This window comes from Corynebacterium sp. (assembly GCF_022712195.1).
GTDB lineage: Bacteria > Actinomycetota > Actinomycetes > Mycobacteriales > Mycobacteriaceae > Corynebacterium.
Map to the genome: position 1 here is coordinate 1 of NZ_JALAGY010000055.1, position 45,838 is coordinate 45,838.

Consider the following 45,838-nt stretch of genomic DNA (forward strand, 5'->3'; position numbering starts at 1 on the left):
CTTCGATTCACCCCTCACACCACGTAGGACGGTTCGATGACCTCCAACAAGATCCGGCAGGAGACTGCCGTGGCAACCGGCCACGCCCCCAGTCCCCCGTCACGCAACCTCCCCGTCGACACGCTCCGCGGTGTCGCCTGCCTGCTCCTGGTGAGCTTCCACGTCATCGGGTACGACAGCACCGACGGGCTCCACGTCGCCGACGACAGCGCCCTGCGCTACTACACCGACTCCGTCGACTACCTGCGCATGCCGCTGTTCACCCTGCTCTCCGGACTGGTGTACGCCTGGCGCCCCCTGCACGCCCCCGGCGGCTACCTGACCTTCATGGGCAAGAAGGCCCGCCGGCTGCTCGTGCCCTACGTGATCTTCGTCCCCGCCATCGGCCTCACCCAGGTCTACCTCGACGGCACGAACTCCAGCCGTGACCTCGACCCCCTGAACTGGCTGCTGTTCTCACTGAGCCCGTACTGGTTCCTGCTGACCACCTTCTGGTTCTTCGCCGTGGTCGCCCTGGCGGACTCCCGCTCCCTGCTGTCCTCCCGCCTCACCTTCGGCGTGGTGTTCTGCGCCTCCCTGGCGGTCGTCCTGGTCACCCACACCGAACAGTTCCGCTTCCTGCAGGTGGGCCAGGCGCTGACGCTGGCACCGTTCTTCCTCGCGGGCGTGGCCATGAGCCGCTTCTCCCTGGTCCCCACCACCCCCGCCACCCGGTGGGGCAGCACCGCGGTGCTCGTCCTCGCCGCCGTCGTCGTCCAGCTCGCACTGACCGGCGCCATGCCGGGGACGGACGGTGCCTTCGACTCCCGCCACAGTCTCGTCGGCGTCGGTCTCGGCATCCTCTTCCCCCTGGTCTTCCTCGGCTGGTCACTGGCCAACCGGCAGCTCGCGTGGATCGGCGGGTACTCCTCCGGGATCTTCCTGCTGCACTCCTTCGCCATCGGCGCGGTACGCGTCCTCACCGACGCCAGCGGGCTCACCGACGCCGTCTCCCCGCCCGTGCTCGTCGTGGGCCTCACCGTCGGCGGCGTCGCCCTGTCGATCCTCGGGGTGACGGTGCTGCGCCGGTGGCGCGTCGGACGGGTCGTCCTCGGCGAGAAGCCGCAGGCGGGACGGGGCAGCCGATGAAGGTCCTCATGGTCTGCACCGGCAACGTCTGCCGCTCGCCTGTCGCCGAGCACCTGCTCCGCGCCGAACTCGCCGCCTCCTCCGCCGACACCGTCACCGTCGCCAGCGCCGGCACCGCCGGGATGAGCGGCTACCCGATGGACCCCCGGTCACTGGACTTCCTGGCCCATCGAGGGATCGACGGGACCGGGTTCACCGCGCGTCGGGTGAACCGCCGGATCCTGCAGGAGGCCGACCTCGTCGTCGGTCTCGAGAAGGCCCACGTCGACCACTGCCTGCGCATCGCACCGTCCCTGCTGAAACGCTCCTTCCGCCTGCACCAGCTCGCCGAATGGCACCGCAGCGGCGACCTGACCTCACTGACGCAGCTGCCGCACCTGCGGCACCGGCTGCCCCGGATCCTCCACGACCACCCGGACCCCGTCGGGTTCACCTCCGTCACGGAGTACGACGCACTCCTCGACGCCGTCGCGGACGACGTCCGCGCACTGGCCACACTGATCTCCCACTGACTGTCTAGGAGCCCCCATGCCGTCCTCTCCCCGGCTCACCTGGATCGACACGGTGAAAGGTGTCGCCGTGATCCTGGTGGTCCTCTACCACGCGGTCAGTCTCGCCCAGGACAAACCCTGGTCCGGTGACCAGCTGTCCATGCTCACCTCCGCCCTGCTCACCGTTCGCATGCCCCTGTTCTTCGCCATGTCCGGTTTCTTCATCCTGCGGCGCGTCGACCGGCCGTGGTCCTGGCAGCTCCGCAACCGCATCGGCCCGTTCCTGTGGCTGTTCGTCCTCTGGACCGTGATCTGGCTGCTCGCCTTCGAGGTGCTCCCCTGGCACCGTGCCGGCGACTCCGGCCCCACCACCCTGCAGGACGGGGCCCACCTGTTCGTCGACCCCTCGGTGGGCCCCTGGTACATCTACGCCCTGGCGATCTACACCGTGGCGGTCAAGCTGATGCGCCCGCTGCCGGTGTGGCTGCAGTTCCTCGTCGGCGCCGCAGTCTCCCTCCCGGTGGCCTGCGGTGTCCTCACCCTGGACTCGTGGGTGTGGACCTCGCTGCTGTCACACTTCATCGCGTTCCAGATCGGCGCACTCGGCCACCGTCTCCTGGCCACCGTGGCCGACCACGCCTCCGTGTGGCGGCTGCTCGGGTACGGCGTCCTGTGGGGCGCGGGGACCGCGGCACTGTTCGTCCTGGGTGCCGGGCTCGACAACCTCGGCCGTGTCCCGGTGACCGCACTGGGCATGGCGATGGGCATCACCGCCGCGGTGCTCCTCGACCGCCACGCCGCTGTGCTGAGACTCGCCTGGGTGGGCAAGAACACCCTGCCGATCTACCTGCTGCACGTACCGCTGCTCGGCGCCCTCTACAGCCTCGACCTCGGTCTCCCGTCCACCGCCGCGGTGGCGGTGGGTGTGCCTCTGCTGTGCACCGCCCTGGCCGTCGCCGGCGCCCTGGCCATCTGGCGGATCACCAGGGCCGTCCCCGGGGTGTACATCGCCCCGTGGACCGGCGAGGGGGCGAACACCAGGAACGCCCCTGCTGGTGGAGCGCACAGTGGACCGCACAGGGGACCGGGAACCGAACAGGCCGCCGGGACGCGGGAAGGTGACCGGGCCCCGGACGGGGCAGCCGTGAGGAACAGGTAGATGCGACACGCCCGCCAGCCCAGGATCCGGACACCGGCCCCGCTCACCCGGGCCCTCCGGGTGGGCGTCCTGCTCCTGGCCTTCGTCCTGACCCTGTGGTCCTGGTTCGCGGTGACGAAGATCTACCTCCCCCGCCTCGACCCGTTCCCCGCGGACGTGGACGTCCTGATGCAGGTCGGTGGAGCTGCCCCCTCCGACGTCACCGACGCCCGACGGCTGGCGCAGGAGCACGGCGTCACCGACCTGGTGATCTCCGACCCCACCGGGGTGCAGAGCTTCCGCGACTCCTGGTGCGCACCCCTGGAGGGCGTCAAGGTGCACTGCTTCACCCCCGACCCGTCCACCACCCGCGGTGAGGCCCGGGAGTTCGCCCGGCTGGCGGAGCAGAACAACTGGACCTCCGCGATGGTGCTGGCCACCGGCCGCGAACACGTCGAACGCGTGCGGCTCTACGTCAGCCGGTGCTGGGACGGCGACCTGTCGGTCAACCGCCCCGCCAGCTCCCGCGCACCCCTCACCCACCTCAAGCAGGCCGGCTACCAGACCGCCGGCTGGGGCCGTGCCATGACCACCCTCGACTGCTGACCCTGATCCCCGCTCACCTCACTCTCCGAAGGAGTCTCCCGTGACTGAACGCTCTTCCCGGTCGCCCACCACCACGACCACCCCTGCAGGCCATTCCACCCCAGGCTCCCCGGGCACGCAGGGCACCCCGGGCACACATGCGAACCGCGTCGCCTGGATCGACACCGTCAAGGGGGCCGCCATCCTGCTGGTCGTGCTGATGCACGTCGCCACGGAGGCCGTGGACCAGTCCTGGTACGACCCCCTCGTCCTCGACGCCATGTCCCCGCTGCGCACCGTGCGCATGCCGCTGTTCTTCGCGATGGCCGGCTACTTCTTCCTGCGCCGGATCGACCGGCCCTGGCAGTGGCAGGTGCAGAACCGGCTGGGGCCGTTCCTGTGGCTCTTCCTCCTGTGGAGTGCCCTGTGGACCCTCTCCGCCCAGGTGTTCCCCTGGAACCACGCCGACTACACGCTCGCCCACCTCGTCGGGGTCCCGCTCGACCCCAGCTACGGTCCCTGGTTCATCTACGCCCTGGCGATGTACTACGCGGTGGTGAAGCTGCTGCGGCCCCTGCCGCTGTGGATCCAGTTCGCCCTCGGCGCCGCGGTGTCGCTGCCGGTCGCCTTCGACTGGGTCACCGTGGAGAACTTCGCCTGGGAACGCACCCTCACCCACCTGGTGGTCTTCCAGTTCGGTGTGTACGGTCACCGGATCATCGCCGCGGTCGCCGACCGCTCCTCACTGTGGACGCTGGCGGCGACCGGCGGGGTGTGGTCTGCGGGGATCGTCGGGGTGACGGTCTCCGGCGTCGGCCTGTCCTCCGTCTTCTGGCTGCCGCTGACCGCGCTGGGCATGGCGACCGGGATCACCGCGGCCACCCTCGTCGCCCGCCACCTGCCCTGGCTGCACCTGGACTGGTTCGGCCGCAACACCCTGCCGGTCTACCTGCTCCACCTCCCGGTCCTCGGCGTGCTGCTCACCTACGACCCGGGTGTCCCGTCGACCCCGCTGACCGCCGCGGCGGGGACGGTCGTGCTCACCGTCCTCACCGTCGCGGGCACACTGCTGGTGTGGCGGGTGCTGCGTCCGCTGCCGGGACTGTTCATCGCCCCGTGGCCGGGTGAGGGGGCCAACACCCTCCCCGCCAGAGGTGACGGGAAGGTGTCGCGGACGTTGACGCAGCATGTCAGAGACGTGAGCTAAGCGTAGACTTCCTGAGGTTCTACCCCCGGAAGAAATTGTCTCCCGGGGGCGTAACATCGGCACCGGAGAAACGATAGTGCACCTGTACTGGAAGAACGCTGTCAATTTCCTCGGGGGGATGACGTGCGGGTAGCCAGGTGGCTACCCCCACAGCGTGTTTTCCGCCGTTGCAGATGACCAGGTGGCCTGCCTATCTTCATGGCACGCCAGCAACGAGCGACCGGTGATCCACGGCCCTCTCCACGCCCCCGGTCTCAGCCACTGGCAGACAACTCAACAGTCCGCCACCGGCCCCTCCGGGCACCGCACCCCTCAACGCCCACGTTGCACCGTCCCCCTCTCCTCTCTCACGGTGTGTCCGCGTGGAAACCGTCCGGAGTCTCTCCTCACGACCCCGGTGGCGCGGCACATGAGAAACAGTCGGGCCCGTCACCGGAACTCCTTTCCGGTGACGGGCCCGACTGTGTGCGCCAGGTCAGACCGTTCCTCAGTCCTTGCAGGTCACGATCGGCGCCGGGTCGTACACCGTGGTCGTGGTGTCCCGCGACACCACCGCGCCGTCGAGGTCACGCACCGTCCGGGTGTCGGTGACGGTGAACCCGCGTGCGCCCGAGGACGGCGAACACTTGTCACCGGAGAGTTCGACACGCTCGGGGTCGGTGAAGTTCGTCCGGGGACCCGTGTCCGACTCGACCTCGACCTGCTTCACCCCACGCATGTCCACGGTGAGCGAACTGGAGTCCGCCCGCGCCTCGATCAGCACCGGGGTGTCGAAGGGGTTCTTGAACTGCAGGTCGATGGCCCCCTCGAAGACCGTGGCCTCACGCCCGGCCGGGTACCGGTCGATGTAGTACGAGTGCGGGGTGTGCGCCACGTCCTCCATCCCGGCGAAGTAGGACGCGTTGTACAGGGTGGTGGCGAACTGGCTGATGCCGCCGCCGACGGCCTTGTCCGCGTGACCGTCCTGGATGACACCGGCCTCGACGTACCCCTGCGCCTCACCACGGGGACCGGTGTACCCGTTGAGGCTGAAGGTCTCGCCCGGCAGCACGATCGCCCCGTTCACCTGCTCGGCGACCCGCCGGATGTTCACCCCGGAGTCGTCGGCGAAACCGCCGGAGGTGAAGGACCCGACGACATCGTCGAAACTGGCCTTCTCCGCCATCTCCGTGGTGTAGGTCGCCTTCTTCTCCTCGTAGGTCACCTCGTGGCGGCGCTCCCTGGTGTCCAGCAGCTTCTCCTCGATCGGGTCGAGGGTCTTGTCCCAGTCGATGAGGACACCGTCCTGGGACGGGGTGACCTCGAGATCACGTCCGCTGCCGGTGAACCCGGCGTTGCGGAACTCGACCTCGGTGTCCCCGAGCTGTCCGTCGAGGATCTCCTGGGCGGCTTCGCGGTCCCAGTCGACCCGGAAGTCACCGTCCTCCGGGACGAAGGTGACGATGCGTCCCATGTCCGCGGGACGCAGCACACCGTCGGTGTCGTCACGCCCCTCGAAGACGACGTCGCCGTCGGTGACCTTGTCCACGACCTCCTCGACGGCCTTGTCCGCGGCGTCACGACGCACGTCGGCCTCGGTGACCTCCGCGTCCACACTGACCTGGCGGCGCTCGTTGAGCCAGTGCTCCCGCACCGCCGAGCGCACCTCGTCAGGGTCCACTTTCTGCCCTGCGACGTCGTCGACGATATCCGCCGCACCCTTGTCGTCGATGGACAGTTCCGCGTTCTCCGGCTCACGCGTGAGCTCCTGCTCCACGCGGGTCAGGGTGCGGCCCAGCAGTTCGTCGTTGTAGGCGCTGACCGTGCCGACCTCACGCTGCTGGAAGAAGCTCATCACCCGGGTGACCGGGTTCAGCGGCTGCTGCCCGGCCTGGTCGATCGTCGCCGCCCAGTCGATGGACAGGCCCGACCGCGCCGGGTCCAGGGTGGTCGACATGTCACCGGCGGTGACCTCCACCTCGGCCCGGGCACTGTCGGACAACTGGTTCTTCAGCCGCGCCTCAGCCTGCGACTTCGACATCGAGCCCACGTCGACGCCGCCGACCGTCACGCCACGGGGCACGTTGCCCTCGGTCATGATGATGTCGGTGGCGTAGAGGATTCCCCCCAGCCCGACGATTCCCGCGACAGTCCACACCGGCCACAGGCGACGCTTCCGCCGGTGCTTGCTGCCTTGGGAGCCCCACTGGTCCTCCGACGGGTCGGTGGATCCTGTGGCGCTGCTGGCGTTGGGGTTGCTACTGCTCACGTCATTCACAATAACCCGTCATTATGCCCCGGCGGTACCCGAAGCTCAGACTGCGCAGAGCCTGTCCGCCGCCTCCGTCAGCCGGTCACGGTCGAGATCCCCGTTCTCCACCGCGGCGACGAGACCGTCCACCGTCGCCGGGACGTCGGCGGCCGTGGAGGTCAGCGGCGCGTCCACCCCCGCACGCAGCGCCTGCACCACCGCCTGCGGCCCGTCGTGCAGGTCGGTGATGGCCTGCATGCCGGTGAGGTCGTCGGTGAAGACGATGCCGTCGAAGCCGGGACCGTCCCCGGCGCCGTCGCGCAGCAGCCTGTACGCCGCCGGGTTCAACGACGACGGGGTCTCCGCACCGGCGACGTCACCGGCGTCGAGCCCCGGGGTCTGCATGTGCCCGACCATCACGGCGACACCCGGGATCTGCGACAGCTCGGCGAACGGCGCGAGGTCCGCCCCCATCTCCCCGATCGGCGGTGTGGTGACCGTGCCCTCATGCGAGTCGCCCGTGGCGTGGCCGTGGCCCGGGAAATGCTTGATCACCGGGGTGACGTCCGCGTCGAGCAGGCCCTCCACCGCGGCCCGGCCGTAGTCCGTGACCGTGCCGGGGTCGTCCGAGAACGCCCGGTCGCCGATGGCGTTGTCGCTGACCGACTCCCCGCCGGCGAGGTCCACCACCGGCGCGAAGTCCATGGTGATGCCCAGGTCGTGCATCTTGCGGCCGTGCTCGGCGAAGACGCCGCGGACCTCCTCCGGCGATCGGGTGTCCGCCAGTTCGCGGGCGGACGGCAGGTCGCCGATGATATCCCCGAGCCGCTGGACCTGCCCTCCCTCCTCGTCGACGGAGACGGTGAGTTCCCCACCGGCGTCCGCGGCCCGCTGCTTGAGCGCGGAGATGCTCCGCTCCGGGTCACCCTGGCCGTCCAGGATCGACAGGTCGGTGGAGGAGCCGATGAAGATGTGGCGAACGCCGGCGTCCACCGCCTCCGCGGCGTCGTCGAAGCCGACCACCCCGACCGCCAGGGTCGAGGCGGCGAGGGTCGCCAGGTCCTGGTCACCGTCCACGCAGGAGGGCTGTGACGAGGGTGACGAGGGAGACGAGGGTTGCGAGGCGGACGCGGCGGACGTGGACGGGACCGCCGCGTCCGTCGTGGACGTGCCGGCGCCGCCGTCCTGCGTGGAACACGCCACGAGACTGAACGCCAGTGCGCCGGCCGTCGCGGCGGCGAGAACGGTTGCCGGGGTGCGGCGTCGGACTGTGGGCACGCGTGACCTCTGCTTTCTTCTGTGTCCCCGACGGGGCGCCGGAAAAATCCCGGACGACATGTCGACTGTGCCGTCCTGACTCCACCGACCGTACTACGCTCGTGGGCATGGCTAGCGAATCCAGGAACGAGACAGCCCAGGAGACGGAGAACGTCGGCACCTTCGACGGGGACACCGTCCTCATCGCCTTCGACGGTTCCGACGAGGCCCGCGGCGCCATCGACTACGCGGGGCGTTTCCTGTCGACGAAGAACGCCTACATCCTCACCGTGTGGGAGCCGATCCACCGGCAGGCCGCCCGCACCGCCGGCATGAGCGGGATGATGCAGCACGACTGGTCGGCCGTCACGGACGACACCGAGGACCCCGCCTACGCCGACGCGGTGGCGATCTGCCGCGAGGGCGTGGCCCTGGCGGAGGGGCACGGGTTCCGCACCGAGCCGTTCCTGGTGGAGTCCGCCACCGCGATCTGGAGTGCGATCGTCGACGCCGCCCGCGAGCTGGACGTCAGCATCATCGTGGCGGGGTCCCGTGCGTTGAGCGGCTGGCGGTCACTGCTGCAGTCCAGTGTGTCCGACAGCCTGGTCAAGCACGCGGGCCGCGCGGTGCTGATCGTCCCGTCCGTCGACGACGAGGACAGTGATATCGGCACCGACGGGGCGGCCGGGTAGTATCATCTGGTGAATATCGTCCGACGTTGCACCACCGACCTCCACTGACGGGAAAGACCATGCCCACCGAGACTGACTCTCAGCCCCGCCGCACGCTCGGCCCCGCCATCGCCTCCGCCGTCGTCGGCGTCGTCCTCGGCGGTGCCGTGGCACTGTTCGCCGGCAGTGTCGCCGACTCCACGGACCTGCCGACCAACAAGATCGCCGTGGACGACGCGGTGATGGGGTCGATCCAGTACGGCGAGCGGCGTTAGGCAGCACAGGCAGCACAGGCAGGACTGGCAGGTGTGACACTCTCCCGTCGCGGCTGGGGACTCGCCGGACTGCTGTGGCTCCTGCTGTCCCTGCTCCAGGGGGCGGGGCTCACCGTCGCCGACACCAAATACGACCTCACGGCGAACCCGTGGGGTTTCCTCACGCAGGCCCTGTCCCCCTGGACGGACGTGTTCCCGCTGGGGCAGCTCCAGAACCAGGCATACGGGTACCTCTTCCCCCAGGGCCTGTTCTTCGCTCTTCTCGACCCCCTGCCGGACTGGCTGGCCCAGCGGCTGTGGTGGGCGCTGCTGCTGTTCCTGGCCTTCGCCGGGGTGGTCAGACTACTTGAGGCGACGGGGACCGGGTCACGCTCGTCGCGACTGGTCGCGGCGGTCCTGTTCGCACTGAGTCCGCGGATCCTGACCACCCTCGGGGCGATCTCCTCGGAGGCGTGGACCGTGGCACTGGTGCCGTGGATCATGCTGCCGGTGGTGCGGGTGCTGCTGCCCGGACCGCGTCCGACGACCCGGCGTCTCGCCGCCGCGGGCCTGGGGTCGGCCGTGGCCGTGCTGTGCCTGGGTGCGGTCAACGCCGTGGCGACGCTGGCCGCGGTCGTGCCGGCGGTGCTGTGGTGGCTGACGCAGGGGGTGTTCGCCACCGGTGGTGCCGCCGCCGACGCCCCGGTGCGACGGCGGACGGCGTGGCGGCTCGCCGCCTGGTGGGTGCCGGGCGGTATCCTGGCCTGTTTCTGGTGGATCGGCCCGTTGCTGATCCTGGGGCGGTACTCCCCGCCGTTCACCGACTACATCGAGGCCGCCGGGCTGACCACGCACTGGTTCAACCTGGGTGAGGTTCTTCGGGGGACGACGAGCTGGACGGCGTTCCTGTCCACGGAACGCCAGGCCGGGTTCGCGCTGGCCACCGAGGCACTGTTCGTGGCCGCCACGCTGGCGGTGGCGTTGCTGGGCCTGGCGGGGCTGGCCGGAGTGCGCGGCCGGATGCCCTTCGCGGGGTCGTGGCTGGTGGTCCTGGGCGTGGGGGTGGCCGTTTTCGGGGTCGCCGCGGCACCGTTCTCCCCGGTCGCCGAGCAGGTCCAGGCCTTCCTGGACGGGGCGGGGGCGCCGTTGCGCAACCTGCACAAGTTCGACGCGATGGTCCACCTCCCACTGGTCGTGGGCGTGGCCCACCTGCTGGGCGGGCTCACCGTCCCGCGTGACGCCGGGTCGTGGCTGCGACCGGAGAACAACCGGCCGGTCGTGTCCGCGACGGCGGTGCTGCTCGTCGTGGCCGTCGCCACCGCACCCGCGTGGACCGGACGGCTGGTGCCGGAGGACGGTTACCGTGCCGTGCCGTCCTCCTGGCGGCAGGCCGCGGACTGGCTCAACGACCCGGCCCACGGCGCCGCGGAGACCCGCACCATGATCCTGCCCGAGGCGCGGACCGCCCGACAGACCTGGGGGAACACCCGGGACGAGCCGGCGCAGGCACTGCTCGACGTCCCCTGGGTGGTGCGCGACGCCGTCCCGCTGGTCCCCCCGGAGGCGATCCGCGGGCTCGACGGTCTGCAGCGCGAGTTCGCCGCCGAGGGCGCGTCCGGCGCGAACCCGGCGCTGGCGGACGCCCTGCTGCAGCAGGGGGTGGGGTACCTGCTGGTCCGCACCGACCTGGCCCGCGCCGCCGACACCCCCGGCGCCCGGGCCGTGCTGCGAACCCTCACCCGGTCCGCCGCGGCGGACGGGTTCAGCGAGGTCGCCGACTTCGGCGACGGGGACATCAGGATCTTCCGGGTGGACGGCTCCGAGCGTACCGGCGGCGTCCCGGACGACCGGTCGGGCACGCGTGTGGTCGGCGCCGGGGACCTGGAGGTCACCGCCGGTGGACCGGAGGTCCTGCCGCGTCTCGCCGCCGCCGATGCCGCGGCGGGACGCGCCCCCCGCGACCGGATCCTGGCGCAGGACGTCCCCGACGGGCTCGCCGGTGCCGCCGGCCGCCCCCCGGAGACCGTCACCGACACCCCTGCCCTGCGTGAACACAACTACGGCAACGTCACCGGCGCCGAATCCGCCGTCCTCGCCGCAGAGGACGACCGGACCACCCGCAACCCCGTCCGCGACTACCCCACAGGGCTCGACGACGCCGACCTCACCCAGGTGCGGGAACGTGGCGGCAGGGTCACGGCGAGTTCCTCGGCCGCCGACCCGACGTCACTCGGCGGTGCGGAACCCTACTCCGGCCCGTCCGCCGCCGTGGACGGCGTGGCGGAGACCGCGTGGCGTCCGGGCACCGGCTCACCGGTCAACCAGACACTCACCCTCGACCTGGACGAACCCCGCTCCCAGATGTCACTGTCGGCGCGTGCCGCCGGCGGCCCGGTGCGTGTGCAGGTGACCACCTACCTCGACGGGGACACGGTGGCCTCGACGACAACACTGGTGCCGGGCTACCGGGAGGCCGACACCGACGACCGCCCCGTGATCCTGCCCAGCGGCGAGGCCGACCGGGTGGAACTGCGCATCGTCGGCTCCTGGGCGGACCCTGGACTCAGCGAGGTCACGCTCACCGAGCTGGACAGCGGGCAGGACGTGACCCCGCGCCGTGACATCGTGGTGCCGCCCGTCGACGGCACACCGCGGCGGTGGGTGCTGGGCCAGGAGATCCACGAGTTCGAGATGCGCCGCACCGTCACGGTGCCGGACGGGCCGGCGGTGCCCGTGACGGTGACCACCGACCGGTGCGCCGCGGGGAGGGAGACGGCCAGCACCGTCGACGGCATGCCCGTGGCCTGCGGCGACACCGTGACACTCTCACCCGGGGAGCACGAGATCCGCAGCCGCGACCGGTGGATGTCACTGGATGTCCGGGACGCCCCGCCGCCGCAGGACGGGGGCGACGGCGACCGGGTCGTCGTGACCTCCACCGCCGTGAACCCCGGGCGCGCCGCCGAGCTGGACGGCGTCACCCTGGACCCCGTCACCGTGAACGGCTGGCAGCAGGGGTGGGTGGTGCCCGCCGACGTCGCCGACGGGAAGTCCGACGACGAGGTCTCCGCGGCGGTGGACGTCCACTTCACCGCGACGGACACCTACCAGCGGTGGCTGGGGGCCGGGCTGCTCGGCGCCCTGGTCCTGCTGGCGGCGTGGCTGTTCACGTGGTGGCCGGGGAGGCGCCGCCCGGGTGAGGCGGTGACCGACTGGGTTGCGGCCCCGGCGGCGGGTGCGGTGGCACGTCTCAGCGCGGCGGCCGGTGTCCTGGCCCTGTCGGTGCTGGTCGCCGGTCTTCCCGGCGGAATCGTCGGTGTGACGACGATGGCCCTGGCCTCCGGGGGCCCGACATTGCTCCGGCGCCTGCCCACCGGGGTCGCCGACACCGCCGCGGCGCGTCTCCTCCGTCGCCTGGTCAGTCCGGGCACCCTGGCGACGGTGCTCGGCGGGGCGGGGGCGGCGATGGCGGTACGCGGGCCGTGGGGCGGCGACTACGCCGGTTACTCGTGGGTCCCCCAGCTGCTGTTCGTCGGGTGCCTCGTCGCCACGGCGTGCGGGGCGCTCGCCGGCGGGCGCCGAGCACGGGACGAGGACCCTGCCTGACTGGGGTCAGGGACTACCTGACCGACCCGTCGAGTGACCGGCCACGCCACCACCGGTTCACCGCGCGCCGCGCAGGATCCTCCACCAGGGCGTAGCTCAGCGCGGCGACCGGCACCGTCAGCGCCACCGTCGCCACCAGGACAAGCACGGTCTGCCCCTGGAACAGCCCCACCCCCAGCAACGGGAAGACCAGCGACAGCATCGCCATGTGCCACAGGAAGATCGAGTACGACCACCGCCCCAACGCCTGCATCACCGCGGAGTCAAGCACCCTGGACCGCGGCTCCACCGCCCACGGGACGATCAGGCTGGCGGCGAAGACGAGCCCGTAGAGGTTGCGCCGCGCGAACTCCCCGTCCCCCGCCGTCACCAGCCCCTCGGGCCCATCCACCGCCGCGACGACCACCGCCAGCGCCGCCAGCAGGATCCAGATCCACCGTCGTCCGGCCCAGCGCCGGACCTGCCGGACCGTGTCGTCCCGGCCGCGGGCACCGAGGTCGGCCAGCCACCCCTCGAGTTCGGCCGCCAGCAGTCCCGCCGCGAACCACGAGAGGAAGGCCCACGGCATGATGTGCGCGTTCACCTCCGCGTCGTGCCAGGCGACGAACGGCCAGAGGTAGCTCAGCGCACCCACCCCGAGGATCGCTACGACCCTGACCCGTCGTCGTCGCCTCCCCACCGCCAGCGCCAGCAGCGGCATGAGCAGGTAGAAGAACATCTCCACACACAGGGACCACAGGTGTGTGAGCCCGCCGACCAGGCCGTCCGGCACGTAGTTCTGCATCAGCAGCAGGTTCGCCACCGTCGCGACCGCCCCCGGCCCACCCCCTTCCGAGGCGACGGGGAACAGCAGCAGCACCACGACCACCGTCACCCAGTAGGCCGGCATGATCCGGGCCAGACGTTTGACGTAGTAGGACGCCCACCCGGTCTCCGCTGCATGGCGCCGCCACAGCAGGAAACCGGAGAGCGCGAAGAACACCGGGACGAAGAAGTCCAGGCGGGCCATCATCCTGTTGACCAGCGGTCCGGTGTCGTTCCCGGTCTGGAACGCCACATGGGCGACGATGATCCCCAGCGCGGCGACCGCGCGCATCCCCTCCAGGGCGGGGAGGAAGGGTTTCGGGGACCTGCTCGACGTGCTCATCGCGCATCAGGTTACCGTGGTGACGCTGCATTCCGGGCGGCTCCGGGGTGAACGTCTCTCACCCCGGTTGTCCTTCAGGGGGCGTTCCTCCCCCGGATCCTAGTTTCAGCAGGTAAAGTAGCCGTGGACACACCGCTCTCTGACGTACACCAGGACAGGAACCAGGCCACATGAAGAAGGTCTTCTCCCACCTCGCCATCATTCTCGGCGCCGCACTGCTGGTCATTGCGCTGGCGTTGCCGATCTACGTCCTCCCCAAGGGCAAGGTGATACCGAAGGACATCGAGTCGGCGACGGTCACCAAGGTCACGCCGGGGATCCTCACCGACGCCGGGGCGCTCGCCGCCGACAAGCCGGTGGCCGGCAAGGAGTCCCGTCCCGAGTGCCGTGGGGAGAACAAGGTCGTCAGCTGCTTCATCTGGCCGGACACCGACATCCAGTCCCAGCGGTTCGTGATGGCCCAGGACCCCACCGACGACGACGTGGTCACCCTGGAGGCCGGCGGCACCGTGTACCAGGCCGACCTGCCGGAACCGGAGAACCTGCTCTCCGCCGAGATCGACCGGGTCACCCTGGACCGCAAGACTGCACTGCCCGTCGACGAGCCGACCTCGTCACTGAACATCACCGCCCCCGGCGTCGAAGGCGGCAACGTCCAGGAGGACGTCCCCCAGTTCACCCGTACGGGTCTGCAGTTCCAGTTCCCCTTCAACACGGAGAAGAAGGCCTACCCGTACTTCGACCACCGGCTGATGGAGACCAACGACATCGACTTCGTCGACCGGGAGAAGATGGACGGCGAGACGGTCTACCGCTTCGAGCAGGAGATCGGCCCGTCGGAGATGTACCCCAACGTCGAGGCGATGCTCAAGGGTGACGGCGAGCTCAGCGCCGCCGACCGCCAGTCCCTGGGTTCGCTGAAGCTGTCCTTCCCGGCCGCGAAGTGGGGGCTGACCCCCGACGAGGTCGAGGGATGGGACCCGGAGGACGAGTCCGCCACCACCAACGACGACGACCGGGACGGCACAGACGGAGAGGGCGAAGGCGCAGGGGACGACGCCGACCTCGGCCCCGAGGTCGAGATGAGCCGCTACTACACCGTGCACCGTGTGCTGCGCGTCCAGCCGGACACCGGCGTCATCGTCCACGGTGCCGAGGAGGTGTGGATGTACTACGCCCGCGACGACGAGGAGGCCGCGGAGATGGCCAAGCCGGAGAACCGCGAGCGTGAGCTGGCCAACCCGACCCGCACCGCCCTGTACTACCCGGGTGAGTTCAACGACGAGACCCACGAGAACCAGATGGCACGGGCGAAGGACGGCCTGAAGACCATGAAGCTCATCGGCACCTACGTGCCCTGGGGCGCCGGGATCATCGGTGTCCTGCTGATCGTCATCGGTGTCCTGCTCTCCCGGTCCGCCGGTCGTCACCGCAGCTAGACACGGCCGGCGTACCGGCGGTGTCCCCTGACGGGGCGTCGTCCGCCGCACGCACCTACGATGAGACGATGACCACGCAGGACCACGGCCCGCCGCCACACCCCGGCAGACGGCGCAGGCTCCTGCTTCACCTCTGGTGCGCCCTGCTGTCCGGCGTCGTCTTCTGGCCGTTCCTCTCCACCCTCGCCGGCCATGCACGACCCGGGGGATCCACCGCGTCCCTGATCCTCCGGGACATGGTCGTCCCCCACTCCATGGCGTTGAATGACCTGGCCACGGGTGCCGACGGCCTGCCCCGCGCCGTCCCCCAGGACACCGTGCTTGCCTGGCTGTCGCCGCTCGTCCCCCCGCCGGTGACGGTCAGTGTCCTGATGCTGCTCGGCGGCTACATCGGCGCACTGGGCTCTGTGGCGCTCGTCCGGCAGGTCAGCGGCGGCCGTGCCGGCCCCGCCGCCGTCGTCGCGCCGGTGGTCACCCTGTGGAACCCGTACGTGGCCGAGCGTCTGCTGCAGGGGCACTGGTCGGTCGTGCTGGCCGGGGTGCTGCTGCCCGCCGTGGCGGTGTGCGCGGCGCGCCGCCCACCGTGGACGTGGGGCGTACTCGCCGCCCTCATGGCGGTCTGCGCCCTCACCCCGACCGGGGTGATCCTGGCGACGGTGACCGCGGCGGTCGCGTCGCTGGTGGGCTCCGCGCCAGTGCGGAAGTTCCTGGTCAGTGTCGGCACCGGGGCCGTCCTGACCCTGCCCTGGGTGATCCCGACGCTGCTCCACGCGGGCGCTGCGGCGACGCGCACCGACGCCGCCGGGGCGGCCCTGTTCGCCGCCAGGGCCGAGCCGGGCGTCGGGACCCTGGGGGCGTTGGCGGGCCTCGGCGGGATCTGGAACGCCGACGCCGTCCCCGGCTCCCGTGACGCACTGGCACCGGTCAGCACGGGCGCGGGGGTGGTTCTCGCCTGCCTGGCGGTCATCACCGCGGTGGTCCTGTGGCGCCGCAGTCGGCTCCGGGGTGCTCCCCTGGTCTGGCTCGCCCTGGCGGCCGTGGCCGTGCCCGCGCTGGCGGCGACGGCCCCGGGCCTGGCCGTGACCGGGTGGTTCCTGGAGTTCGTGCCGGGGGCCGGCCTGGTCCGCGACTCCCAGAAGTTCGTCGTCCTCGCCCTGCCGGGCCTGGTCGTCCTGCTCGGCCAGGGCCTCGCCCTGCTCCCGCGGGGACGGCAGGTCGGTGCGGCCGCCGTTGCGCTGGTCCTGGTCTGGGTGTCCGTGCCCGCCCTGCCGCGGGACCTCGCCACGCTGGCCCCGGTGCAGCTCGACAGCGCCTACGACGGACTCGCCGACCGGGTGTCGGACTGGCAGGACGCGCACGGGACGACCGCCCGGACGCTGCTGTGGCCACCCGGTAACTACCGGGTGGTCGAGGGGCGTCCCGCCCTGGACCCGGCCCTGAAGATACTGCCGGGACGCCCGGTGGACCCCGGGTACCTCATCGTCGACGGCGCCCTGGTCGACGGGGATCCGGAGACCGTCGCCGCCCTCAGCGAACTGGCGTCCGGGGAGGACACCCTGGCCGAGCGGGGTGTCGACCTGGTCGTCGTCGAGGACGGCACCGTCGGCACCGTCGAGGACACCGGGGCGCGCTCCGTCCTGGCCGACCACGTCGAGATCTGGTCGTCCGGGCGCTGGAGCCTCTACGCGGTGGAGCGTTAGCCGCACCGCGTCGGCCCCGGGGCGGCTACTCCAGCTCCACCTTGCGGTTCCACGAGTACGCGGTCCGCCACAGGCAGAACAGGACCAGGACGACCATCGGCGGGATGAAGCCCAGGGGCATCACCGACTCGTAGGGGGATGCCGCGGTCGGCTGACGGCTGATCTCGTCCAGGAAGCTGTGGCCGCTCAGCGACCACCCCGTGGTGTCGCCGGTGATCCCCACCGGGACGGCGAACATCCCCACCACGGCAACCAGCTGGCTGACCATGCCGAGCAGGAGGAACACCAGCACAGGGCCGCCGGCGCCCAGAGTCTGCAACCGCCGTTCCTTGCCCACGGAGATCGAGAAGTAGTACTGGACGGGCGCGACCAGGGTGGCCAGGTAGCCTCCCACCAGCCCGCCGGCGATCAGCCAGCCCGGGGCCGAGGAGTCCCGGAGTGCGGTGCGCAGCTCGCCGAGCATCTCGCCGAGACCGGCGATCTGCTCGTTGCCGGCGGCGAAGCCGGTCCAGAGCACACAGCCGAGCAGCGCGGTCACGACCAGGCTGGCGGTGGTCACGACGACCGCCCAGAGCATCTTCACGGCGAAGATGCGGCCGCCCTTCGCGGGGATGGTCTGGGTGAGGTAGCCGGAGGCGCCGTAGCTGGACCGCCAGTAGTCCACGGCCAGCACGATCTGCATGACCGGGGTGAAACCCATGACGACCATCATCCCCACGGCGGCGGCGAGGGTGCTGAAGACCGTCCAGTCCAGTACGAGCAGCACCGTGCAGAACAGGACCGCCAGCGCCGCCAGCCCCAGGACCACGGCGAGCAGACCGCGGGTGCGCAGCCACTCGTAGCGGAGGAGGGTGCGGGTCGGGGTGACGGGTGTCGCGACGTCAGTTGCGGTGGTCATCGGTACTCCTTCCGGAAGATGCCGTCCAGGCTGGTGCCGTGGTGTGCGCGGAGGTCGTCGGCGCTGCCCTGGAGCAGCACCCGGCCGTGGCGCATCATCACCACCGCGTCGAGCATCGGCTCGAGGTCGTGGACGAGATGGGTGGAGATCAGCAGCAGCGACTCCTCCGAGAGGTTCGCCATGATGCTCCGGAGAATCGAGTCGCGGGCGGACGGGTCCACCCCGGAGATCGGTTCGTCGAGCAGGTAGACCGGCACGCGGCGCGACATCGCGATGGCCACCTGCACCTTCTCCCGCATGCCCTTGGAGAGCTGTTTGACGCGGAGGTCCTCGTCGATGCCGAAGGCGTCGATCATCGCGCGGGCCTTGTCGGTGTCGAAGTCCGCGAAGAAGTCGGACCACATGGTCAGGCAGAAGCTGACCTTGTGCGACGGGATGAGGAACCCCGCGTCCGGCAGGAAGGACACCAGCGCCTTGGACGCCGGACCCGGGGTGTGGCCGGCCACGGTCACCTCGCCCCGGTAGCCGGCGAGGACACCGGCCAGTGTCTTGAGCAGTGTCGTCTTCCCGCAGCCGTTCTCGCCGAGGAGTCCGACGACCTGACCGGGCGGCAGGTCCAGGTCGATGCCGGCCAGCGCCGCCCGGCGGCCGTAGTCCTTGCTGAGCCCGCGCGTGTGGACCAGCCCCGGGGTGCGTGGTGTGTCGGTCATTGTTCCCTCTCCGTTTCTGCCCACCGGTCCGCGACGAGTTCCTCCGCCTCGTGCCGGCTCAGGGCGAGTCCGCGGACGCGTCGGACGTAGTCGTCGACGGCGCCACGGGCCAGGTTCTGCCGTTCCTCGTTGATCCGGTCGCCGTCCTCGGTGACGAACCGTCCGACGGTCCGTTCGGTGCGGCACAGCCCGGCCCGTTCCAGTTCGCTCAACGACCGTTGGACGGTGTTGGGGTTGACGCCCAGTTCGGCGGCGAGTTCCCGGACGCCGGGGAGGCGTGTCCCCGGTGTCCACTGACCGACCACGATGCGCCGGGAGAACTCGGTGAGCAGCTGGTTCCAGATCGGCGACGAGTTGTCGAAGTCCATCGCCACCTCCTGTTGTCTCGCTGTACTAGGTACCTAATACAGTGACACGACGAAGTGCGGAAGTCAACACCCGTGCACCCCGGAGTTTCCCCGCGCGAACTCTCGACAACGCGCTTTCGCACTCTCTGACCTGCTGATACAGTCCTCCTCCGACGCGCGGTCCACTCCGGGCGTCGTCCCGTGAGAAGGGGAGTAGTTCCCGGCCGTCCCGGCCGGAGATGTGTCGACATACCGGCCGTGCCCTGCACCGCCCGGCACCTCACCTGCATGCGCAGGCGAACGAGACCTTCGGCCCAGCACACCCCTGCCGGAACAGCCGAGAAGAGGTCCCGCCCCGTGACAACCACCCAACTGCTCCTCATCGCCGTCAGCGTCTCCGCCGACGCCTTCGCCGTCTCCGTCGTCCAGGGCACGACGGTCCGCGAACACGTCATGCGCCGCATCCTGCTGCTGTCGCTGGTCTTCGGCGCCTTCCAGGCGTTGATGCCGCTGATCGGATGGGCCGTGGGGTCCTCCGTCGCCGGCCTCGTCACCAGCGTCGACCACTGGATCGCCTTCGCACTGCTCGCCGGCATCGGCACGAAGATGGTCCTCGACAGCCTCGCCGCACCTGCGGAACAGGCGGAATCCCCCTCGTCGACGTTCACCGTCCGGTCGGTGCTCACCCTCGGCGTGGCGACGAGCATCGACGCCCTCGCCGTCGGCATCGGCTTCGCCCTCGTGCCGATCAACATCCTCCTCGCCGTCGGGCTGATCGGCGCGACCACCTTCCTGGCGTCCCTGCTGGGCGGATGGCTCGGCCACCACGGCGGCCGGGCGTTCGGACGTCCCGCCACCTTCCTCGGCGGCCTGGTGCTCATCGCCATCGGGGTCAGCATCGTGGTCGAGCACCTCACCGCGTGACGGTGCGACCGCCGACGGTCAGAGCCCGCTGAGCAGCTCTTCCCAGGCAGCCCCGGTACGCCGCCAGGAGAACGTCCCGGCGCGCCGCCGTGCCTCCTCCCCCAGCCGCTCCAGCCTCCGTCGATCCTCCATCAACTGGCCCAACGTGTTGATCAGCCCCCCTTCCGAACCGACCAGGACACCGGTGACCCCGTCGACGACGCTGTCGCGCAGCCCCGCCGACGAGTGGTAGCCCAGGGTGGGCACCCCGTGCAGCCCGGCCTCGATCACCGCCAGACCCCACCCCTCCTTCCTGCTGGGAAGGAGGTGCAGGTCGGCACGTGCCAGGATGCGGTGCTTGACCTCCTCGGAGACATGGCCGTGGAACACCACGTGCCCGGACACCCCGAGCTCGTCGGCGTGCCGACGCAGCCTCTCGGACCACCAGCCGTCGCCGATGACGTCGAGGTAGGTCTCCGGGTACCTCGGCAGGACGCTGGCCAACGCGTCCATCGCGTGCTCGATCTGCTTGTGCGGCACCAGCCGCGACAACGTGACCAGGTGGAACCGCCCGGACGCCCCGGACGATCCGGGATCGTCCGGCACATCCGGGATCTCAGGTATGTCGACACCGTTGCGGATCACGGTGATCCGGGACCGGTCCACCCCGAGGTCCACGAGTTCCTCCGCACTCGGCTCCGAGACGGTCACGTAGGGCGTCCCCCGGTGCACCCACGGCGACAACCGTGACTCGACGAACCAGCCGATCCGCGACAGCACCGGCCCCGCCACCGGCCACTGCTCACGGTGGCAGTGGTGTGTCAGCAGCACGGCACGTGCGCCGCCCCGTCCGGCCCCGGCGACAAGGCGGGCGAAGAACGGGACCCCGTTCTGTGTGTCGACGACCACGTCCGGACGCCCGCTCCGCAGCATGTACCACCAGGCCCGCGGGTACACCGTGAGTGCCCCGCCACCACGGCTGTAGCGGACCCCGTTGCGCAGCTCCGACGGTGCGGACCCCGGGTAGCGGGCGGTGCGGAAGGTGACCTGGTGCCCCTGCCGCGCCAGATGCTCCGCGACGCGCTCGAGGTAGACCTCGCTGCCACCTCCCTCGGGGTGGCCGGAGTCGCGCCAGCACAGCAACAGAACCTTCATGACCGTTCTCACGATACAGGCTGGCCGGCCGGGCCTGCCGACCACAGGGCAGGGGCGGCACCCGGTGTGCCATGATGTCGGCATGCCCGCGCTCCCCGCCTGCGCCGCCGGCCCGGTCACCCCGGCTGTCCTGCGGCCCCTCCGTCGCCGCGCGACCCTGCGCCGCTCCCTCGGCCTGCTCGCCGACTTCCGTTTCGAGCAGACCGACCCCGACCGTTTCTACGGCCGCCTCGCCGAGGACACCGTCGGGCTCGTCGCCGACCTGGTCCACGGGGCCGACGGCGGCACCCTGGCGGGCCGGCGGATCCTCGACGTCGGCGGCGGCCCGGGCTACTTCGGGCGCGCGTTCAGCGCGGCCGGTGTCGGTGCGGGTGACTACGTCACCTGCGAACCCGATGTCGGGGAGATGGCCGCCGCGGGGATCCGTCTGCGGTCCTCGGTGCGTGGCTCGGGGATGGACCTCCCCTTCGCCGACGACGCCTTCGACGTCACCTACTCCTCCAACGTCGCCGAGCATGTCCCCGACCCCTGGCGGATGGCCGACGAGATGCTGCGCGTGACCCGTCCCGGCGGGCTGGTGATCTACTCGTACACCTGCTGGCTCGGCCCCTTCGGCGGCCACGAGACCGGCCTGTGGGAGCACTACGTCGGCGGGGAGTTCGCCGCCCGACGGTACGAGAGGAGGCACGGGCACCCGCCGAAGAACCGGTGGGGAGAGAGCCTGTTCGACGTCTCCTGCGCCGACGGGCTCCGCTACTCCCGGGACGTCGCCGCCGGCCGACGCACCGTCGACGCCGACGTCCTCGCCGCGTTCCCCCGTTACCACCCGTGGTGGGCGTGGTGGGCGGTGCGCGTCCCGGCACTGCGCGAGGTGGCTGTCTCGAACCTGGTTCTGGTGCTGCGGAAACGGTCCACCACGTAGCTTCACGACACAAAACCGCAGGAAGACGGCACCCCCGAACCTCGCCCGAATGCCGCACGCACACAGATATAGCGATAGAGTGATCGGCGACACATGTTGCACACCGATGTCGTCGCACCAACAAGTGAGGCAAGTGAGGACCGTCATGACGAACAACAGCATCCCCGAGGCTTTCATCTACGAAGCCGTACGAACCCCGCGTGGTAAAGGCAAGCCGGGCGGCAGCCTCCACACCGTCAAGCCCGTCGACCTGCTCAGCGGACTCATCACCGAGATCCTCGACCGCAACCCCGGTCTGGACCCGGCGGCGGTCGGCGACATCATCTCCGGCGTCGTCACCCCGCTGGGCGACCAGGGCATGGACATCGCCCGTACCGCCGCGCTCAACGCCGGCCTGCCCTACTCCGCCACCGGTGTGCAGATCAACCGTTACTGCGCCTCCGGCCTGACGGCCCTGAACCTGGGTGCGATGAAGGTCCGCTCCGGTTGGGAGGACCTCGTCCTCGCCGGCGGCGTGGAGTCCATGTCGCGCGTCCCGATGGGTTCCGACGGCGGCGCCCTGGCCATGGACCCCGAGACCTCCTTCGCCAACGACTTCATCCCGCAGGGCATCTCCGCCGACCTCATCGCCACCCTCGACGGGGTCGGCCGTGAGGAGCTGGACGCCTACGCCGCCCGCTCCCACGAGCGCGCCGCGAAGGCCTGGGAGGAGAACCGGTTCGCCGGTTCCGTGGTGCCGGTCAAGGACCGCAACGGTGTGACCCTCCTCGACCGCGACGAGACCATCCGCCCGGGCACCACCCCGGAGAAGCTGGCCGGCCTGCGTCCCGCCTTCGCCGCCATGGGTGAGCAGGGTGGCTTCGACGCCGTGGCGCTGACCAAGTACCCGCAGCTGGAGAGCATCAACCACGTGCACCACGGCGGCAACTCGTCCGGCATCGTCGACGGCGCGTCCCTGCTGATGATCGGTTCCGAGGCCGCCGGCAAGAAGAACGACCTCACCCCGCGGGCACGTGTCGTCTCCGCGGTGACCACCGGTGTCGAGCCCACGATCATGCTCACCGCCCCCGCCCCGGCGGCCCGTGCAGCCCTGGAGCAGGCCGGCCTCACCGCCGACGACATCGACGTCTGGGAGATCAACGAGGCGTTCTCCTCCGTCGTCCTGCGCGCCCAGCGTGACCTGAACATCCCGGACGAGAAGCTCAACATCAACGGCGGCGCCATCGCCATGGGCCACCCGCTGGGTGCCACCGGTGCGATGATCACCGGCACCGCCGTGGACGAACTGCACCGCACCGGCGGACGGTACGCCCTGATCACCCTCTGCGTCGCCGCGGGAATGGGTGTGGCCACCATCATCGAGCGCGTCTAACCCACTGCTGAACCCCGATATTCTCTAGGAGATACACCTCATGAGCGACAACATCATCGCCTGGGAGACCGACGGCAACGGCGTGGTCACCCTCACCATCGACGACCCGAGCTCGTCCGTCAACACCATGAACGACGCCTTCCGCGCCTCCGTCCGGGAGACCGCCGCGAAGCTGCAGGCCGGTGTCGAGGCCGGCGAGGTCAAGGGTGTCGTGATCACCAGCGCGAAGAAGACCTTCTTCGCCGGCGGCGACATCAAGTCCATGATCACCGCCACCCCGGACGACGCCGAGGCCCTGCGTGAGCAGATCGACGGCATGAAGGCCGACATGCGCACCATCGAGACGCTCGGCGTCCCGGTCGTCGCCGCGCTCAACGGCACCGCCCTCGGCGGCGGCCTCGAGATCGCCCTGGCCACCCACCACCGCATCGCCGCGGACACCCGTGGCGCGAAGTTCGGCCTGCCCGAGGTCACCCTCGGCCTGCTGCCCGGTGGCGGCGGCGTGGCACGTGTCACCCGCATGCTCGGCCTCCAGGACGCCCTGATGAAGGTGCTGACCACCGGCCGCCAGTTCAGCGCCGAGGCCGCCAGGGACGCCGGCCTCATCGACGAGGTCGTCCCCGCCGACCAGCTGATCGACGCCGCGAAGGCCTGGATCGCCTCCGAGCCGGAAGCCTCCCAGCCCTGGGACCGCAAGGGCTACCGCATGCCCGGCGGCACCCCGACCACCCCGGCGTTGGCCGCGATGCTGCCCAGCTTCCCCGCCAACGTCACCAAGCAGATCAAGGGCGCCCCGATGCCCGCACCGCAGGCCATCCTGGCCGCTGCGGTGGAGGGTGCACAGCTCAAGCGCTTCGAGGACGCCACCGCCGTCGAGACCCGCTGGTTCGTCTCCCTGGTCACCGGCCCGACGTCGAAGAACATGATGCAGGCCTTCTTCTTCGACCTCAACCACTGCAACGGCGGCGGCTCCCGTCCCGTGCAGGCGGACGGCACCCCGTACCCGAAGACCGAGTTCCGCAAGGTCGGTGTCATCGGCGCGGGCATGATGGGCGCCGGTATCGCCTACGTCGCCGCCAAGTCCGGCATCGAGGTCGTGCTCAAGGACATCTCCGAGGAGAACGCGCAGAAGGGCAAGGCCTACTCCGAGAACCTGGAGGCCAAGGCCCTCAAGCGCGGCAAGACCACCGAGGAGAAGTCGGCCGCGCTGCTGGGTCGCATCACCCCGACCGCCGACTACGCCGACCTGGCCGACGTCGACCTGGTCATCGAGGCTGTCTTCGAGAACACCGAGCTCAAGCACAAGGTCTTCGCCGAGATCGAGGCCGCCGTGCCGTCCACCGCGGTCCTGGGCTCCAACACCTCCACCCTGCCGATCACCGGCCTGGCCGAGGGTGTGGACCGTGCGAGCGACTTCATCGGCCTGCACTTCTTCTCCCCCGTGGACAAGATGCCCCTCATCGAGATCATCTCCGGTGAGAAGACCGACCCGTCCGTGCTGGCGAAGGCCCTGGACTTCGCCCGCCAGATCCGCAAGACCCCGATCGTGGTCAACGACTCCCGCGGCTTCTTCACCTCGCGTGTCATCGGCACGGTGCTCAACGAGGCGATGCGCATGCTCGTCGAGGGCATCGACCCGGCCGTCATCGAGGCCGCCGGCCGCCAGGCCGGCTACCCCGCCCCGCAGCTGCAGCTGCAGGACGAGCTGAACCTGAAGCTGGCCCGCAAGATCGGTGCCGAGACCGCCGCCGCCGCGGAGGCCGCCGGCGTCACCGTCGACGACGGTGGCGTCAACGCCCTGGTCGACGCCATGCTGGACGAGTTCGACCGTCCCGGCAAGCTCGAGGGCAAGGGCTTCTACGAGTACGACGAGAACGGCCGTCGTGCCGGCCTGTGGTCCGGTCTGCGTGGTGAGCTCCGCGAGAAGCTGGGTGTCACCCCGGTCACCGTCCCCGACGGCGAGACCACCACCGCCGGCTCCGACCTGGACTCCACCGTCGCCGACGGCGCCCCGACCCTCAACGACCTCATCGAGCGCATGCTGTTCATCGAGGCCCTCGAGACCCAGCGCTGCATCGACGAGAACGTGCTGACCTCCGACGCGGACGCCAACATCGGTTCGATCCTCGGCATCGGCTACCCGGCCTGGACCGGCGGCAGCCGCCAGTTCATCACCAACTACGCGCGCCCAGCCGCGGCGACGCTGCCCGCCGACGCCGGTGAGGACTACCCGACCAGCGGTGTCGCCGGGTTCGTCGCCCGGGCCGAGGAGCTGGCCGCCGCCTACGGCGACCGCTTCGCCCCGCTGGACTCCCTGAAGGGCTGACCGCCCCGGGGCACCCGCCCGTGAGAACGACGGCCTGACACCGGTCTGACACCGGCCAGGCCGTCGTTTGCGCATTCGTAGCCTGCTCCCAGGCGCTTCGCAGATTCATCGCCTATATTTGCCGCAGTACCGTCGAGCCCCCCTGTCCACGATCCCCGGAGGACCCGCCCTTGTTTGATTCCGTCGTCGACTGGGTCGTCTCCCTCATGGACACCCTCGGGGCCACGGGCGTGGGTCTCGCGATCCTCATCGAGACCGTGTTTCCCCCGATCCCCAGTGAGCTGGTGCTCCCCCTCGCCGGTTTCAGTTCCACCCAGGGAGAGCTCAACGTATGGGCGGCCTTCATCGGCGCCACGACGGGCTCCCTGCTCGGTGCGTGGCTGCTGTACTGGCTGGGTGCGGCGGTCGGGGCGGACCGGCTGCGCGCCATCGCCGAGCGTATGTGGCTGACCGAAGGGGAGGACGTGGACAAGGCGCTGCGCTGGTTCAGCAGGTACGGGGAGGCCTCGATCCTGGTGGGGCGCCTGGTGCCGGGAGTGCGCAGTCTGGTGTCGATCCCGGCGGGTGTGCACCGCACCGGGCTGCTGAAGTTCTCGGTGCTCACGCTCATCGGGTCCGGTGTGTGGAACGGGGTGCTGATCTGGCTGGGCGTGGCCCTGGGGGCGAACTGGACCACCGTGTCCGACGTGATGGACCGCTACTCCAGCTGGGTGTACGTCGCCCTCGTGGTAGCGGTGGTGGCGGTGGTGGTCTACCTGGTGGTGCGCGACAGGCGCCGGAAGGCACGGCGGTTCAGCGACAGTTCATGACCGGGACACCGGCGGGACAGACCGTCCCCCTATGTTCTGTCCGGTCATGGATAACAACAACACGCCCCCGCCCAAGAGAACGACCCGCCGCTCCTTCCTGAAGGGAGCCGTCGCCGCCGGAGCGGCTGCGGCGGCAGGTGCGGTCTCCACCTCCCTCCTGCCGCCGTCCCTGCTGAACCAGCTGGCCACCGCCGCCCCGGCGGGGTCGCTCCGGGACGTCGAGCACGTCATCTTCCTCATGCAGGAGAACCGCGCCTTCGACCACTACTTCGGGACGCTGCGCGGCGTCCAGGGGTTCGACGACCCCTCTGTGCTGCGGCGCCGCGACGGCGGGACCGTCTTCGAGCAGCGCGACGGGGACGGCACCACGGTGCTGCCGTTCCCCATCCGCGGCTCGGCGGGACGCCAGTCGATGGACGCCGAGAACGTCGACGCCCTCAACCACGAGTGGGATGGTGGCACCGCGGCGCTCAACGGCGGCTGGTGCGACAACTGGATCGAGGCGAAGACCGCCTCGACGATGGCCTACTACGACCGCGAGGACCTGCCCTTCCACTACGAGCTCGCCGACACCTTCACCCTCTGCGACCAGTACTTCTGTTCGGTGCCGACGAGCACCTCACCGAACCGCAACTACTTCTTCTCCGGCTACACCGGACACGAGCCGGCCTCGCCGGACGAGCGTGCCGTGGACAACCGCGCCTACGAGGCGACCCACCCCGGCTACGACTGGCGGTGCCTCGCCGAGACCCTGCAGGACGCCGGGATCGACTGGCGGGTCTACCAGGAGTGGGACAACTTCACCGACAACAACCTGGAGTACTTCACCTACACCAGGGCGATCGCCCGCAAGGTGTTCCCCGGCCCCTTCGCCACCGGGGAGACGTACTACTCCGCGCTGCAGAAGGCGCGCGACGCCGGCGCCGACGCCCTCGTGGCGGCGATGGAGGCGCAGCTGGCCCGCAGGCTCGACGCCCTCAGCGACACCGAGCGCACCATCTTCGACCGGGCGCTGTACCGCTCCGAACCCGGGACGACGACCCAGCGCCTCGCCGCAGACATCGCCGCCGGGACACTGCCGGAGGTCTCGTGGGTCGTCCCGCCCAGCACCGAGTCCGAGCACCCCTCGGCGTCCTCCCCGAGGGCGTCGGCGAACCTGGTCTACCGGATCCTCGAGGCACTGGGCGACAACCCGGACGTGTGGCGCAGGACCGCCCTGGTGATCACCTTCGACGAGAACGACGGGTACTTCGACCATGTGCCGCCGCCCCGGCCGCCGGAGTCGGAGGAGGACGAGTGGTACCGGGGTGAGGCGCTGGGGTTCGGCAACCGTGTCCCCACCCTCATCGTCTCCCCGTGGACGGTCGGCGGGTTCCGGTGCTCGGAGGTCTTCGACCACACCTCGGCGGCGCAGTTCCTGGAGACGTGGAAGGGCATCGAGGTGCCGCTGGTCTCGGACTGGCGACGGCGCATCAGCGGCGACCTGACCAGTGCCTTCGACTTCCGTCGGCCGCGTGCGTTCACCCCGGTGGGGGCGCCGGCACCCACCGCCGGACTGGAGCCCCGGTGGCTCCCGGAGCCGCCGGCGACACCGTCGATGCCCACCCAGGAGCCCGGGGAACGGCCCCGGCGTCCCCTGCCGTACTCGCTGTCGGTGACCGCCACGCCGCGTCCCGACCGGTCGGCGGTGGAGCTGACGATGCACAACAGCGGAACAGCGACGGCGAACCTGCTGGTCTTCCCGTTCCACACGCCGGACGGGAAGGTCACCGGACACGACGTGCTGGGGTCCACGAACGTCGACGTCCCCGTCAGCACGGACGCTGACGGGGACGGACGGTACGACATCGTGGTCGCCGGACCCGCCGGCTTCCACTTCACCGCGCGCGGCTCGTTGGGCGGACCGGCCGGCTCCTAGCCGACCTTGTAGCCGTCGGCCTTGAGGGTCTCCTTGGCGGCCTCCTCGGACTCGGCGTTCTTGAACTCGAGGATCGTGTCCTGGTGGTTGTGGTCGTAGGCCTTCTGGCCCTTGCCCTCGGCACGGAGCCTCAGCAGCTCCTCGCGCTGCTCGCGCGGGGTCTGCGGGACACCGAACATCCGTCGGGCGACTTCCGGGGTGTACACCTTCGGCGACTCGGCGGGGATCCCGCGGATCGCCGGGTCGATGTAACGCTCGGCGCGGGGGCAGATACGTCCGACGACCCACATCATCGCGGCCGGGGACTTGCTGAACCCCTTGAGGATCGGCTTCCACAGCGCGAACATCGCCGCGTCCATGGCCTTGGACTGCTTCAGCCCCATCATGCCGCGCATCCAGTGCGGGTAGGTGGCGATGACGCTCCAGCGGAAGAAGGGCCGGCCGATCATGCGCAGCGGCTTCGGCAGGTCGACGAAGGCGTTCTCGAAGGCGTCGAGGATCTCGGAGATGTTGTAGACGGCGGCCTCGGAGGCGGAGAGCTTCTCACGCCAGCCGTCCAGGTAGGCCTGCACCTCGCCACGGGTGGAGGGCACGTCGTCGAGGTCGATGGGCTGGAACTGCGCGGCGATCTTCATCTGTGCCCAGTACTCGTTCTCCTCGTCGCGGGAGAGCTTGCCGGGGCCGAACTTCTCGTACACGTACAGGATCGAGTGCCACGCGGTGACCAGGATCCAGAGCTGGGAGGACGGCTTGTTCGCCTCGTAGTCGTTGCCGGTCACCGGGTTCACACCGTAGGAACGGTCGTGGACCTTCATGAGGATGTCGGACATCCGGGTCACGGTCTGGGCGTCGGCGAAGGTGACGGCGGCGAAGTACTCCATGGTCCGGTCGTAGCGCACGGGCATGCGCTTGATGACCTGCCCGGAGGCGTCGACGGCGGCGACGAGGTCCGGGTCGAGGTGCTCGATCGTCACCGCGCGGAAGAAGCCCTGCAGCGCGGAGGCGGGGAAGGTCCAGACCTTCCAGGCCACCGAGTCGGGGCCGAAGAAGCCCTCGTCGGCACGGACCAGCTTGTCCCCCTTGCCGCCCCGGCGGAACGTCCGCTTCGGGGTGTTCTCCGCCGCAGCGGCAGAATCGTTCTCATGGCCGGAAATCGGGCAAGCCATGGTGACCTCCATGTCGTCGTGTACTTGTAGCGTGCGTCACAGAACACTACCCGAAACAGAATCATTGCGAAAGCGAAATTGACGGAAAAGTGTGTCGCACGTCACCGACCTGCGCGGAAGCCGTGCAGCCTGGGGACCGGCTACGCCCCGGTCGCGGAGCCTGCGGGGTCGGTGTCCTCCGCGGCCTCCCGCACCGTCCTGGCCCGCTCCACGTCGCGGGCCAGCTGGTCCTCCGCCTTCTCGATGGCCACAGTGTCCCGCGCCTCGAGCTGCAGGTTCTCCTCCGCCGGCACCCCCGCCTTGAGCTGCCGGACCCGCTCGACCTCACTGTCGACCACCGCGCCGAACAGCAGCAGGATGTTGACGATGAACAGCCACAGCATCAGGATCACCACACCGGCCAGCGCCCCGTAGGTGAGGTTGTAGTTCCCGAAGTTCACGACGTAGAAGAAGAACACCACCGACGCCAGCACCGCCCCCGCGATCGCCAGCACCGCCCCCGGGCTGACCCACCACATGCCCCTGACCCGGATGTTCGGGGTGGTCCGGTACAGCAGCCCCACGAACAGGACCACGACGACGGCGACCACGACCCAGCGCAGCACACCCCACACCTGCAACGTCGTCTCCTGGAGACCCACGGTCGAGCCGATCATCTCGGCGATCGGCCCGGAGATCGCCAGCGCCACCAGGCCGAGGGCGATGAGCACCAGCAGGAAGGCGGTGAGCAGGTACATCTGGATGTTGTACTTGATCAGCCCACGCCCCTCAGGGGTGCCGTAGATGCTGTTCATCGCCCTGCCGAAGGTCTTGACGAATCCCGAGGCCGTCCACAGGGTGGTCGCCAGGCCGAGCACCAGCCCGAGTCCGGCGGACGGGGTGTTCAGGATCTCCGCGAGCACCGGCTCCACCGAGCCCCAGGCGGTGTCGGGGACCACCTTCTCGGCCTCCTCGAGCATCGACACCACGCTCTCCTCGCTCTGGCCGAACAGACCGAGGATCGAGACCAGCGCGATGAGCGCCGGGAACAGGGCGAGCAACGTCCGGAAGGCCAGGCTGCCGGCCAGGTCGATGCAGCCGCAGGCGAGAAAGCGCCGGAAAGACCGGCCGGGGATGTACCTCCAGGCCGGTGGCGAGTGCTGGGCTGAGACGTCGATGGTCACAGGCTAGCGAAACATGCTTCACCCCCGGTAACCGGACGCGCCCGGTGGCGGGGAGGTCCCGCTACACCCCGCGCTTCACGTCGATGACCCAGCCGGCGTCCCCGACGGCCTCGAACCGGGTGACCTCGTGGCCGTCCGTCGCCGCCCACCGCGGCAGTGCGTCGGTGGCCTGGGTGCAGTCGAACTCGATGACGAGCTCCTCGCCGACGTCGATGCGCCTGATCGCGTCCTTCGCCTCAATCAACGGGAAGGGGCACACCGCGCCCAGGGTGTCCATTTTCCACCGGCCGTCGCCCAGGTCGGTGAGGGTGCCGGTGTCACGGGCCGCGCCCACCACGCCCACCGCCGAGGCGTCCAGCACCGGTGCGGTGAGCAGTGCACCGCCGGACGTCGCGGCGGGGGCCTGCGCCGCCACCGGCGCCGGGCCGTCGTCCTGCGGGTTGTAGGGCTGGTCCGGCTTCAGCCAGATCTTCGCCGCCGCACCGACACCCAGCGCGATGGCCACGATCGCGACCCAGCCCTGGTAGCTGAACAGGGAAGTCTGGACCATGCCGTTGCCCACGGTGCAGCCGCCGGCCCACACGGCACCCACACCCATCATCACGCCGCCGACCACGGACCGCACCGCCTGGCGTCCGTCCGGGACACGCACGCGGAACTCACCCGACGCCTTCGCCGCGATGAAGGAACCGACGAGGATCCCCAGGACCAGCAGCACGCCCCAGTTCCAGTTCGCCGGGTTCGCGGTGGTGATCCAGGACGCCAGGTCGGCCGAGGGGGTGGTGATGCCGAGCCCGGAGTTACGCCCGGTCGCCGCGGACAGCGGCCATGCGACGACACCGATGACACCGACCACCGCCGCCGTGACGTAGAAGTGCCACGGCTTCTCGGTGAGCAGGTGCGCCAGCCCGGTCTTCTTCGGGGCGAGGGTTGCCGGGGCGGGCGTCGCCCGGTCGAGCGCGACGTAGTGCCGCACCATCAGCACGGTGACCACCACGATGACGGCGACGAACACCCACGGCGTGACACCGAGGGTCTCAGGGACCGTCGTAGCGCCGACGGTGACCCCGCCGAGAAGGTCGTTCATCCCGGACAGCGGCCCGTAGTTCATCGCCGCCGCCGACAGCGCGTACATCGCCAGCGCGATCCACGAACCGACGAGCCCTTCACCGGACCGGTACCAGGTGCCGGAGGCGCACCCGCCCGCCAGGACGATGCCGAGACCGAAGACGAAGCCCCCGACGACGACGGCCAGCGGGGCGAAGTCCTTGACCACCGGGTCGATGACCCCGGCACTCGTCAGTGCGGCGAGTCCGACGGCGTGGACGGCGATCACCACGAGTAGTGCGGTGACACCGCGCCAGGTCCGCTGGGTGAAGATGTCGCGGAGAAATCCGGTGACGCAGAAACGGCCGCGTTGCATGACGAAACCGAGGACGGCGCCGACGGCGAGTCCGGAGATGAGCATGAGGGTCCTCCCTGTGATCTGTCGGTGAACAGATCTGTCTAGTTGCGGTTGAGGAGCCTACACGGGGACGCGGCGGAGAGACAAGGAGAGACAAGGAGAGACAAGGGCGTGCACGCCGGCGGCGCGGACATCACAGGATGTACGAGCGAACCCCCACAGACTCCCTGCCGTCCAGCTCCGCCCCGAGTTCCTGAACGACCTGCACCAGACGCTCCCAGTCCCGGACGCTCGCGACCACGGACCGGCGTCCCGCGTTGATCTGCACCACCGGGAGGCCTGCCACCGCCTGCACCCGGCCGTCGAAGACGGTGTTCAGTCCGAAGAGATGCCTCGACCCCCAGTCATCCTTCAAGTCGACAACCGGGGCCACACGCTCGATTCGCTCGACCGTGGTCCGCATGACCCTTACTCCACCGGCGGAAATCCTCAGCTGCCCGTCGGAAACGACTACGAGCACAGTGAAGCTTCCGCACCAGACAGCCACCACCGCACACACGCCGGCGAGCCCCCAGTAGACGATGCCGAGTTCCAGTCCCCCGGCAGCGAAGAGCAGCGCAGATGCCCCGATGCTGCCGCCGAGGCCGATCCTGCCCTGCAACGGCGCCCAGACCCTGCTCCTGAACTCCTCCGATCTCACGGCCGTTCCCCGGACGGGACTTTCCTCGCCGCCTTACCGGCCGCGACCGTACCGACGATCATTCCCACGACCTGAACACACAGTGCGCCCAGCGGCACGGCGACCACAGCCTCCGGAACCCCGTTTCCGGAGACGACGAACCCCAGGACCAGCGCCACGGTGATCACCGCCATCACCACCCCGGACCAGCCGGTGACCTTCAGGTACGGAAGCGCCGCCCGGTGGCCGGCCTCCCAGGCCTCGTCCGAGGCGAGTGTGGACGCCAACCGCAGGCCGTAGATGCCGTTTCGCCTGAACGTGCCCGCCGCGGTCCTGCGGACCATGTCGCCGCAGAGGACGGTCACAAGGACGAGAGCACCGAGCGTGCTGAGCGTGGACCCCAAATCGGGGCTCCTTCCGTCGGGATCGGAGTCGTCCCACCCACCGCAGCCGTGAGCGGTCCTCCGTGAAATGTAAGATGTTTCCACAGAGTAAGCGCTCCCCGACGTTTCAGGAGAATCCGTGCTTTCACGCCCCCGCATGTCCGTGTGCGCCACCGTGGCCGCCGTCGCCGTCGCGGCAGGGGGCCTCCCCGCCGCAACCGCCGGCACCGCCACCTCCGACTCGGTCACCTGGGAGGACTGCCCGGAGCTGGTCACCGTCGAGGCCGCGGAGTGCGGACGCGTCGACGTCCCCATGTACCACGCGGACCCGGATGGCCCGCAGATCTCCGTCGGCTTCGTCCGAATCCCCGCGTCCGACCCGGACGCCCGGCGCGGCGCCCTCTTCGGCAACCCCGGCGGTCCCGGCGGCGACGGGTACTCCTTCTTCGGCTACGACGGGGAAGGCGGCATGGCCTGGCCCGAAGAGCTGCGGAGCGAATGGGACCTCATCGCGGTCCAGCCCCGTGGCCTCAGCGGCTCGACCCCGGTGGACTGCGACCACGACCCAGGCTTCGACCCGGTCCGCGCACAGCTGGAACCCGGCGGCTACCTCAAAGCCGCCTGCGAGACCGGCACCCCCGGGTACACCGACGCCCTCAACACCTCGGAGACCGCCGACGACTGGGACGATGTCCGCGCGGCCCTCGGCGAGGACAGCATCTCACTGCTCGGCCTGAGCTACGGGACCCACCTCGCGTCCACCTACGCCACGAAGTACCCGGGGCAGACCGACAGAGTGGTCCTCGATTCGGGCTTCGACACGAAACGTGCCTGGGCCGGTGTACTCGACGACCAGACGGGCGGCTACACCGGTGCTCTCCACGACTTCCTGCAGTGGACCGCCGACAACAACGACACCTACGGCCTCGGCGAGACCCCGCTGGAGGTGTACCGGGCCTGGTCACGGGTGATCGTGGAGGAGTCCGGGACGAACCCGACCGTCGTCCCGCCGCCGGCGCAGGTCGGCGACCTGCCTGAGGGCCTGCAGTGGGCCGGCCAGCCCGCCGCGGACTTCCTCACCGCGACGGGCCACCCGCAGGCCCGGCTGGAGAACCTCTTCCGCATGGTCAGCGCCCCCGGCGCGGTCCAGAGCTCGTCGATGACCCTCGCCCTGACCCGGATGATGCTCCCCGCCCCCGACCACTGGGGAACCCTGGCCGGCATGGTCGCCGGCACCGAAGAGGTCCCCGACGCCGGGGAGCTCGCCGCCCAGGGACAGGACCCGTCCGCCACTGTCCCCTTGTACATGCAGTCCATGGTGATCTGCAACGAGAACCAGGTGGCCCCCGACTACACCCGCGTGCCCGAGGCGGTGTGGAACGGCCTGGTCGTCCGGGACCAGTTCAGCGCCCCGGGCGATCTCGCCGCCGCCGGGATCAGCTGCTCCGGCATCGAGCCGGACGCCCCGTTCGTGGACATCAGCGGCGACGGCCTGGACGTCCGTCCCCTGCAGATCCAGGGCACCGGTGACCCGCAGACGGTCTACCGCACCCACCGCCCGATGGCCGAGGCGATGGGCAGCCACGTCATCACCGTGGACGGCCCCGGACACGCACAGGTCGGTGTGGGCAACGGGGTCGTCGACGACGCCGTCGTGGAGTACCTGCGTACCGGGCACACCGACGTGACGTCCGCCCCGTCGCGCCCGGTGGCCTGACCCGTCAGTCCTTGACCTCGGTGGCGTGCAGCTGCTCGTCGAGGTCCTCGGGGTCCAGGTTCGCCGCAGAGAAGGTCGAGGTCAGCGGCAGCCGCAGGTCAAGGTCCGTGCCCGGGCACAGTTCGATCTTGCCCTCGGCGAGGGTGAAGTCCAGGACGTGCCCGCCCACCGTCCGCCCGTCGTCGATGAAGTGGACGTGGCACCCCGGCACCGAGATGCCCTTCTCGAACACCGGTGTCCGGAAGCCCGCGATCACCCCGGAGACGTCCGAGAAATGCTGCTCGGCGTCGTCCCCCACCGCCTCCGTCATCGGAGGGTAGGGCTTCGACTGACGGACGACGGTCCGGGTGGTCACGTCACTGAACCGCCCGGTGATCCGCACCGCGTACATGTAGTTCTCCGAGGGAGTCATCTCGTCGATGAAGTCCGACAACTCCGACCGGCGGATGTTCTCCGGGGCGCGGCGACGGATCCGGGGGACGAAGTTCGTCGCCACCGCATAGGGGCTCCTGGCCTCCAGGTCCGCGCGCACCGCGGTGCCGTCGTGCCGCAACTGGTAGCACGTGCCGTCGATGATCACCATCTCCCCGTCGAGGGCGTCGAAGGTGCCCAGGCCGAAGTTGCCCTTGCCGAGCAGCTCGCCGACGGTCATCTCACCGTCGTAGATGCCGTCGAGCAGGGCGGTCATCAGGGAGTTCTGGAAGATCGTGTGGCGGGTGACAGGACGGTCGGTCATGCCGCCCAGGATAACCGCACGTCGCATGTCACCGTCACAGCGTTCCGGCGGCGAGCCGGGCACCGATGTCACGACCGATCCGTTCCAGGACCGGCAGCGGGCGGCGGATGCACTCCGCCACGTCCGGCTGGTAGTCGGTGAGACTGCGGACCTCGTCGAACAGGTCGCCTCCCCGCCCGTCGTCCAGTTGGTTCTGGCCGCAGACGGCGATCACGGGGAGACCCCGCTCCCGGGCACGCCAGGCGACACCGGCCGGGGCCTTCCCTCCGAGGGTCTGACCATCGAGCCTCCCCTCGCCGGTGACCACCAGGTCGACGCCGTCGAGGGCGGCGTCGAATCCGGTCTCCTCCAGCACCAGGCCCACCCCGGAGCGCATCTGCGCCCCCAGCAGCGCCAGGGCCATGAACCCCAGACCACCGGCGGCACCCGCACCTGGCTGCTCCGCCACACCGGAGGTCCCCAGGGCGTCCTCCACCACGCCGGCGACAATGCGCACCGCGGCGTCCACCTCGTCGAGCTCCCCCGGCGCCAGGCCCTTCTGCGGACCGAAGACCCGGGCCGCCCCCTCCGTCCCGCACAGCGGGTTGCGCACGTCGGAGGCGACCAGGAACTCGACGTCCGCCACCCGGGGATCCAGTCCGGCGGTGTCGACGGCGGCGATGTCCGCCAGGTTCACCACCCGCTCCACCTCCCGTCCGGCGTGGTCACGAAACTCCACGCCCAGGGCCCGGGCCATGCCGAAGCCTGCGTCCGTGGTGGCACTGCCGCCGAGTGCGAGGATGATCCTGCCTGCACCGTCGTCGAGCGCGGCGCGGATGAGGTCGCCGACACCCCACGACCCGGCCTGCCGGGCGTCCCGGGGATCCGGCGGCGCCCCGTCCGACGAGGCCATGTCCAGCCCGCAGGCGCGGGCGACCTCGACCACCGCCGTCGGGGCGGCGGCCGGGTCGCTCTCCTGCGACAGGCCGAACTCCGACGGCACAGGGCGGCCGTCCACTCCACGCACCGTGACGGCGCGGCGGCGGAAACCCAGGTCGTCGAAGACCTCGAGGGTGCCGTCCCCGCCGTCCGCCAGCGGCACCACGACCGCGCGGCAGCCTGCCGCCTCCAGCCCACGTGCCAGTGCCTCCCCCACCGAACGCGACGACGCCGACCCCTTGAACTTGTCGCAGCAGATCAAGGCGGTCGGCATCGGCGTGGGGAACAGGCGGTTACGCGGTGGTGGCCTTGGCCTCCGTGACGCGCTGCTTCAGGGCGCGGAACTGCTCCCAGACCTCCTCGGGCACCTTGGGGCCGAGGAAGGTGAGGTACTCGTCGTTGTCCTCGATGTCGCTGGCCCACTGCTCCGGCGGCGCGGACAGCGCGGTGCGGATGTCCTCCTCCGGCTCCGTGATGCCGTCCAGGTCGAGGTCCTCGTAGCGGGCCGTGTGGCCGACCACCGTCTCGTCGGCGCCGACCTTGCCCTCGATGCGCTCCACGATCCACTTGAGCACACGGCTGTTCTCGCCGAACCCGGGCCACAGGAAACGGCCGTCGTCGCCGCGGCGGAACCAGTTGACCAGGAAGACGTCCGGCATCTTGTCGCCGCCCTTCTTGCCCATGTCGATCCAGTGCTGCAGGTACTCACCGGCGTTGTAGCCGATGAAGGGCAGCATCGCCATCGGGTCGTGGCGCAGGGTGCCCACGGAACCTTCCTGGGCCGCGGTCTGGCCGGAGGCCATCAGCGCGCCGACCATGGTGGCGTGCTCCCAGTCGTAGGTCTGCGACACCAGCGGCACCGTGTCCGCACGGCGGCCGCCGAACAGGATGGCGTCGACCTTGACGCCCTTCCAGTCGTCGAACTCCGGTGCGGCGACCGGGCACTGTGCCAGCGGCACGCAGTAGCGGGAGTTCGGGTGGGCGGCCTTCTCGTCGGAGTCCGGCGTCCAGTCGTTGCCCTTCCAGTCGATGAGGTGCTCCGGGGTCTCCCCGCCGATGCCCTCCCACCAGACGTCACCGTCGTCGGTGAGCGCGACGTTGGTGAACAGGGTGTTCCCTGCCTCCATGGTCTCCATGGCGATCGGGTTGGAGCCGTAGCTGGTGCCCGGTGCCACGCCGAAGAAGCCGTTCTCCGGGTTCACGGCGTAGAGGTGGCCGTCCTCACCGAACTTCAGCCAGGCGATGTCGTCGCCGACGACCTGGGCCTTCCAGCCCGGGATGGTCGGGGTGATCATGGCCAGGTTGGTCTTGCCGCAGGCCGAGGGGAAGGCGCCGAGGATGTGGTAGTCCTTGCCCTCCGGGCTGGTCAGCTTCAGGATGAGCATGTGCTCGGCGAGCCAGCCCTCCTCCTTGGCCATGACCGAGGCGATGCGCAGGGCGTAGCACTTCTTGGCCAGGATGGCGTTTCCGCCGTACCCGGAGCCGTAGGACCAGATCTCCTTGGTCTCCGGGAACTGGGTGATGTACTTGGTGTCGTTGCACGGCCACGGCACGTCCTCCTCGCCCGGCTCCAGCGGAGAGCCGACGGAGTGCAGGCAGCGGACGAAGGCGCCGTCGGTGCCCAGCTTGTCGAGCGCCTCCTGGCCCATGCGGGTCATGACCCCCATGGAGAGCACCACGTAGGCGGAGTCGGTGAGCTGCACGCCCAGCTTCGGCTCCGGGTCGCTGATCGGACCCATGCAGAACGGGACGACGTACATGGTGCGCCCACGCATCGACCCGGCGAAGTGCTCGGACATCTCCTCCTTCATCGCCGCCGGCGGGGCCCAGTTGTTCGTGGGGCCGGCGCCCTCCTGCTTCTCGGAGCAGATGAAGGTCCGTGACTCGACGCGGGCGACGTCCGCCGGGTTCGAGCGGGCGAGGAAGCTGTTCGGGCGCTTCTCCTCGTTGAGCTTGGTCAGCGTGCCCGCCTCGACGAGTTCACCCGTCAGACGGTCCCACTCCTCCCGTGACCCGTCGACGAAGACCACGTTCTCCGGCTGAAAAAGTTCGACTGCCTCGGTAATCCAGGCGAGGAGACCCTCGTGCTGGGTGGGTGGCTGGCCGACGAGCCCGGGGATGGTCATGAAAACTCCTGACGAGATGTGTTTCAGAACTGTTCTGAGAGTTGATGAGGTCTTCTGCGTCCCACAAGACTAACCCCAGTTCCCCCTGTCCACACATTCCCACCCGCGCGCGTCCCACGATCCACGTCCGTTTCCGGGGGTAGCCGGGGGGAGCCCGGGCGGGCTGCCCTCCCGTCCTCCCTGCTCACCGGGATGATCGACCTGCCCGGGCACCCCCTCCCCGGCGATACTCGCCCCGGTATCCGGCCCCGTCGATGTGACAGAAGACACATCTGCGTGTATCTCGGCCGGCCCCGTCGACCCCGCGGCAGGGTCCCGCATGCAGTCCAGGCGACGCCACGAGGACCATCCGCCGTCGAAGGTGACCACCGACAGCGTGTCCACCCGGCCGTCGCCGTCGGTGTCGGCGCAGATGGTCATGCCGGTGTCGTCGGTCAGCGTGACCGACTCCTCCCCCGGCAGGCTGTGCGACACCGGCAGGCCGAAGGTCAGGTCCCCCAGGTCCAGCAGCAGGCCTCCACCCGTGCCGCCGGTGCCGCCGCCGGGACCGTACGTGCCGTCCGGACCGGGGGGCGCGTCCGTCACCGGGTCCAGCCCCGCGGCGCCGGGCAGTCCATCCGTGCCCCAGCCGGTCATGACGCACCCCCGGGCAGCCGCCCTGCCACGGGTGGGACAGAGAGACGGGCGACGACGTCGGTGACCGTCACCGCCCACCGTCGCCGCAGGGACGCCGCCAGACGCGCCGCCGCCTGCTCCCGGCGCGCCGTCCGTCCGGCCCACCACCGCGCGGCGGCGGTCGCCACCGTGACGAGGACGCCGACCGCCACACCGGCGGCCACCGAATCGGTCAACCGCACGACCCCTGCCGCCGCAGCCGCCCCGGCGCCGACCGCGGCGGTGGCCGTCACCACCCGGGGCGCCAGCCCGCGCGGCGGCCCGGAAGCGGTCGCCGGCGTCCCCTCCTCCTCCGACACGTCCGCCGGGGCGAGGTGCGGCATCTCCACCCCCTGTTCCAGGACCGCGACCGTCAGGCGGGCACGGAACGCCCGGTCCAGCTCCACCGCGTCCACTGTGCCACCTGTACCCGCATTGTCCAGCAGCTCCGTGGCCGTCCGGTCCGCCGCGAGCCGCACGGCGATGCGTACCCGGTCGAGCCGGTCGGCGTCGGCGCGTCGGGCGTCCGCGGCCCACCGCCCGAGATCCACCCACATGCCGTCGAGCACCTCGGCGAGGCCCGCCAGGGACGTCCGTCCTGCGTACCCGTCGTCGCCCCACGTGCAGTGCACCACCCCGGTCTCGTCGGTGAGCGCACCGCCGTCCGGCCCGTCCCGCGTGTAGACCACCACCACGCCCATCGCGTCGCGGACGGCCCGGATGACCTCCATGTCCTCCGCCGTGACCTCCGGTGAGGTGACCACGGCGACCACCCCGTCCGCCTCCCCGGGCCCGGCGCCGGCGGCGAACCGCCTCCCCGGACGCCCCGCGGACGTCCTGACCCCTGCCGTTACCTGCTCGACGGCCCGCGTATCCGGGCCGATCACAGAAATGACCGTCACACTTCCCCCTAGTTCCCTGTACCGCTGTGTTCTGCCACAATGAGGGGGATGTCTATTCCCGATAACCCCCCAGCACCGCGTTCGGGTGGCCGCGGCCGCCCCCTGCAGACCGAGTTTAACGACGGACGCGACTATCCGCGACTGGGTAGCTTCAGTTTCCGGCGCGGAACCCTCACCGACAACCAGGAGGCCCTCTGGGAGGACAACTGGCCGTCGCTGGGCATCGAGCTCACCGACGACCTGACCGACCCGGTCGACCTGGACAGCTGGTTCGGACGCACCGGCCACGACACCATCGTCGAGGTCGGTTCCGGTACCGGCACCTCCACCGCGGCGATGGCGCCGCTGGAGGCGGACACCAACATCGTCGCCGTGGAGATCTACCGTCCCGGCCTGGCGAAGCTGCTCGGCGCGGTCGTGCGCGGCGACATCAGCAACGTCCGCATGGTGAAGGGCGACGGGGTCGAGGTGCTGCAGCGCCTCTTCGCCCCGGGCAGCCTGGCCGGTGTGCGTGTCTTCTTCCCCGACCCCTGGCCGAAGGCGCGTCACCACAAGCGCCGGATCATCCAGACCGGTACGCTGCATCTCATCGCGTCGCGCCTGCGGCCCGGCGGGATCCTGCACGTGGCCACCGACCACGCCGACTACGCGGAGTGGATCGACGACCTCGTCGAGGCCGAACCCGACCTGGAGTACCTCGGCTGGCCGGAGGACGAGGCGGAGCGGGAACGCACCGTCCCGGTGCTGACCGACCGTCAGATCGTGACGAAGTTCGAGGGCAAGGGTCTGGACAAGGACCACACCATCCGCGAGTACCTCTGGAGACGGCGATGAGCGGCAACGACACGCTTTCCTACACCGGCCAGCCCGAGCGCTCGCCGGTGTACCTGCTGGTGTGGGACGCGCCGAACATCGACATGGGGCTCGGGTCCCTGCTGGGGGGACGCCCCGACGCCGTGCACCGTCCCCGTTTCGACGCGGTCGGCCGCTGGCTGATCGACGTCGCCCGGGACGCCGCACCCGGCACCGACGACGGCACCGACGCTGACGCCGGTGCCGCACCGGTCCCCGAGGCGACGGTGTTCACCAACGTCGCCCCCGGCTCCGCCGAGCAGATCCGCGGCTGGGTCGATGCCCTGCGCAACGTCGGTTTCGCCGTCTTCGCCAAGCCGAAGCTGACCGAGGACTCCGACGTCGACCCGGACATGCTCGACCACATCCGGCGGCGGCGGGACGAGGGTGTGCTCGACGGACTGGTCGTCGCCAGCGCCGACGGCCAGAACTTCCGCGAACTGCTCGAGGAGCTCGCCGCCGAGATCCCGGTGACCGTCCTCGGATTCCACGAGCACGCGCACTGGGCCGTGGAGAACGACACCCTGGAGTTCCTCGACCTCGAGGACATCCCCGGGGTCTTCCGCGCCCCGCTCCCGCGGGTCAACCTCGACTCCCTGCCGGACGACGGTGCATGGCTCCAGCCGTACCGGCCGCTCTCCGCACTGGTTCGCTGAAAGGAGCCTTCTCACAGTGTTCACGACATGGGGAGACATCGCCTTCCGTTTCCGTCGGGTCATCCCCGCCGTCATCATCGCGCTGATCGGCGTCCTCTACCTGGGTGTCGGCACCCAGCTGGGTGACCGGATGAGCCAGGAGGGCTGGGACGACCCGCACAGCGACTCCACCCGCGCGGCGCAGATCGAGCAGGACACCTTCGGTCGCGACGCCTCCGGCGACGTCATCGTCCTGGTCACCAGTGACGGCCCCGACGGGGCCGACCTGACCGACCCCGCCCTGCAGGAGAACGTCACCAGCCAGCTCAACGCCATCGCCGTCGGCAACCAGGACGCCGTCGCCGGGGTGACGAGCTACTTCGACACCGGTCACGAGCAGATGCTCGCCGACGACGGCTCCGCCGCGTTCGCCGCGATCAGCCTGCACGGCACCGAGGACGAGGTCCTCCAGAACTTCCGGGTCATCGAGGACGACCTGCACGACATCAGCGTCGACGGCGCCACGGTGGAGATCGGCGGCGCCACGGCGGTCGCCGGCGCCCTGGACTCGGGCATGGGTGACGACATCCAACGCGCCGAGCTGATCGGCCTGCCCGTCGTCGCCCTGCTGCTGCTCGTCATCTTCGGCAGTGTGGTGGCCGCCCTGATGCCGCTGATCGTCGGCGTGCTGTCGATCCTCGGCTCCATGGGCATCCTGTCGGTGCTGGCCGGCATCACCCAGGTCAACACCTTCTCCCAGTCGGTGGTCACGCTGCTGGGACTGGGGCTGGCGATCGACTACGGCCTGTTCATGGTCTCCCGCTTCCGGGAGGAACTCGCGGAGGGCAACGACACCCGCACGGCGGTGCGCAACACCACCGCCTCGGCGGGCAAGACGGTGGTGTTCTCCGCCCTGATGGTGGCTGTCGCCCTGTCGAGCCTGCTGATGTTCCCGCAGGCCTTCCTGAAGTCGGTGGCCTACGGCGCGATCTCCGCGGTGGGGCTGGCCGCCCTGATCAGCGTGGCCGTTCTGCCGAGCATTTTCTCGATGCTGGGCCACCGGATCGACAAGTGGACGATCGTCCGCCGCGGACGCACCCGTGAGGCCACGGTGCAGTCCTGGTGGGGCAGGATCCCCACCTTCGCGATGAAGCACGCCAAGTTGATGACGGTGGGCATCGTCGCCCTGCTGATCCTGCTGACCATCCCGCTGAGCGGGGTGAAGTTCGGCGGCATCAACGAGACCTACCTGCCGCCGGACAACTCCACCCGCGTGGCCCAGGCCCACTTCGACGAGAACTTCCCCGAGTTCCGCACCGACCCGGTGAAACTGGTCATCGAGGGCGACAACACCGCCGTCGGCGAGGTCTTCCAGAAGGCCAACGCCGTCGAGGGACTGACCGGGGACTTCCAGGTCACCCGCCCCACCGAGGACGGGGTCACCGTGCTCTCCGCCGGCATCGCCGACCGGAACGACAACGACCGGATCGTCAACGAACTGCGCGACATCGCCCACGGCCTCAACGCCGACGGGACGGTTCTCGTCGCCGGTACCCCGGCGATGGAGATCGAGTCGATCGAGGCACTGTTCGACAAGCTGCCGTGGATGCTGGTGTACATCATCGCCGCCACGTTCATCCTGCTGTCGCTGGTGTTCGGTTCGGTGATCCTGCCCGCGAAGGCCGTGATCATGAACATCCTGGGCACCGGCGCCACCCTGGGCATCCTGACCGCCCTGTTCGTCGACGGTGTCGGCGCGGACCTGTTCAACTTCTCCCCCGGCCCGCTGATGAGCCCGGTGCTGGTCCTCATCGTGGCGATCATCTACGGGCTGTCCACGGACTACGAGGTGTTCCTGGTGTCCAGGATGGTCGAGGCCCGGGCACACGGGGCCTCGACACCGCAGGCCATCAGGTTCGGTACGGCGACCACCGGCGGCATCATCACCGCGGCGGCGTTGATCATGATCGTCGTCGCCGGGGCGTTCGCCTTCTCCGACATCGTGATGATGAAGTACATCGCCTTCGGCATGATCGCGGCCCTGGTCATCGACGCCACGGTGATCCGTATGCTGCTCGTGCCGGCCGTGATGTACCTGCTGCGGGAGGACTGCTGGTGGGCCCCCAGGTGGGTCACCGCACTGTCGAGGAAGATCGGCCACAACGAGCGGCTGGAGGGCTTCAGCCACGACGCCGGCCCGCCGGCCGCCACGCAGGGGCCTGCGCCGGAACCTGCCCCGGAGACCGCTCCTGCGGCCGCCACCGTCGGTGCCCCGGCGGAGACGGACGACGCCGGGGACACCGAGGAGTCCCGTTCCGGCGGCGTGGTCGTCTCCCGCTCACCGATCCCCGAGGCACAGCCCGAGGCCCGGGCCACTGACGACGCCGACGACGCCGACTCCTACGGCGCCCACGCCACCACAGACGGCGCGATCCCCTTCACGGAGCTCATGCGCCGCCTGCAGGAGGAGCAGCAGCGTCGCGGGGACCGGGAGGACTGAGCGACACCATGGCACCGAAGCAACCGACGAGCCAGATGCGTCACCGGTGGAGGATCTTCCTCCACTGGGTGAAAGACCCGCGCGTGCGCGCGCTGCTCACGCTGATGCTGCTCGGTGCCGTCATCTTCCTCGCCCGCGACCACTACCACTTCCTCGAGGAGGGGTGGCAGGCGATGCTGCAGGCCAACAACTGGTTCATCCTCGCCGCTGTCGTGGCGATGAGTCTGTCGATGGTGGCCCAGGCGGAGGTGATGGTCGCGCTGCTGCGGCCGGCCGGGGTGGCGGTGAAGCGCACCAGCGCCAACGCACTGGGGCTGTCAGCCAACTCCTGGTCGTCGTCCTTCCCCGGCGGTCCCGCGATCTCCGCTGCGATGATCTTCCGTGAGCAGATGAAGTGGGGCGCCACCGGCGTGGTCGCCAGCTGGTACCTGGTGATCTCGGGGGCCTTGTCCGGGGCGAGCATGGCGCTGCTCGGCTTCGGCGCGGTGTTCTTCCTGCAGGCGAACGTGCACGTGGTGTCCCTGACCGTGTCACTGCTGGCACTGGCCGCGCTGATCCTGGCGACGAACTGGATCGCCCGCCACCCTGACAAGGTCCAGGCAGGCCTCCTGTCAGCGATGACCTGGTTCAACCGGAAGCGGCGCAAGCCGCTGGAGCGCTTCCACGAGCAGATCCGCAGTTTCGCCGACCAGCTGCGGGCGGTCGACCTCTCGCCGAAGTGGCTGAGTTACGCGGTCGCGGTCTCTCTGCTCAACTGGGTGCTCGAGATCGTCTGCCTGTTCCTCTGCATCCTGGCCATCGGGGCGGAGCCCAGTGTCGCCGGGGCGGTGCTGGCCTTCATCACGGCGAAGTTGATCGGCCAGGCACAGATCACCCCGGGTGGTCTCGGGCCGGTGGACATCACGCTCACCACCATGCTGGTGGGTACCGCCGGACTGAGCTCCGGGCAGGCCGTGGCCGCGGTGATCGTGTTCCGCATGGTCAGCTTCGCCCTGCTCACCCTGGTCGGCTGGCTGGTGTTCCTCTGGACCTTCGTCCGCCCCGCCGAGGAGCACGTCGCCGAGGACGGTACCCCCGGTACCGCTCCCCGTCACGCGGGCATCGGACTGACGATCCGCCAGATCACCGGCGGTTCGGCGGCCCGCGACCCCCGGCACTCGAAGAGAGGGCCGGACGACGAGGTGATCGACCGCCTGCCCAGGTACCCGGACCAGCAGCCGGACCGTTGACCGCCGCACCACGGAATCTCCGGGTGAGTTTCAGCGCAACCACCTAGACTGGGTGACATGACGAACTCCCCCGATGCGACGTCCGGCCCCACCGGCCCGCTCTCCGCCACTGCCGGCATCTCGACGACGATGGCACTGATCATCGACGCCATCGCCGTCCTCATCTTCGCCCTGCTGGGCAAGCTCTTCCACAACTCCGGGGACTTCAGCGTCCTCGGGTGGCTGGGCACCGCCTGGCCGTTCCTGCTCGGCCTCGCGGTCGCCTGGGCCCTCCTGTTCACCGGTGTCCTGCGCCCCGCCCCGGGCTCGGGACTGGGAATCCTCATCGTCACCTGGTTCGTCGGCATCGTGGTGCGCAGTGTCGTCACGGTCTCGGTGGCGTGGGGATTCGTGCTGACCTCGCTGATCTTCCTGGGAATCCTCATGCTGGGGTGGCGGGTGGTCGCCTCCTTCGTCACCCGGCGGCAGCCCACGTCCTGACGAACTCCAGGAAGCCGGCGACCGGCGGCACCGGAGCCGCGGGGGCCGATGAACCCCCCCCCCCCCCCCCCCCCCCCCCA

General features: G+C 70.1%; 39 protein-coding genes. 22 read left to right on the forward strand and 17 right to left on the reverse strand.

Going from position 1 to position 45,838, the window contains the following annotated elements:
* The first annotated feature begins 36 nt into the window (after positions 1-36).
* From Q0A34_RS06655 to Q0A34_RS06675, 5 genes are read left to right on the forward strand one after another with little or no spacing between them, the layout of a single operon-like run.
* Positions 37-1,128, forward strand: coding sequence for an acyltransferase (locus Q0A34_RS06655; RefSeq protein WP_291479218.1), 1,092 nt, complete (start codon positions 37-39; stop codon positions 1,126-1,128).
* Complete coding sequence (locus Q0A34_RS06660) at positions 1,125-1,640, forward strand: protein tyrosine phosphatase (protein WP_291479219.1); 516 nt, start codon at positions 1,125-1,127, stop codon at positions 1,638-1,640. Before Q0A34_RS06655 ends, Q0A34_RS06660 begins: the two co-directional genes overlap by 4 nt.
* A 16-nt stretch (positions 1,641-1,656) precedes the next feature.
* The gene (locus tag Q0A34_RS06665) at positions 1,657-2,778 is read left to right on the forward strand and encodes an acyltransferase (protein WP_291479220.1); all 1,122 of its coding nucleotides are present in this window, start codon (positions 1,657-1,659) and stop codon (positions 2,776-2,778) included.
* The gene (locus Q0A34_RS06670; RefSeq protein WP_291479221.1) at positions 2,779-3,363 is read left to right on the forward strand and encodes a hypothetical protein; all 585 of its coding nucleotides are present in this window, start codon (positions 2,779-2,781) and stop codon (positions 3,361-3,363) included.
* Positions 3,364-3,403: 40 nt separating this feature from the next.
* The gene (locus tag Q0A34_RS06675) at positions 3,404-4,549 is read left to right on the forward strand and encodes an acyltransferase family protein (protein WP_291479222.1); all 1,146 of its coding nucleotides are present in this window, start codon (positions 3,404-3,406) and stop codon (positions 4,547-4,549) included.
* A gap of 487 nt (positions 4,550-5,036) precedes the next feature.
* Here Q0A34_RS06675 and Q0A34_RS06680 read toward each other — a convergent pair whose 3' ends face one another.
* Together Q0A34_RS06680 and Q0A34_RS06685 are read right to left on the reverse strand one after the other, a co-directional pair.
* Complete coding sequence (locus tag Q0A34_RS06680; protein WP_291479255.1) at positions 5,037-6,626, reverse strand: VanW family protein; 1,590 nt, start codon at positions 6,624-6,626, stop codon at positions 5,037-5,039.
* A 216-nt stretch (positions 6,627-6,842) separates the two neighbouring features.
* Positions 6,843-8,057 carry a glycoside hydrolase family 3 N-terminal domain-containing protein gene (locus Q0A34_RS06685; protein ID WP_291479223.1) on the reverse strand — a complete coding sequence of 405 codons (1,215 nt, stop codon included), beginning with the start codon at positions 8,055-8,057 and terminating at the stop codon, positions 6,843-6,845.
* Positions 8,058-8,164: 107 nt separating this feature from the next.
* Here Q0A34_RS06685 and Q0A34_RS06690 point away from each other — a divergent pair, with 107 nt between their 5' ends.
* Genes Q0A34_RS06690 through Q0A34_RS06700 form a run of 3 tightly spaced genes read left to right on the forward strand, consistent with a single transcriptional unit; the run spans position 8,165 to position 12,567 of the window.
* Positions 8,165-8,728, forward strand: coding sequence for a universal stress protein (locus Q0A34_RS06690; protein ID WP_291479224.1), 564 nt, complete (start codon positions 8,165-8,167; stop codon positions 8,726-8,728).
* Between the two features lie 59 nt (positions 8,729-8,787).
* On the forward strand, positions 8,788-8,982 hold the full coding sequence (locus Q0A34_RS06695; protein ID WP_291479225.1) for a DUF2613 domain-containing protein: 195 nt from the start codon (positions 8,788-8,790) through the stop codon (positions 8,980-8,982).
* Between the two features lie 33 nt (positions 8,983-9,015).
* Positions 9,016-12,567: an alpha-(1->3)-arabinofuranosyltransferase family protein gene (locus tag Q0A34_RS06700; RefSeq protein WP_291479226.1), complete on the forward strand. Its 3,552-nt coding sequence runs from the start codon at positions 9,016-9,018 to the stop codon at positions 12,565-12,567.
* Positions 12,568-12,580: 13 nt separating this feature from the next.
* Here the strand turns inward: Q0A34_RS06700 and Q0A34_RS06705 are convergent, their stop codons facing one another.
* Positions 12,581-13,714, reverse strand: coding sequence for an acyltransferase (locus tag Q0A34_RS06705; protein WP_291479227.1), 1,134 nt, complete (start codon positions 13,712-13,714; stop codon positions 12,581-12,583).
* A gap of 170 nt (positions 13,715-13,884) precedes the next feature.
* On the opposite strand from Q0A34_RS06705, the gene Q0A34_RS06710 reads away from it, so the two are divergent.
* Entirely contained in the window at positions 13,885-15,153 is a 1,269-nt protein-coding gene (locus tag Q0A34_RS06710; protein WP_291479228.1) for a DUF3068 domain-containing protein, read from the forward strand.
* A 68-nt stretch (positions 15,154-15,221) separates the two neighbouring features.
* A complete protein-coding gene (locus Q0A34_RS06715) occupies positions 15,222-16,853 on the forward strand; it encodes a hypothetical protein (RefSeq protein ID WP_291479229.1) in 1,632 nt (543 codons plus the stop codon).
* Between the two features lie 25 nt (positions 16,854-16,878).
* Here Q0A34_RS06715 and Q0A34_RS06720 read toward each other — a convergent pair whose 3' ends face one another.
* Genes Q0A34_RS06720 through Q0A34_RS06730 form a run of 3 tightly spaced genes read right to left on the reverse strand, consistent with a single transcriptional unit; the run spans position 16,879 to position 18,829 of the window.
* Positions 16,879-17,751 carry a hypothetical protein gene (locus Q0A34_RS06720; RefSeq protein WP_291479230.1) on the reverse strand — a complete coding sequence of 291 codons (873 nt, stop codon included), beginning with the start codon at positions 17,749-17,751 and terminating at the stop codon, positions 16,879-16,881.
* The gene (locus Q0A34_RS06725; RefSeq protein ID WP_291479231.1) at positions 17,748-18,461 is read right to left on the reverse strand and encodes an ABC transporter ATP-binding protein; all 714 of its coding nucleotides are present in this window, start codon (positions 18,459-18,461) and stop codon (positions 17,748-17,750) included. Before Q0A34_RS06725 ends, Q0A34_RS06720 begins: the two co-directional genes overlap by 4 nt.
* Complete coding sequence (locus tag Q0A34_RS06730) at positions 18,458-18,829, reverse strand: GntR family transcriptional regulator (RefSeq protein WP_291479232.1); 372 nt, start codon at positions 18,827-18,829, stop codon at positions 18,458-18,460. Before Q0A34_RS06730 ends, Q0A34_RS06725 begins: the two co-directional genes overlap by 4 nt.
* A 336-nt stretch (positions 18,830-19,165) precedes the next feature.
* On the opposite strand from Q0A34_RS06730, the gene Q0A34_RS06735 reads away from it, so the two are divergent.
* Positions 19,166-19,732: a manganese efflux pump MntP family protein gene (locus tag Q0A34_RS06735; protein WP_291479233.1), complete on the forward strand. Its 567-nt coding sequence runs from the start codon at positions 19,166-19,168 to the stop codon at positions 19,730-19,732.
* An 18-nt stretch (positions 19,733-19,750) separates the two neighbouring features.
* Here the strand turns inward: Q0A34_RS06735 and Q0A34_RS06740 are convergent, their stop codons facing one another.
* Positions 19,751-20,866, reverse strand: coding sequence for a glycosyltransferase family 4 protein (locus Q0A34_RS06740; RefSeq protein WP_291479234.1), 1,116 nt, complete (start codon positions 20,864-20,866; stop codon positions 19,751-19,753).
* Between the two features lie 82 nt (positions 20,867-20,948).
* On the opposite strand from Q0A34_RS06740, the gene Q0A34_RS06745 reads away from it, so the two are divergent.
* From Q0A34_RS06745 to Q0A34_RS06765, 5 genes are all read left to right on the forward strand, one after another.
* A complete protein-coding gene (locus Q0A34_RS06745; RefSeq protein WP_291479235.1) occupies positions 20,949-21,788 on the forward strand; it encodes a class I SAM-dependent methyltransferase in 840 nt (279 codons plus the stop codon).
* 145 nt (positions 21,789-21,933) lie between these two features.
* A complete protein-coding gene (locus Q0A34_RS06750) occupies positions 21,934-23,160 on the forward strand; it encodes an acetyl-CoA C-acetyltransferase (protein WP_291479236.1) in 1,227 nt (408 codons plus the stop codon).
* 40 nt (positions 23,161-23,200) lie between these two features.
* Entirely contained in the window at positions 23,201-25,486 is a 2,286-nt protein-coding gene (locus tag Q0A34_RS06755; protein WP_291479237.1) for a 3-hydroxyacyl-CoA dehydrogenase NAD-binding domain-containing protein, read from the forward strand.
* A gap of 170 nt (positions 25,487-25,656) precedes the next feature.
* Entirely contained in the window at positions 25,657-26,295 is a 639-nt protein-coding gene (locus Q0A34_RS06760; protein ID WP_291479238.1) for a DedA family protein, read from the forward strand.
* A 46-nt stretch (positions 26,296-26,341) separates the two neighbouring features.
* Entirely contained in the window at positions 26,342-28,213 is a 1,872-nt protein-coding gene (locus Q0A34_RS06765) for a phosphocholine-specific phospholipase C (RefSeq protein WP_291479239.1), read from the forward strand.
* Here Q0A34_RS06765 and Q0A34_RS06770 read toward each other — a convergent pair.
* From Q0A34_RS06770 to Q0A34_RS06790, 5 genes are all read right to left on the reverse strand, one after another.
* A complete protein-coding gene (locus Q0A34_RS06770; RefSeq protein WP_291479240.1) occupies positions 28,210-29,379 on the reverse strand; it encodes an oxygenase MpaB family protein in 1,170 nt (389 codons plus the stop codon). The two genes, Q0A34_RS06765 and Q0A34_RS06770, sit on opposite strands and share 4 nt — an antisense overlap.
* 140 nt (positions 29,380-29,519) lie before the next feature.
* Positions 29,520-30,542, reverse strand: coding sequence for a YihY/virulence factor BrkB family protein (locus Q0A34_RS06775; RefSeq protein ID WP_291479241.1), 1,023 nt, complete (start codon positions 30,540-30,542; stop codon positions 29,520-29,522).
* 61 nt (positions 30,543-30,603) lie between these two features.
* On the reverse strand, positions 30,604-32,010 hold the full coding sequence (locus Q0A34_RS06780) for a YeeE/YedE thiosulfate transporter family protein (protein WP_291479242.1): 1,407 nt from the start codon (positions 32,008-32,010) through the stop codon (positions 30,604-30,606).
* A 130-nt stretch (positions 32,011-32,140) separates the two neighbouring features.
* A complete protein-coding gene (locus tag Q0A34_RS06785) occupies positions 32,141-32,647 on the reverse strand; it encodes a hypothetical protein (protein WP_291479243.1) in 507 nt (168 codons plus the stop codon).
* Entirely contained in the window at positions 32,644-33,030 is a 387-nt protein-coding gene (locus Q0A34_RS06790; protein WP_291479244.1) for an SdpI family protein, read from the reverse strand. The genes Q0A34_RS06785 and Q0A34_RS06790 overlap by 4 nt, the downstream gene beginning before the upstream one ends.
* Positions 33,031-33,148: 118 nt before the next feature.
* Between Q0A34_RS06790 and Q0A34_RS06795 the strand changes: the two genes are divergently transcribed.
* Positions 33,149-34,726, forward strand: a complete 1,578-nt coding sequence (locus tag Q0A34_RS06795) for an alpha/beta hydrolase (RefSeq protein ID WP_363316434.1) — start codon at positions 33,149-33,151, stop codon at positions 34,724-34,726.
* A gap of 4 nt (positions 34,727-34,730) precedes the next feature.
* On the opposite strand, the gene budA is transcribed toward Q0A34_RS06795, so the two are convergent.
* The 5 genes from budA to Q0A34_RS06820 all read right to left on the reverse strand — a co-directional run bounded on the left by budA (position 34,731) and on the right by Q0A34_RS06820 (position 40,062).
* On the reverse strand, positions 34,731-35,462 hold the full coding sequence (gene budA, locus Q0A34_RS06800; protein ID WP_291479245.1) for an acetolactate decarboxylase: 732 nt from the start codon (positions 35,460-35,462) through the stop codon (positions 34,731-34,733).
* 34 nt (positions 35,463-35,496) lie between these two features.
* Positions 35,497-36,654, reverse strand: a complete 1,158-nt coding sequence (locus Q0A34_RS06805; RefSeq protein ID WP_291479246.1) for a glycerate kinase — start codon at positions 36,652-36,654, stop codon at positions 35,497-35,499.
* 19 nt (positions 36,655-36,673) lie between these two features.
* On the reverse strand, positions 36,674-38,506 hold the full coding sequence (locus Q0A34_RS06810) for a phosphoenolpyruvate carboxykinase (GTP) (protein ID WP_291479247.1): 1,833 nt from the start codon (positions 38,504-38,506) through the stop codon (positions 36,674-36,676).
* Positions 38,507-38,575: 69 nt separating this feature from the next.
* Entirely contained in the window at positions 38,576-39,142 is a 567-nt protein-coding gene (locus Q0A34_RS06815; protein ID WP_291479248.1) for a DUF6802 family protein, read from the reverse strand.
* Entirely contained in the window at positions 39,139-40,062 is a 924-nt protein-coding gene (locus Q0A34_RS06820) for a hypothetical protein (RefSeq protein ID WP_291479249.1), read from the reverse strand. Before Q0A34_RS06820 ends, Q0A34_RS06815 begins: the two co-directional genes overlap by 4 nt.
* Positions 40,063-40,101: 39 nt before the next feature.
* Between Q0A34_RS06820 and trmB the strand changes: the two genes are divergently transcribed.
* Genes trmB through Q0A34_RS06845 form a run of 5 tightly spaced genes read left to right on the forward strand, consistent with a single transcriptional unit; the run spans position 40,102 to position 45,758 of the window.
* Complete coding sequence (trmB, locus tag Q0A34_RS06825) at positions 40,102-40,896, forward strand: tRNA (guanosine(46)-N7)-methyltransferase TrmB (protein WP_291479250.1); 795 nt, start codon at positions 40,102-40,104, stop codon at positions 40,894-40,896.
* Entirely contained in the window at positions 40,893-41,570 is a 678-nt protein-coding gene (locus Q0A34_RS06830) for an NYN domain-containing protein (RefSeq protein ID WP_291479251.1), read from the forward strand. Before trmB ends, Q0A34_RS06830 begins: the two co-directional genes overlap by 4 nt.
* A gap of 16 nt (positions 41,571-41,586) precedes the next feature.
* Positions 41,587-44,049, forward strand: coding sequence for an MMPL family transporter (locus Q0A34_RS06835; RefSeq protein WP_291479252.1), 2,463 nt, complete (start codon positions 41,587-41,589; stop codon positions 44,047-44,049).
* A gap of 8 nt (positions 44,050-44,057) precedes the next feature.
* A complete protein-coding gene (locus Q0A34_RS06840; protein WP_291479253.1) occupies positions 44,058-45,278 on the forward strand; it encodes a YbhN family protein in 1,221 nt (406 codons plus the stop codon).
* 57 nt (positions 45,279-45,335) lie between these two features.
* The gene (locus Q0A34_RS06845) at positions 45,336-45,758 is read left to right on the forward strand and encodes a DUF3054 domain-containing protein (RefSeq protein ID WP_291479254.1); all 423 of its coding nucleotides are present in this window, start codon (positions 45,336-45,338) and stop codon (positions 45,756-45,758) included.
* The last annotated feature ends 80 nt before the right edge of the window (positions 45,759-45,838 follow it).

Bases quoted from the DNA above. Each gene is read 5' to 3' on its own strand.
- Q0A34_RS06680 (WP_291479255.1), bottom strand. From the start codon at position 6,626: ATGACCGAGGGCAACGTGCCCCGTGGCGTGACGGTCGGCGGCGTCGAC.
- Q0A34_RS06670 (WP_291479221.1), top strand. From the start codon at position 2,779: ATGCGACACGCCCGCCAGCCCAGGATCCGGACACCGGCCCCGCTCACC.
- Q0A34_RS06665 (WP_291479220.1), top strand. From the start codon at position 1,657: ATGCCGTCCTCTCCCCGGCTCACCTGGATCGACACGGTGAAAGGTGTC.
- Q0A34_RS06730 (WP_291479232.1), bottom strand. From the start codon at position 18,829: ATGGACTTCGACAACTCGTCGCCGATCTGGAACCAGCTGCTCACCGAG.
- Q0A34_RS06705 (WP_291479227.1), bottom strand. From the start codon at position 13,714: ATGAGCACGTCGAGCAGGTCCCCGAAACCCTTCCTCCCCGCCCTGGAG.
- Q0A34_RS06845 (WP_291479254.1), top strand. From the start codon at position 45,336: ATGACGAACTCCCCCGATGCGACGTCCGGCCCCACCGGCCCGCTCTCC.
- Q0A34_RS06770 (WP_291479240.1), bottom strand. From the start codon at position 29,379: ATGGCTTGCCCGATTTCCGGCCATGAGAACGATTCTGCCGCTGCGGCG.
- Q0A34_RS06765 (WP_291479239.1), top strand. From the start codon at position 26,342: ATGGATAACAACAACACGCCCCCGCCCAAGAGAACGACCCGCCGCTCC.
- Q0A34_RS06815 (WP_291479248.1), bottom strand. From the start codon at position 39,142: ATGACCGGCTGGGGCACGGATGGACTGCCCGGCGCCGCGGGGCTGGAC.
- Q0A34_RS06745 (WP_291479235.1), top strand. From the start codon at position 20,949: ATGCCCGCGCTCCCCGCCTGCGCCGCCGGCCCGGTCACCCCGGCTGTC.
- Q0A34_RS06710 (WP_291479228.1), top strand. From the start codon at position 13,885: ATGAAGAAGGTCTTCTCCCACCTCGCCATCATTCTCGGCGCCGCACTG.
- Q0A34_RS06740 (WP_291479234.1), bottom strand. From the start codon at position 20,866: ATGAAGGTTCTGTTGCTGTGCTGGCGCGACTCCGGCCACCCCGAGGGA.
- Q0A34_RS06655 (WP_291479218.1), top strand. From the start codon at position 37: ATGACCTCCAACAAGATCCGGCAGGAGACTGCCGTGGCAACCGGCCAC.
- Q0A34_RS06840 (WP_291479253.1), top strand. From the start codon at position 44,058: ATGGCACCGAAGCAACCGACGAGCCAGATGCGTCACCGGTGGAGGATC.
- trmB (WP_291479250.1), top strand. From the start codon at position 40,102: ATGAGGGGGATGTCTATTCCCGATAACCCCCCAGCACCGCGTTCGGGT.
- Q0A34_RS06720 (WP_291479230.1), bottom strand. From the start codon at position 17,751: ATGACCACCGCAACTGACGTCGCGACACCCGTCACCCCGACCCGCACC.
- Q0A34_RS06660 (WP_291479219.1), top strand. From the start codon at position 1,125: ATGAAGGTCCTCATGGTCTGCACCGGCAACGTCTGCCGCTCGCCTGTC.
- Q0A34_RS06755 (WP_291479237.1), top strand. From the start codon at position 23,201: ATGAGCGACAACATCATCGCCTGGGAGACCGACGGCAACGGCGTGGTC.
- Q0A34_RS06810 (WP_291479247.1), bottom strand. From the start codon at position 38,506: ATGACCATCCCCGGGCTCGTCGGCCAGCCACCCACCCAGCACGAGGGT.
- budA (WP_291479245.1), bottom strand. From the start codon at position 35,462: ATGACCGACCGTCCTGTCACCCGCCACACGATCTTCCAGAACTCCCTG.
- Q0A34_RS06695 (WP_291479225.1), top strand. From the start codon at position 8,788: ATGCCCACCGAGACTGACTCTCAGCCCCGCCGCACGCTCGGCCCCGCC.
- Q0A34_RS06830 (WP_291479251.1), top strand. From the start codon at position 40,893: ATGAGCGGCAACGACACGCTTTCCTACACCGGCCAGCCCGAGCGCTCG.
- Q0A34_RS06750 (WP_291479236.1), top strand. From the start codon at position 21,934: ATGACGAACAACAGCATCCCCGAGGCTTTCATCTACGAAGCCGTACGA.
- Q0A34_RS06805 (WP_291479246.1), bottom strand. From the start codon at position 36,654: ATGCCGACCGCCTTGATCTGCTGCGACAAGTTCAAGGGGTCGGCGTCG.
- Q0A34_RS06690 (WP_291479224.1), top strand. From the start codon at position 8,165: ATGGCTAGCGAATCCAGGAACGAGACAGCCCAGGAGACGGAGAACGTC.
- Q0A34_RS06715 (WP_291479229.1), top strand. From the start codon at position 15,222: ATGACCACGCAGGACCACGGCCCGCCGCCACACCCCGGCAGACGGCGC.
- Q0A34_RS06725 (WP_291479231.1), bottom strand. From the start codon at position 18,461: ATGACCGACACACCACGCACCCCGGGGCTGGTCCACACGCGCGGGCTC.
- Q0A34_RS06780 (WP_291479242.1), bottom strand. From the start codon at position 32,010: ATGCTCATCTCCGGACTCGCCGTCGGCGCCGTCCTCGGTTTCGTCATG.